General features: G+C 38.5%; 53 protein-coding genes, 2 pseudogenes and 2 riboswitches (1 of these 57 running past the window's edge). Of the genes and pseudogenes, 47 read left to right on the plus strand and 8 right to left on the minus strand.

Annotated elements, in window-relative coordinates; translation table 11 throughout:
* Positions 1 to 119 precede the first annotated feature (119 nt).
* Entirely contained in the window at positions 120 to 341 is a 222-nt protein-coding gene (locus MLOOGBEN_RS17405) for a DUF2087 domain-containing protein (protein WP_179159548.1), read from the plus strand.
* A 22-nt stretch (positions 342 to 363) separates the two neighbouring features.
* Positions 364 to 720 (plus strand): GIY-YIG nuclease family protein, encoded by a 357-nt coding sequence (locus tag MLOOGBEN_RS17410; RefSeq protein ID WP_179159549.1) that lies wholly within the window; start codon positions 364 to 366, stop codon positions 718 to 720.
* 449 nt (positions 721 to 1,169) lie between these two features.
* Here MLOOGBEN_RS17410 and MLOOGBEN_RS17415 read toward each other — a convergent pair whose 3' ends face one another.
* Positions 1,170 to 2,600, minus strand: a complete 1,431-nt coding sequence (locus MLOOGBEN_RS17415; protein ID WP_179159550.1) for an IS4 family transposase — start codon at positions 2,598 to 2,600, stop codon at positions 1,170 to 1,172.
* Between the two features lie 292 nt (positions 2,601 to 2,892).
* A complete protein-coding gene (locus MLOOGBEN_RS29305; protein ID WP_256989143.1) occupies positions 2,893 to 3,630 on the minus strand; it encodes a collagen-like protein in 738 nt (245 codons plus the stop codon).
* 216 nt (positions 3,631 to 3,846) lie between these two features.
* On the opposite strand from MLOOGBEN_RS29305, the gene MLOOGBEN_RS17425 reads away from it, so the two are divergent.
* From MLOOGBEN_RS17425 to MLOOGBEN_RS17455, 7 genes are all read left to right on the plus strand, one after another.
* The gene (locus tag MLOOGBEN_RS17425; RefSeq protein ID WP_179159551.1) at positions 3,847 to 5,400 is read left to right on the plus strand and encodes a glycosyltransferase; all 1,554 of its coding nucleotides are present in this window, start codon (positions 3,847 to 3,849) and stop codon (positions 5,398 to 5,400) included.
* 571 nt (positions 5,401 to 5,971) lie between these two features.
* On the plus strand, positions 5,972 to 7,303 hold the full coding sequence (locus MLOOGBEN_RS17430) for a CoA-disulfide reductase (RefSeq protein WP_179159552.1): 1,332 nt from the start codon (positions 5,972 to 5,974) through the stop codon (positions 7,301 to 7,303).
* 298 nt (positions 7,304 to 7,601) lie between these two features.
* Positions 7,602 to 8,615 carry a DUF3231 family protein gene (locus tag MLOOGBEN_RS17435; RefSeq protein WP_179159553.1) on the plus strand — a complete coding sequence of 338 codons (1,014 nt, stop codon included), beginning with the start codon at positions 7,602 to 7,604 and terminating at the stop codon, positions 8,613 to 8,615.
* Positions 8,616 to 8,864: 249 nt separating this feature from the next.
* On the plus strand, positions 8,865 to 9,341 hold the full coding sequence (locus MLOOGBEN_RS17440; protein WP_179159554.1) for a hypothetical protein: 477 nt from the start codon (positions 8,865 to 8,867) through the stop codon (positions 9,339 to 9,341).
* A gap of 214 nt (positions 9,342 to 9,555) precedes the next feature.
* Positions 9,556 to 10,032: a hypothetical protein gene (locus tag MLOOGBEN_RS17445; protein WP_179159555.1), complete on the plus strand. Its 477-nt coding sequence runs from the start codon at positions 9,556 to 9,558 to the stop codon at positions 10,030 to 10,032.
* A 307-nt stretch (positions 10,033 to 10,339) separates the two neighbouring features.
* Positions 10,340 to 10,501: a hypothetical protein gene (locus MLOOGBEN_RS17450; protein ID WP_179159556.1), complete on the plus strand. Its 162-nt coding sequence runs from the start codon at positions 10,340 to 10,342 to the stop codon at positions 10,499 to 10,501.
* Between the two features lie 189 nt (positions 10,502 to 10,690).
* Positions 10,691 to 11,050 (plus strand): transposase, encoded by a 360-nt coding sequence (locus MLOOGBEN_RS17455; protein WP_179159557.1) that lies wholly within the window; start codon positions 10,691 to 10,693, stop codon positions 11,048 to 11,050.
* 415 nt (positions 11,051 to 11,465) lie between these two features.
* Here MLOOGBEN_RS17455 and MLOOGBEN_RS29315 read toward each other — a convergent pair whose 3' ends face one another.
* A complete protein-coding gene (locus MLOOGBEN_RS29315) occupies positions 11,466 to 11,594 on the minus strand; it encodes a hypothetical protein (protein ID WP_256989172.1) in 129 nt (42 codons plus the stop codon).
* Here MLOOGBEN_RS29315 and MLOOGBEN_RS17460 point away from each other — a divergent pair.
* Positions 11,539 to 11,730 (plus strand): annotated as a pseudogene (locus tag MLOOGBEN_RS17460) (chromosome condensation regulator); the annotation flags it as partial. The gene MLOOGBEN_RS29315 and the pseudogene MLOOGBEN_RS17460 overlap by 56 nt on opposite strands.
* A gap of 295 nt (positions 11,731 to 12,025) precedes the next feature.
* Here the strand turns inward: MLOOGBEN_RS17460 and MLOOGBEN_RS17465 are convergent.
* Together MLOOGBEN_RS17465 and MLOOGBEN_RS17470 are read right to left on the minus strand one after the other, a co-directional pair.
* Positions 12,026 to 13,228, minus strand: a complete 1,203-nt coding sequence (locus tag MLOOGBEN_RS17465; RefSeq protein WP_179159559.1) for an MFS transporter — start codon at positions 13,226 to 13,228, stop codon at positions 12,026 to 12,028.
* Positions 13,229 to 13,252: 24 nt separating this feature from the next.
* A complete protein-coding gene (locus tag MLOOGBEN_RS17470; RefSeq protein ID WP_179159560.1) occupies positions 13,253 to 14,023 on the minus strand; it encodes an MBL fold metallo-hydrolase in 771 nt (256 codons plus the stop codon).
* Between the two features lie 129 nt (positions 14,024 to 14,152).
* Between MLOOGBEN_RS17470 and MLOOGBEN_RS17475 the strand changes: the two genes are divergently transcribed.
* The 23 genes from MLOOGBEN_RS17475 to MLOOGBEN_RS17585 all read left to right on the plus strand — a co-directional run bounded on the left by MLOOGBEN_RS17475 (position 14,153) and on the right by MLOOGBEN_RS17585 (position 38,675).
* Positions 14,153 to 14,569 (plus strand): Lrp/AsnC family transcriptional regulator, encoded by a 417-nt coding sequence (locus MLOOGBEN_RS17475; protein ID WP_179159561.1) that lies wholly within the window; start codon positions 14,153 to 14,155, stop codon positions 14,567 to 14,569.
* 186 nt (positions 14,570 to 14,755) lie between these two features.
* Positions 14,756 to 15,331 (plus strand): nucleotide exchange factor GrpE, encoded by a 576-nt coding sequence (locus tag MLOOGBEN_RS17480; RefSeq protein ID WP_179159562.1) that lies wholly within the window; start codon positions 14,756 to 14,758, stop codon positions 15,329 to 15,331.
* Positions 15,332 to 15,843: 512 nt separating this feature from the next.
* Complete coding sequence (locus tag MLOOGBEN_RS17485) at positions 15,844 to 16,284, plus strand: hypothetical protein (protein ID WP_179159563.1); 441 nt, start codon at positions 15,844 to 15,846, stop codon at positions 16,282 to 16,284.
* A 50-nt stretch (positions 16,285 to 16,334) separates the two neighbouring features.
* A complete protein-coding gene (locus tag MLOOGBEN_RS17490) occupies positions 16,335 to 16,787 on the plus strand; it encodes a hypothetical protein (RefSeq protein WP_179159564.1) in 453 nt (150 codons plus the stop codon).
* Positions 16,788 to 17,372: 585 nt separating this feature from the next.
* A complete protein-coding gene (locus tag MLOOGBEN_RS17495) occupies positions 17,373 to 18,692 on the plus strand; it encodes a DUF2399 domain-containing protein (RefSeq protein WP_179159565.1) in 1,320 nt (439 codons plus the stop codon).
* A complete protein-coding gene (locus tag MLOOGBEN_RS17500; RefSeq protein WP_179159745.1) occupies positions 18,677 to 20,092 on the plus strand; it encodes a hypothetical protein in 1,416 nt (471 codons plus the stop codon). Before MLOOGBEN_RS17495 ends, MLOOGBEN_RS17500 begins: the two co-directional genes overlap by 16 nt.
* A 1-nt stretch (position 20,093) precedes the next feature.
* Positions 20,094 to 20,759 (plus strand): hypothetical protein, encoded by a 666-nt coding sequence (locus tag MLOOGBEN_RS17505; RefSeq protein WP_179159744.1) that lies wholly within the window; start codon positions 20,094 to 20,096, stop codon positions 20,757 to 20,759.
* The gene (locus MLOOGBEN_RS17510; protein WP_179159566.1) at positions 20,756 to 23,962 is read left to right on the plus strand and encodes a coiled-coil domain-containing protein; all 3,207 of its coding nucleotides are present in this window, start codon (positions 20,756 to 20,758) and stop codon (positions 23,960 to 23,962) included. Before MLOOGBEN_RS17505 ends, MLOOGBEN_RS17510 begins: the two co-directional genes overlap by 4 nt.
* A gap of 179 nt (positions 23,963 to 24,141) precedes the next feature.
* Positions 24,142 to 24,252, plus strand: a riboswitch (TPP riboswitch).
* A gap of 112 nt (positions 24,253 to 24,364) precedes the next feature.
* Positions 24,365 to 25,174: a hydroxyethylthiazole kinase gene (gene thiM / locus MLOOGBEN_RS17515; RefSeq protein WP_179159567.1), complete on the plus strand. Its 810-nt coding sequence runs from the start codon at positions 24,365 to 24,367 to the stop codon at positions 25,172 to 25,174.
* Positions 25,175 to 25,192: 18 nt separating this feature from the next.
* Positions 25,193 to 25,999, plus strand: a complete 807-nt coding sequence (thiD, locus tag MLOOGBEN_RS17520) for a bifunctional hydroxymethylpyrimidine kinase/phosphomethylpyrimidine kinase (RefSeq protein ID WP_179159568.1) — start codon at positions 25,193 to 25,195, stop codon at positions 25,997 to 25,999.
* A gap of 10 nt (positions 26,000 to 26,009) precedes the next feature.
* On the plus strand, positions 26,010 to 26,669 hold the full coding sequence (thiE, locus tag MLOOGBEN_RS17525) for a thiamine phosphate synthase (protein WP_179159569.1): 660 nt from the start codon (positions 26,010 to 26,012) through the stop codon (positions 26,667 to 26,669).
* A gap of 24 nt (positions 26,670 to 26,693) precedes the next feature.
* A riboswitch (TPP riboswitch) is annotated at positions 26,694 to 26,798 on the plus strand.
* 81 nt (positions 26,799 to 26,879) lie between these two features.
* Entirely contained in the window at positions 26,880 to 27,389 is a 510-nt protein-coding gene (gene thiW, locus MLOOGBEN_RS17530) for an energy coupling factor transporter S component ThiW (protein ID WP_179159570.1), read from the plus strand.
* A 23-nt stretch (positions 27,390 to 27,412) separates the two neighbouring features.
* On the plus strand, positions 27,413 to 28,495 hold the full coding sequence (locus tag MLOOGBEN_RS17535; protein ID WP_179159571.1) for a LuxE/PaaK family acyltransferase: 1,083 nt from the start codon (positions 27,413 to 27,415) through the stop codon (positions 28,493 to 28,495).
* A complete protein-coding gene (locus MLOOGBEN_RS17540; RefSeq protein WP_179159572.1) occupies positions 28,495 to 29,943 on the plus strand; it encodes an acyl-CoA reductase in 1,449 nt (482 codons plus the stop codon). Before MLOOGBEN_RS17535 ends, MLOOGBEN_RS17540 begins: the two co-directional genes overlap by 1 nt.
* Before the next feature lie 11 nt (positions 29,944 to 29,954).
* Positions 29,955 to 30,695, plus strand: coding sequence for an ABC transporter ATP-binding protein (locus MLOOGBEN_RS17545; RefSeq protein WP_179159573.1), 741 nt, complete (start codon positions 29,955 to 29,957; stop codon positions 30,693 to 30,695).
* A complete protein-coding gene (locus MLOOGBEN_RS17550) occupies positions 30,695 to 31,441 on the plus strand; it encodes an ABC transporter permease (protein WP_179159574.1) in 747 nt (248 codons plus the stop codon). The genes MLOOGBEN_RS17545 and MLOOGBEN_RS17550 overlap by 1 nt, the downstream gene beginning before the upstream one ends.
* 16 nt (positions 31,442 to 31,457) lie before the next feature.
* Positions 31,458 to 32,474 carry an ABC transporter substrate-binding protein gene (locus MLOOGBEN_RS17555; protein WP_218781231.1) on the plus strand — a complete coding sequence of 339 codons (1,017 nt, stop codon included), beginning with the start codon at positions 31,458 to 31,460 and terminating at the stop codon, positions 32,472 to 32,474.
* 14 nt (positions 32,475 to 32,488) lie between these two features.
* Positions 32,489 to 33,259, plus strand: a complete 771-nt coding sequence (locus MLOOGBEN_RS17560; protein ID WP_179159575.1) for a 3-oxoacyl-ACP reductase — start codon at positions 32,489 to 32,491, stop codon at positions 33,257 to 33,259.
* A 328-nt stretch (positions 33,260 to 33,587) separates the two neighbouring features.
* Positions 33,588 to 34,265, plus strand: coding sequence for a FadR/GntR family transcriptional regulator (locus MLOOGBEN_RS17565; RefSeq protein ID WP_179159576.1), 678 nt, complete (start codon positions 33,588 to 33,590; stop codon positions 34,263 to 34,265).
* Between the two features lie 16 nt (positions 34,266 to 34,281).
* A complete protein-coding gene (locus tag MLOOGBEN_RS17570; protein ID WP_179159577.1) occupies positions 34,282 to 35,451 on the plus strand; it encodes a trans-sulfuration enzyme family protein in 1,170 nt (389 codons plus the stop codon).
* 66 nt (positions 35,452 to 35,517) lie between these two features.
* Positions 35,518 to 36,843 (plus strand): ABC transporter substrate-binding protein, encoded by a 1,326-nt coding sequence (locus MLOOGBEN_RS17575; protein ID WP_179159578.1) that lies wholly within the window; start codon positions 35,518 to 35,520, stop codon positions 36,841 to 36,843.
* Between the two features lie 66 nt (positions 36,844 to 36,909).
* Complete coding sequence (locus tag MLOOGBEN_RS17580) at positions 36,910 to 37,842, plus strand: carbohydrate ABC transporter permease (protein WP_256989145.1); 933 nt, start codon at positions 36,910 to 36,912, stop codon at positions 37,840 to 37,842.
* Entirely contained in the window at positions 37,842 to 38,675 is an 834-nt protein-coding gene (locus MLOOGBEN_RS17585) for a carbohydrate ABC transporter permease (protein ID WP_218781232.1), read from the plus strand. The genes MLOOGBEN_RS17580 and MLOOGBEN_RS17585 overlap by 1 nt, the downstream gene beginning before the upstream one ends.
* 522 nt (positions 38,676 to 39,197) lie before the next feature.
* On the opposite strand, the gene MLOOGBEN_RS17590 is transcribed toward MLOOGBEN_RS17585, so the two are convergent.
* Complete coding sequence (locus tag MLOOGBEN_RS17590) at positions 39,198 to 40,454, minus strand: YeeE/YedE family protein (protein WP_179159749.1); 1,257 nt, start codon at positions 40,452 to 40,454, stop codon at positions 39,198 to 39,200.
* 379 nt (positions 40,455 to 40,833) lie between these two features.
* Between MLOOGBEN_RS17590 and MLOOGBEN_RS17595 the strand changes: the two are divergent.
* From MLOOGBEN_RS17595 to MLOOGBEN_RS17610, 5 genes and pseudogenes are all read left to right on the plus strand, one after another.
* A pseudogene (locus MLOOGBEN_RS17595) lies at positions 40,834 to 41,510 on the plus strand (IS607 family transposase).
* The gene (locus tag MLOOGBEN_RS17600; RefSeq protein ID WP_179159579.1) at positions 41,455 to 43,002 is read left to right on the plus strand and encodes a transposase; all 1,548 of its coding nucleotides are present in this window, start codon (positions 41,455 to 41,457) and stop codon (positions 43,000 to 43,002) included. Before MLOOGBEN_RS17595 ends, MLOOGBEN_RS17600 begins: the two are co-directional and overlap by 56 nt.
* A gap of 238 nt (positions 43,003 to 43,240) precedes the next feature.
* Positions 43,241 to 44,083 (plus strand): Na+/H+ antiporter NhaC family protein, encoded by an 843-nt coding sequence (locus tag MLOOGBEN_RS28945; RefSeq protein ID WP_218781234.1) that lies wholly within the window; start codon positions 43,241 to 43,243, stop codon positions 44,081 to 44,083.
* The gene (locus MLOOGBEN_RS28950) at positions 44,071 to 44,562 is read left to right on the plus strand and encodes a Na+/H+ antiporter NhaC family protein (RefSeq protein ID WP_218781235.1); all 492 of its coding nucleotides are present in this window, start codon (positions 44,071 to 44,073) and stop codon (positions 44,560 to 44,562) included. Before MLOOGBEN_RS28945 ends, MLOOGBEN_RS28950 begins: the two co-directional genes overlap by 13 nt.
* A 268-nt stretch (positions 44,563 to 44,830) precedes the next feature.
* Positions 44,831 to 46,045 (plus strand): metallophosphoesterase family protein, encoded by a 1,215-nt coding sequence (locus MLOOGBEN_RS17610; protein WP_179159580.1) that lies wholly within the window; start codon positions 44,831 to 44,833, stop codon positions 46,043 to 46,045.
* Between the two features lie 413 nt (positions 46,046 to 46,458).
* Here MLOOGBEN_RS17610 and MLOOGBEN_RS17615 read toward each other — a convergent pair whose 3' ends face one another.
* Positions 46,459 to 47,208 carry a response regulator transcription factor gene (locus MLOOGBEN_RS17615; RefSeq protein ID WP_179159581.1) on the minus strand — a complete coding sequence of 250 codons (750 nt, stop codon included), beginning with the start codon at positions 47,206 to 47,208 and terminating at the stop codon, positions 46,459 to 46,461.
* Positions 47,183 to 48,955 carry a sensor histidine kinase gene (locus tag MLOOGBEN_RS17620; protein ID WP_179159582.1) on the minus strand — a complete coding sequence of 591 codons (1,773 nt, stop codon included), beginning with the start codon at positions 48,953 to 48,955 and terminating at the stop codon, positions 47,183 to 47,185. Before MLOOGBEN_RS17620 ends, MLOOGBEN_RS17615 begins: the two co-directional genes overlap by 26 nt.
* Before the next feature lie 225 nt (positions 48,956 to 49,180).
* On the opposite strand from MLOOGBEN_RS17620, the gene MLOOGBEN_RS17625 reads away from it, so the two are divergent.
* The 9 genes from MLOOGBEN_RS17625 to MLOOGBEN_RS17665 all read left to right on the plus strand — a co-directional run.
* Positions 49,181 to 50,530, plus strand: a complete 1,350-nt coding sequence (locus MLOOGBEN_RS17625) for an ABC transporter substrate-binding protein (RefSeq protein ID WP_179159583.1) — start codon at positions 49,181 to 49,183, stop codon at positions 50,528 to 50,530.
* Positions 50,531 to 50,590: 60 nt separating this feature from the next.
* Positions 50,591 to 51,529 carry a carbohydrate ABC transporter permease gene (locus tag MLOOGBEN_RS17630; protein ID WP_179159584.1) on the plus strand — a complete coding sequence of 313 codons (939 nt, stop codon included), beginning with the start codon at positions 50,591 to 50,593 and terminating at the stop codon, positions 51,527 to 51,529.
* Between the two features lie 124 nt (positions 51,530 to 51,653).
* Positions 51,654 to 52,367, plus strand: a complete 714-nt coding sequence (locus MLOOGBEN_RS17635; RefSeq protein ID WP_218781236.1) for a carbohydrate ABC transporter permease — start codon at positions 51,654 to 51,656, stop codon at positions 52,365 to 52,367.
* A 47-nt stretch (positions 52,368 to 52,414) separates the two neighbouring features.
* Positions 52,415 to 52,771, plus strand: a complete 357-nt coding sequence (locus MLOOGBEN_RS17640; protein WP_179159586.1) for a cupin domain-containing protein — start codon at positions 52,415 to 52,417, stop codon at positions 52,769 to 52,771.
* 39 nt (positions 52,772 to 52,810) lie between these two features.
* Entirely contained in the window at positions 52,811 to 53,896 is a 1,086-nt protein-coding gene (locus MLOOGBEN_RS17645; protein WP_179159587.1) for a Gfo/Idh/MocA family protein, read from the plus strand.
* A 15-nt stretch (positions 53,897 to 53,911) separates the two neighbouring features.
* Positions 53,912 to 54,826, plus strand: coding sequence for a sugar phosphate isomerase/epimerase family protein (locus tag MLOOGBEN_RS17650; protein WP_179159588.1), 915 nt, complete (start codon positions 53,912 to 53,914; stop codon positions 54,824 to 54,826).
* The gene (locus MLOOGBEN_RS17655) at positions 54,819 to 56,054 is read left to right on the plus strand and encodes a Tm-1-like ATP-binding domain-containing protein (protein WP_179159589.1); all 1,236 of its coding nucleotides are present in this window, start codon (positions 54,819 to 54,821) and stop codon (positions 56,052 to 56,054) included. Before MLOOGBEN_RS17650 ends, MLOOGBEN_RS17655 begins: the two co-directional genes overlap by 8 nt.
* Positions 56,047 to 56,892: a phosphoenolpyruvate hydrolase family protein gene (locus MLOOGBEN_RS17660; protein ID WP_179159590.1), complete on the plus strand. Its 846-nt coding sequence runs from the start codon at positions 56,047 to 56,049 to the stop codon at positions 56,890 to 56,892. Before MLOOGBEN_RS17655 ends, MLOOGBEN_RS17660 begins: the two co-directional genes overlap by 8 nt.
* A gap of 143 nt (positions 56,893 to 57,035) precedes the next feature.
* Positions 57,036 to 57,671 carry the 5' portion of a DMT family transporter gene (locus MLOOGBEN_RS17665; protein WP_179159591.1) on the plus strand. Its footprint extends 288 nt past the window's final position, so only the first 636 of its 924 coding nucleotides appear in the window; it begins with the start codon at positions 57,036 to 57,038; its stop codon lies beyond the right edge, outside the window.

Genomic DNA, 57,671 nt, shown 5'->3' on the forward strand with positions numbered 1-57,671 from the left:
ACTTTGTCGAAAAATATTTTTTTGATGCACTATCAATGGCTCAAACCGTTGGTACATCAACATTTATAGAGGGAGGAAAAATAGGTAGACGTCATGTAAATCAAAAAAATTGAGATTTTGTGCTTAGTACCACCTGGCATATATCGAGATTTGTAGAAAAACTTATTTTCCTAAGAGAAATTTCTAACCATTTAAAAATGGATTACCATTATGATGAACGGGAATTAAACCAAATTCTAAAAGGCTTTTATGAGGATTATGCTTTAATTAGAAGATATTTAGTCGAATACGGTTTCCTAGACCGTAAATCAGATGGAACTAGTTATTGGTTACAAAAGTAAATAAAAATGAGTAGGTGAAAAAATGGACCGCAGAAAAGAGTTGAAACAACAATTTAAGGAAACATCCGTTGAAGCGGGAATCTATCAGATAAAGAATACGATTAACAATAAAATATTGGTTGGAAGTACAAAAAACTTTAAAACTCTAAATGGCATAAAATTTATGCTTGAAACAAATGGGTACACCACCAATAAAGAGCTGCAAAAAGAATGGAGCCAGTACGGAAGAGATGCTTTCAAGATTGACATCCTAGAAAAATTAAAAAAGGATGATGGGCCCTATTTTAACGAAAAAGAAGCATTGTTGGCACTTGAAGAAAAATGGTTAGAAAAGTTACAACCATATGGAGAACGTGGTTATCACCAAAAAAAGTCTTAATTTGTGCAGCCCTTATATCTTATCAATATCTTTTTCATACTGTTTAATATATTATCCTTATTACGCTAACGGGTAGCTTGAGGTGATATACAAGTAGGGGGTGAACAGTTTAGTTGACGGAATCGAGTCCCAAGGGTACGACGTTTACCCCGACTATCGTAATAATAAAACCATAAACAAAAGGTCAACCAGAAAATCTGGCTAACCTTATATTAGGACTGGTGATTTAGTTTAATAAAGAAAATACTAAAAGTCGGTTCCTTTACAGGAATTCTACTTTTATATATTGAATTTACTAAGCGTTGTAAATCCGCATTTCCTGACGCTACCCCATGCCCATCAAGCTAAAAACCTAAATTACTAGATACGAAATGATCTTGGTTTCAAGACTAGCGAGTGATGGAAAAATAGGCATGCCAAAGAAGTCTATTAAAACGCGATTTTTTTTGCTAGGCAGCTTGTCTATGCTTCACCGTCGTTTCATACACAACCCCTAGAATATCAAAGACAGTCATCTTCTTATACCGATGACATTTACGACCGTTCTTTTTGAGTAGCTGATAAAGGCGATGCAGAATTTTCAAAAGGTCTTCTGTGCCAACTGCTATCGCTTGAAACAGTAACGGAAAGTAATCTTTAATCATATAAATCGCTTTGTATTCACTCAACTCCTGCTTTTTCTTTTCAAGCAGAAGCTGTCGCATTTGAAACATTGTAGAAGAACAGAGGAGAATGCTAATAAGTTGTCCATATAAATGGCACTCTAGGCGTTCTCTTTTACTATTTTTACATTCATCAATTTCAAAGAATGACTTCCATGTTTTAAACAAAATCTCAATCTGCCAACGAAGTGAATACAATGAATGCACGTAGTTTGTTGGTATTTCTTCTAGCGACGTATTCGTGATATATACATTCATGCCCATTAAACGTTTACTTTTATCTTTCATGACAATGCCCTTCTTCTTTTCACGTATCGCTTGGTTTTTCAGGCGAGTTTGCGTTTGATCATCAGTTAAACGATGGATAATGACACGTGCTGGAAGCTTCTGATTTTGGCCAATGTATGCTTCGGGGATTTCCATCGTTTCACCAGGGGTTAGACCAGACATCATTTGTGTCATATCAAGCTGGATGTATTCTGTTTGCCTTTTTAACGTACCATTTTTGAAGTATTCTGGCTCAGGGTTCTTGATATAAATGCGTGTATTTAGCTTCAACCGCGAGATATAGTAAGCCTCTTTATCATGAATGGCCTGTAAGTCTCCTAAATCGAAGTAACCAAGATCACGCAAACATAAATCGTCCGCCTCTACGGTTTCAAGGCAGATTGTACCGTATGTTTTATCATTGTTCTTTCCTGGTCCTAGCTGCACGTTTAAAAATTGGCCACTCAGTAAATCGTATTCCAATTGGATTTTCACGCCTGCCGTATTACTACTCCCACCAGAGCCTTGATAATCAGTGGCGAAGGAATCAGGCAGCTGAAACACAGTCGCATCTAAGATCCGAATACGTTCGAAAGAAGAAATCATGTGTGAAGATAGCGATTGTGTCGCACAGAGTTTTTGTGTTAGGAGTGAAGTAAAGACTTCTCGGAGGAATGCGACAGCTGCTGAATTAAAGCGTTGATTGAGTCCCTCTTGGCTCATTAGTACCCCTGTCGAAGCCTCTAACCGACTACATAGTTGCGTAAGCGATGTAGAAGCGACTTCTTGGCTGAGCCAAACGCAAAGGGCGATGAGTTCATTTGCTTGATACTTACTAGATCGCTGCACAAAACCAACTTGTTTGGCGGTTTCTTGTAAGACTATTGGAGATAGAAAGCGTTGTAATTCTTGTGCGAAAAGTGTCAGTTCACTGGAGTTGATAGGATTCATAAAAAACACCATCCTTTCTCGTAAACTTCTTACGATAAGCATAGCGTTTTTTCATTTTTGGGGCATTGTTTTAACTTAGCTTGATGAGCATGTATCGGGACCCCTTAAACAACTTATTGTAATCTTGACATTTCCTTATTGCGGGTGGTGACAGCTTCGCTGGTACTACCCCTTGTACTATTGACCACCTTTTGTGTGCAGTGTAGTCCAAATACAAGCTGTAGGCTGTAGGGGTAGGTGGATTTCGAGCTACCTAACCCTACAGCCTACAGCTTGGTTTTATTTTCCCCGTCTATTGGAGTCGCGTGATAACAAGGTGTGCTGAAACAGGCCTTGTTCCTCCAGCGAGAGGAGTAATGGTTAGTGCCGTGGAATTGCCAGCAGGATTTCGTACAGTGAGAATTGAATTGATGACTGATGTTTGCACAAGAGCCATTCCTACTATCTGAGAAGTACCGGTTGCTCGCCCGACCACCGTATAGGCTAGGTCAGCGCCATTGAGAGTTAAAATCAGTTGGCCCGGTTCGTCCACACTCACCTGAAACAAGACCTGATAAGTGCCAATTTCAGACAAGGTAAATGAATCGGCAGTAGCCCGGACAATATCCGTCCCGCTAGTAGGTCCATCTTGCGGAAAATCCACGTCTGTACCAGGAGCAACTGTTACTGCATTATCAGGAGGCATCAACGCAAAAAAATCTGCAAAGGCTAATACTGTTCCTGCTGGTCCAGCAGGCCCCTGTGGTCCAGCAGCTCCCTGTGGTCCAGCAGCTCCCTGTGGTCCCTGTGGTCCTCCAGCAGGCCCCTGTGGCCCGATAGCTCCCTGTGGCCCGATAGCTCCCTGTGGTCCGATAGCTCCCTGTGGTCCCTGCGGCCCTCCAGCAGGTCCCTGTGGCCCGGTGGCTCCAGCAGGTCCCTGTGGTCCGATAGCTCCCCGTGGTCCAGGAGGACAAACGCATCTTTGCTTTGGCGGTTTTGGAATCGGGTAAAGTGGACAGCATCCTTTAAAACTGTTTCCATTAAACGACATATTTATCATCTCCTTATCACTACCACTAAAATATGTCAGCAATAACATATTTGTTTGGGCTAAAAACAATAGTAGTAAGCGATTTGTACGGGTGTGAATAGATGGCAGTGACATTTTCCACTTTTTTAAAAATATATATTTTACAGGAAAGAAAACTCTCATAAGAACAGCAACAACTTATATTTTTTTATGATATCAAGGAAAGGGGCAAAAAACTTGCAATCAAATAATACTCCTTTATTGACAACACATTTATTTGTTTCATCGGGGATTTCAACGGTAAAATTGAGTGAACTGAAGACAAGACTGGCGGAAAGCCTCATAGCAGTGTATGTGTACGGGCCTGATGATCAATTATTGGAAATTAATCCAAAAAAACCTCGAATTTATGTTTCCTTGGGAGCAGAATGGAAGGAGTTTAGAGCACTTAATGCGCTGCCTATTCACGAAAGAAGTCGTTGGCTGCATTTCACTTCTCCAGATGACCTTGAGCCTTTTAATTTATTTTACTGCTGGCTCAAACATACTGATCCTCTTTCGGAGAACAGGATTATTCCCACTGTGCGTTTTACTTCGGATACTCCTTTAGTATCCGTTTTTACAGCCAGCTATAAATCCAAAGAAAAAATTCAGCGTCCTTATCACTCTCTATTGATTCAGACTTACCAAAATTGGGAGTGGGTGATTGTTGATGACTCTGGTGATGATGATGAGACATACAGCCAATTCTTGCTTCCATTAGATGATCCCCGTGTGCGAAGATATCGGCAAGATGCGCGAAATGGCCATATAGGGGCAATCAAAAGGTATGCAGCAGGCCTATGTACAGGGGAAATTTTTATAGAAGTAGATCATGATGATGAGCTAACTCCTGACTGTCTGGAGAAGATTGTCCACGCATTTCAACAACATCCAGAATGTGGTTTTGTTTATGGGGATTGTACAGAGGTATACGAAGGAAGCAAAAATGCTCATTGGTATGGCTGGGATTGCGGTTATGGATATAGTATCCATTACCGAGTCTGGCTGCATGAAATGGATCGATGGCAAAATGTGCAAAAACAAACAACCATCAATGGGAATACAATCCGTCACTTGGTCGGTTTACCGAATCATCCTCGTGCATGGACGAGGGATTGCTACCATTTAATCGGTGGCCATCGCGAAGAGCTGTTGGTAGCGGACGATTATGACATGTTAGTCCGGACATTTCTTTGTACCAAGTTTGTAGCTGTTCCAGATTTACTTTATATCCAATATAGAAATGAGAATGGAGATAATTCCACATTCCTCAGGAATAAGCAGATCCAGATTCTCGTAAGGGAGATAATGAGTTATTATCATACGAGAATCTATGAGAGAGTAAAAGAACTGGGATTACCTGGGGTGCTGCCATATAGTCGAATATGGGAGACTTCTATAGATCACCCTGCACGGAACTCTGCACATATCATCAATGAGGACCTTACCAGAGTCTCGGTATTGTTTCCTATTCCTTACTCCTGTCCTGAATTAGAGGAGCATACCCAATTATTTATAACTCTCCAAAAGGGTATTGAAACTAATTTTCAGGAAATCGAGGTAGTGATTGTGGGTCGAATTCCTGAAGAAATTGAGACCTTTGCGGCAAAGGCACCTACAGGATCAATCCGCTGGTGGCCAATGGAGCTCAATGATTCATTAGAAATCTGTATCCAATATGCTAAGTATTGTGCATCCTGTGCTGAGAAAGTGGTTGTGATGCCACCAACCTTGCACGAGAATAATTGACACCCTAAAAGGTTTTGGCATAATCCCAAATTATCTCCAACAGTTCTGTTGAGATTACCACTTAACTTTTTTAAAAGTAATAGTGTCAAGATTAAGCACCAAACCTTTCGTAATGTAGCTCTGATATGGTTTGGTTTTTCCAGTAAACAGTCTAACCAAATTAACCTAGGTTGTTACCAGTAAGGAGCTATTTGAGGCTGGTGCAAGTATATAAGAGATACAGGAACGTCTAGGACACTCTGTTATCCAAATGACAATGAACATCTATACCCACGTAAAAGATACCGTTAAAGAGCAAACAGCTACTAAAATTCAAAAATACATTAAACTATGATATGTGATCAAATGGGGTCAAAAGTGAGAATAAATGTAATTCTTCAGAAAGCGAGAGATCCATGAAAAAACGTCATCCTTTTCAAGTATTTACTGAAAGAATAACGTTTTTTTCATTTTGGGGGAAATTTGCTTCTTTAGCTTGATGGGCATGTGACGCTACCCCTATATGGGGATAAATCTTTCTTCATGTTTAAAAATCAGTAATAAATGGAAAATAAAGAAAGGAGGGATGAGTATGAAAGTACTTATTATTGGTGGAGATGCAGCAGGGATGAGTGCTGCAATGCAAATTGTACGAAACAGTACTGGACATGAAATCATTGTTTTAGAAAAGGGTGGAGTGTATTCGTACGGACAATGTGGCCTACCTTATGTGATTAGTGGGAAGATTGAGTCAACAGATAAGTTAATAGCACGTACACCGTCTACTTTTAACGAGAAATATGGCATTGATGCACGAGTATATCATGAAGTCCAAAAGGTTGACACGGAAAATAAAATGGTAAGTGGAATAAACCATAGTAATGGTGAAACGTTTAGCTTTCCGTATGACCGCCTTCTTATTGCAACCGGCGTAGGCCCGGTCATTCCAAAGTGGGACGGTGTTAAACTTCCAGGTGTCTTCACATTAAAGGCAATTCCTGATGCAAAGACAATCATGGATTATCTTGAGAAAGATATAAAAAATGTGACAGTTATTGGTGGCGGATACATTGGACTCGAAATGGCTGAAAGTTTTGCGGAGCTCGGCAAGAAGGTAACGATCATTGAAAGAAATGAGCAATTAGCAAAAATATTTGATAAAGAAATGGCAGAACTTATCCATGAAGAAGCATTGAAGCAAAACATTGTGTTAAAAATGGGTGAATCTGTTGAAGCATTCGGTGGTAGTGAGCATGTTGAATATGTGAAAACCGATAAAGGGAAGTATGAAACAGATTTAGTATTAGTCGCTATAGGTGTGAAGCCCAATATTTTATTTTTAGAAGGGACTGGAATCAAAACAAGTGTTAATGGTTCTATCCAAGTAAATGCGTATATGCAAACAAGTATTAAAGATATCTATGCTGCAGGAGATTGTGCAACACAATATCATCGAGTAAAAGAAATGGATGATCATATCCCATTGGGAACACATGCCAATAAGCAAGGTCAAATCGCCGGATTAAACATCGTTAATATACATAAAACATTTAAAGGTGTTGTAGGCACTTCAATCATAAAATTTTTCGATTTAACTTTAGGGAGAACAGGAATAACAGAAACAGAGGCAAAAATGCTGAATATCCCATGTGGTTCTGTAACAATTAAATCAACAGATATCGCTGGATATTATCCTAATAATAAAAAAATGAAATTAAAACTTGTCTATCATAAAGAAACATATAAAGTTCTTGGTGGGCAAATTATTGGGGAAAATGGGATCGACAAACGAATCGATGTTCTAGCAACTGCAATATTCCATTCGATGACAACCGATGAGCTGCTTGATTTAGATCTTGCGTACGCACCTCCATATAATGGTGTATGGGATCCTATTCAGCAAGCAGCTAGAAGAGTAAAGTAGCTTTAATACTAACTATTACCTATATAAGGTACTATCGGGGTGCTTTTCCTTAATAACAATCTTCAGCAATCAGGCGCATTTCCTAATAAGGAATGTGTCTCTTTTTTTTTTCAGATTTAAAGGATATTAAGTAGACCAGGAAGAATACCACTAGAATTATGTGAAATATTACACTTAAATTAACGGAGCAGGTTAACTCAAGAAGAAAAATAGGAATATTTGAATTTATAAATATTGAATGATTCTTTCATTTAATGTTCAACCTAAATTGAGGAAATTTATTTGGGAGGAATTTAAAATGCCTGAAAAACCTGCAATTACATCATCCGAGCTAGGCACATTATGGCTTACATATCTAGAGAAAACAATGATTTTACGGATGTTAGAATATTTTATAGAGAAAGCCGATGATAAAAAAGCCCAGGATATAATGACTAATCTTTATGAAGAAATTGACCTTTATGTCGGTAAAATAACAGAAACACTTCAAAATGATGGTGCTGTAATACCAGTAGGATTTACTTCACAGGATGTTAATAAAGAGGTGCCAAAATTATATGATAACGGCTTCGACATAATGTTCGTTCGCTTACTAAAAGAAATTAGTATGGGATTGCATTCATTAAATATTACAATGGCATATCGGGAAGATATTGTGATGATTTTTAAAGAACTTACTGCCATTACTCAAAAGTATTACAATCTTAGCACCCAATATTTGCTTGAAAAAGGGATGATTGCTCGACCTCCTTATGTTTCAATGCCTAAATCTGTTGAATTTGTTAAGGATACAAACTATTTGGGAGGGCTCTCTATTAATCCATTTAGTGAAAAACGGACATTAAATACGGTAGAAGTTGCTCATATCCATCATTCAATTGAATCAAACATTATAGGAATGCAGATGATTATCGGTTTTGCTCAGTGTGCAAATAGTGGAGAAGTAAAAAACTTTTTTAACGAAGGAGCAGAACTTGCTAAAAATATTATTAATGAATTAAGCGAAACCTTACTGGAAAGTGGTATACAAACACCTGAACCATCAGGTGGTAATGTAACCCGTTCTACTGTGGCTCCATTTTCTGATAAAATGATGATGTATTGCACCAGTCTTTTTTGTAGTTTTGCTATGGGTGGTAGCTCACTAGGAACTGCTTTTAGTTTACGAAATGATTTACCAGCAAAAATGAGTACCTTTATGAAAGATACATTTGAATATGCCCATAAAGGTGCAAAAATAATGATTAAAAATGGTTGGATGGAAGAACCGCCACAGATGGAAGAAAGAGGGCAAATCATTAAAAAGTCATAAGACACTTGTAATGGAAATTTTAGTATAGTAGCGATGGGATTCTTCAAGATGAAGGTCGCTTTTTTTATTGGTAAAACAAGATTGTGAATTATTGTACCTAAACTATGGAGTGCATTCTTTAAAGAACGAAGGTGTCATTTCGACAACTTCTTGTTGTTCCTAACGGTCAGGTTTGTGGAATAAAAGTATTCTTAAGCAATTGGATTAATTGTTAAAAAAATACATATCATAAACGTTGGAGGCGGTGTAATGAAAAACTCAAAATCATTTTATATAGCTTTGCTAATTCTACCCTGGCTAACAGTACCATTATTAGGTAGAAATTCATTTAAAAAATATCTTCCAGCAGCAATATTTATGAGTACATTTACAAAAGCAATAGATTTATTCGGTGAAAAGAAAAAATGGTGGAGATTTTATAAAGGAATACCACCTTTAGATAGTATGAACTTTTTTAATTTTGGTCCTTACTTTGTTTCAAGTCTTTGGATATTAAAATTGACTTATGGGAAATTTCCAATATATTTAATTTCTAATACGATACTTCACATTTGTTTTATCTATTTAGGGGGTGTAAAACTTGTAAACCGTTATAAAATATTTACTTTGAAGAAATTAACCAAATTCCAATACTTAACAATTGACTTTTTAAGGGCATTATTACTTTATAGTTTTCAATACATCATTGATTTTAGTCATAGTAAAAAAAGGCATTCTAACAAATAATCAATTTGTATAACGAATTTGTAAAAAAATTATAAAGCAAAATATTATTCCTATTCTTTTTATATTGTAAATTGTGAAGAAATTCACTTAAAGTAACGGGTGCGATGCTTCATTAACGAAGGATTGCTTTTCCTTATGGAAGAAACGGGCAGGTTAGTGCAAGAAGGATTATTTATCTGGTTCAAGGAAAATAATCCTTAATAGGGGTGATAAAGTGGAAACAAATGTTTTATTTTATAAAATTCATAAGGGAACGGTTTCAACTGAGGATTATGTAAATTGGTCTCACAGTCTTTTAGAAAAAAATGTATCATCACCATCCTTAAATATTCTTTCTTCATTTTCATTTGATGATAATCTATTTGAAGTCGAAGTGTATTCTAAAAGAGCATTAGTAGAGTTGGCAATTAAAGAAACAACCTTTAAGATATGTGCAAGAGCCTACATAGGTCTTTTAGCAAATAGAATCATAAAAGCTAATGACTATACAAAGATATTTGACTTGGCACATATGATTTTTCAAATTGTTGCTACGGAGTTAGATAGTTCAGATGACCTGTCTGTTTGGTTTGAAATTAGTGAAATGATTGATAGGCTTGATATTGATGATAAATCTTTTGTGTTGAATGAAGACGATGTAATATCAAGGATAAAGAATGAGGCTCAAATCCTACAGAGATTAAATCTTTGATATTCCTTATTGTGCTCTAACGGTCAGTTTAGTTGAAGAAGGGGTCCCATATAAAACCATTGATATTCATATGATTTTATCTATACAATGGAGCAAAACTATACATTGAGAGAGTGACAACCTTGAAAGATAACCGACTTTTATTCTTGTCGTTAGCAAGTAGCATATTAGTTATTTTAATTGCGTTTTTTCAATGGAATTTGATTGATATAATAACTGAATTTTTAATGTTACCTATTTGGTTAGTGGTATTTGGATTTTTTATTTTCATTACAGTTCTCAAGTTATGTTAGATGTAGATTTCAAAATGAATAAATTAGAAAGAGAAGAAGTGGTGGAAATGGTAGAAAGTGGTACATTAAAACCGAACGTTCCAAATAGCCCTTCTACTATCCATTTGCCTGAAAAATATGAACAATTATCTAAGGGCGGTGGTTCCTCATTTTGTTGTTACTGGACTGGGAATTGAAAAGGTTTGAACTTCAACATTGTGAAGAACTGTAATTAAAGGAACGGGGGCAAGAGTTTAAGATCGGGCTGTCAAAACGAAGCCTTTTCTTATTGAACTATAGAGGAAGTTTAATGAGGAAGAATAACCTTAAATGAGCTATAATTTTTATAAATAAAGGAATTCTATATTCAGAAATGAGGAGTTTCAATGAATGAAGATTTTGTTAAATCTCTTTACAAGTCAATAGTTCAAGAAAATCTTAAGCTTTATAAAAGCTTATACGAAACAACGAATGTCAGTAATAACACTGATGATACTGATGATTACTGGAGAAAAGCTCTTGGTTTATACAATAGTTTAGAAGAAGAAAATAAAGGCGTTCTATTCAAAATTATCGAACAAACAATGATAGATACCATTTCAAATATGCTTGGGATAATTGACGGGAGTTCAACCCTAATAGACTGTTCAATTGAACCAAAGTTACTTCTTGATTCTATTGATACTAAAGGTGAACTTCAGGATTACTTTCTAGAGTACATTGAAGAGAAGATTTTAAAAAGGTAATCTAACAGTATATAACTTTATTTTTTGTTGCACAGTACAAATATACTATTCAATAGAAATTGATCTTCCACAATCGGCGTGATTGCGGAAGATCAAAAGGCTAAATCCTTGGTAAAAATAAGGAGGATTTAGGCTTTTTTACTTCTAAATCGTTGACGTTGTTCTATTGGTTAATTGTTTGACAGCAAGTGGTAAATTTCTTGGCAACTGCTGGTAATAAACATGGCAGAGATGGTACATTCTTGTGGCTGTAATCACCAAGAGAGAAAACAAATAAAACCGGAAATTGAGAGAGTCAATCATATTAAATAGACAAGCCTATTAAAGTTTCTAGGTTTGTCTATTTTTGGCTAATTTAAAGTTTGAAATTCCCAAAATGGACAAAGTGTTTTTCTCCTATGTATCTATCAAATACTTAAATCCCCTCATCTTTTACGTCTACAAGTATCTCTTGAAAGGCATCTGAATAGGCTTCAAAGAAGTAGTAGGTGATTGCTGTGGGGAATAATCGGTATCGCCAATGCAATGTAAGCGGCTGGTCCACTATTGTGGCGATTACGGCGGGTTATCTTCATACCCTCGGTCTTAAATCGGACAGAACGGTGTGTGCTGTGGGTTTGAATAAACATGGCCAATGTGATGTAAGCAGATGGAGTGGCATCCAACTCCCCGGAAATTAAATCCCTGAAATTTCATACATTTTTAAATAAACCAAAGGAAAAGATACATTTTGATGAATTTAATGTTCTCCAAGGTTAAACACTATCCACTGGCAAACCTTATAATATTAAATGCAAAAAAGTCCATCAGAACCGTCCCCCTGGTCACTGGAAATTTGACCATTTCTGCGTAATAAAAATTTTTAAAAATGACTTTGTGAAAGAATTTTCTTAAGGCAACCTGCTTATTTGAACAATGATGAAAGTAACCAAAAAAGGACACCTGTGTTGTAGGGTATCCTTAATCAAACATTTATCAACTAGATTCAGCCGCACGCATCCGATACGTGTGTTCTTTTTTGCCGTGCAAGTAGTAATAGAGGACAGATGTTGCAACGCCAATAATTCCTAAAATTGAATACAAGGCACTATAACCAGTTGCTGGAATGACAAGCCCAAGTAAATATGGCCCAAATCCAGCTCCAGCCTCAAAAAATATTAAGAATGTGGCAGTTGCGATTCCTACTCGGTTAGAAGCGACTGAATTAACTGCTATTACCTGTGAGGCTGACTGAATATTACCGAATCCCAAACCAATTAAAGCAGCTGCTAAAAGAAAGGTTCCACTGTTATTCGCAGAACTAAGTAGAAACATTCCAACTCCGAAGATGATAAAGGCTGGGTACATAATTACGTTTGCCCCTTTTTTATCCATTAATCGGCCGGTGAACAGACGTGATATAAAGACAGCTGCTCCATATGCAACAAAGAAAAAGCTAGCAGTCTCTCCTAAATCGATTTCGATTGCATATATACTTATATACGTAAGAATGCTTGAGAAACAGAATGCAAGCAACAGGATAATGACAGAAATAGGAAGTGCCCGTGGCTCAATGAAGCTAGATAGCTTAAATTCGAATTTCACACGTTTCGTTTCTATCTTTTTTAGTATAGGGGCATTATAGAAGAAGGCGGTTGCTAAACTAACAATCCCTAATAGAAGACAAAAGCTAAAAATCATATCAAAACCGGTATGCTGAGTCATATAGAGGCCAATGAACGGCCCGATTCCCGTAGCGAGTGTTGCAGCCATACTAAAGTAGCCGATTCCTTCTCCTTTCCTTGAGGCTGGAAGGGAGAAGACAACAACTGTACCAATAACTGTACTTGCTATACCAAGCGTAAAACCGTGGATAAATCTGGTCAGTATAAGAAAAGTAATCCCATAATCTATGAAGTATAACAATGTAGTTAATGTGAAAAAGATCAACCCGATCGTTAAAATTCTTTTTGGTCCGGTTGACTGCATAATCAAACCAGTTATCAAGCGACCCAATAACGTACCGATGATGAAAATACCAGCTACAAGCCCTCCCATGCTTGCTGTGGCATCAAATTCATCTATAGCATATAAGACGATAGTCGCATTTAATAGGAAGAACATTAATGTTAAGAAAAAATTGATTGAGGAAAGAATAATAAAATTCTTCGTCCAAAGTACAGGTCTTGTTTGTTCCATTATTCTCTTTTCCTTCCTATCATATTAAAATGAGTATGATTCTCCGTCATCTGGAACGAATACATTGGAAGAGATTCCTTCTTTATGAATAAAACTTTTTAATTCATTTCTTGATAATGTCCAATGGTTAACAGCTTCCATGTGAACAGTAATAATTTTTGCGACAGGAGCGGCTTTATACACTTTATAGATATCATCTTTCCCCATTACTAGAGAACCACCTTGAATGAATTGATTATCTCCAGCATTGACGACAATGACATCTGGTTTATGTGTGTCGATTTCTTCTTTTACGCCTTCATACCACACAGTATCACCAGCAATATATAATGTTTTCTCGGTTGGGTGTTTAAATACAACGCCACACACTAGACCAGCAAGCTTTAAGATTTCGCCTCTTCCGTGCTCGCCTTTTGTTTTAACTAATTGGATACCCTCAAAGACTGTTTCATCTTGTAAAGCCTCTACATTTTGAAAACCAGCGTTTCGAATTTCAATTGCATCAAATTCATTTTGGGCATATATTTTAATTTCTTTTGGCAATAATTCTTTAGCTGCATTATCCCAATGATCATCATGCAGGTGAGTCACGATGACTGCATCTACGTCAATAATATTTTCAATAGATATTGGTAAGCTAACTAAAGGGATACTTTTGTCGCCATCTGGTGCATTTGAAGCTGGATTTGGCATTGGAGGGTAAGCTCCTTTTTCAGCTAACATCGGATCGATTAAAAACCTTTTCCCCGCATATTCAACAATGATCGTTGCATTTCGAACTTGTTTTATATTCATCTATATTTACTCCTTTTGTTTAAAGTTTTCATTGAACAATGTATAGTTTAAAACATGTCCTATTGACGGATACATAGATTAAATAAGGTCTTTTGGCTATTTTACTTTATTATTAAAGGAGTTAAACAAATGTTAGATAACACGGATAAGCAGATCCTAGATGAACTATCCAAGAACAGTAGGATTACTATGAAAGAATTGAGCGAGAAAATCCATTTATCAGGACCGGCTACTTCAGCAAGAGTTGCAAAATTAGAAGATAATGGAGTGATTGAAGGTTATACGGTTAAAGTTAACCAAGGTAAATTAGGGTGTTATATATATGCTTTTATTACGATCATTACTCAAAGCACTAATCATCAACCTTATCTTTCATTTATAAAAACACAAGATAGATACATAATAAATAATTACAAAATAAGCGGGGACGGTTGTTATATACTTGAATCTAGATTTCCATCCAACGAACAATTAGATCAATTTTTGCTAGACTTAAATAAATATGCAAACTATAAATTGTCCATTGTTATAAATAAAATGGGATAGTTGAAGTTACTATATGGTTGGTTCTTTCCTTCAAAAAAGGTCAATTTATAAAGTGAGTCACTGGCAAACCTTATAATATTAAATGCAAAAAAGACCATCAAAACCGTCCCCTGGTCACTTGGATGTTATAATTAGTACATCTGAAAGTATAGGCATAACTATATGATGATTTAGGAGAGAAAAATATTGTCAAAAGAATTGTTAAACAAGCATACTGCAGGGGTTTTGGGTGCTGTGATTAAGCAGCCACATTGGCAAAAGGATGAGCTTACTAGCAGACTTAAACAAGTATTAGACGAAATGAGACATAACGCAGGATCACAGGATGCATACCTAGAGTCGCTATTAAAAAACGTAACCTTCCTATTCGAAAACACCAATCGTGCACTTTCTTTATTAAAGGTCTGTGTGGAAGAAGAAAAGTTTATGACCCAGGAAAACTTTCAACAAGCCATGTTAGAGGTTCCTAAACTAGTAAATGAGACTAATTTCTTTGTTGAAAATATGCCTCGTTTTAAGGACCTTGTGTACAAGGGTTCAACGCTTGAAGAGCAAGAAGCTCATGGTGAATTGGTTTACTGTGATATCAGGCTCGTTAACGATATGGTCATTGATTTTATTGGAACCTTCCTGCATCCGAATAACAAGGACTTTATGATCAACTTAATGGAGTATGCTTCAGATGTGGTCGTGGAAACCGTTATGCAATATTGTAAAACTTATTCCGGTCTTATGCTAAAAGAAATAAACACAATGAAATGAAGCAAAAAATGAGTAACTAAAATGAAAATTATGTTATTTTCTCACGGAAGGGATTTTAGTTTGTTTAGAAAGCTATGTTTCTGGAGTTAACAAAAAATCACGGGTAAAGAGCTCATTCTTGTGAGCTCTTTCTGGTATTGACAAAAATTCAGTATTTTGTCATTTTTCTTCTACCTTTGTTGATTGAATTAATGATAGATTTATAATGGCTGGAAAATATATCTAAGTACTATTAGAAATAATAAAAGAGGTGGTTCATAGATCAAGCTAGGCTACACGTATTTGTTTTACAAATATGGATTTTGTGCAGGTATATAATTGGTTATTGAACGTTTGTTTTTTTATGGTTACCCACGAACATTCCCTTATATTCTCCTATTTTTACCATACTATTATTCTCAAAAAAATCATACTTCCCCTCTACTTTTTTATATCATTTCTTTCTTTACTTTGAGTTTCCTCATTTTACATTCCAAGTTTGTGTTTTGAATTAAATAAATGGAGGTTTTGTCATGGAGGAAACACTAAATAGTATTCTTTTAGAACTAAAACAGTTAAATAAGGACCAGCAAGAATTAATGATAGGACAGAAGGAACTAATAGGTCGTATAGAAGATTTAGAAAAAGGTCATAAAAAGTTAATGACATCCAGTACAAAAAATACGAATAAAGTTTATGAAGAGTTAATCACAGGGCAGCGGCAATTAAAGGTTCGGATAGAAAATTTAGAAAACATTAAAGATTTTTTCTCCTTGGGGAAAAATGAATTAAAAGAATTAATGATAAGGACGACAGCATATATGTCTGGAAAACTTTCTGTTTCCGAAAGAATGAAGCTGGAAATCGAATGGTTAAATACAAGTGAGCGGCAAGAGCTTCTGAATAATATCAATGAAAAAAATATAGTAAGAAGCGGCAATACCTGGTCGGAGGATTGGGATAATGATTACTAGAGTAGAATCAAATTATAATTAATTGATTTTAAAAAAAATGGAGGTTCGGTATGGAAGAAAAATTAAATACCATTATTTCTGAAATAGGGAAATTAAATAACGGCCAAAAAGAAATACTATCTCGGGCAGACAAAATGGAACATGGACAGCAGGAATTAATAGGCCGAACGGAAAATCTAGAAAAGGGTGTTATTGAATTAATTGGGCGGACGGAAAATTTGGAACAAGGTCAAGTAGAATTAATCGGCAGAACGGATAATTTAGAAAAGGGTGTGACCGAATTAATAGGCCGCACCGAAAATTTAGAAAAGGGTCAAAAGGAAATAATAGGGCGGACGGGAAATTTGGAAAAAGGACAAATGGAACTAATTACTGGTCAGAAACAACTATCATCTCGGTTAGAGAATGTAGAAAAAGGTCAGGACAAATTGTCATCTGGACAAAACGAAATAAAAGAATTAATTAAACATACAGCCACACTAGAGGTATTAAAAGAAAATTAATCATCAAGTAAAAAATGCTGCAGTCACCTTTGGCTGCAGCATTTTATTTAGGTTTTGAGTATTAAAGTATTGGCTCTGTTATTATTCATTGTTGATTTTCGTGTAGGGTTGAGAATTCATAGGCGGAGAATTTCCGGCTATTGTATATAGAGCAAGCGTAAGAAGGTGATATTAGCGGAGATATTCCGGTTAACTGCTTTAAAAATGACAAAATCCATGAATTTGAATACAATTAGCGGAAAAACTCCGCTTATTTTTAATGTAAAATGAGTATTTCCCAATTTAAACGGAAATTCTCCGCTTATTTTCTTAACACAGTGAAATCAACATTCAGTTTTTAAAAGAGCCCAAGTATTTAAAAACCTATTATAATAGGATTCATTCTTGAATTCGATCGGCCCCACGTCCATTTGGAAAGTTCAATCTCTATATAGCAATGGGGAAGCCTCAGAATGATTTCTAGAATACCTTTCTGTATGGGAGAATTTCAATAAAACAGCCCTAAACAAACTACATAATTTTACATTCTACAATCACCACAATACTTTGCTAAAATAGTGTTAAACAAGGAAATGGAGAATTATTATGTTAAGCCAAGATGAAATAAATTATATAAATAAGTTTCTGTTAAAAAGCGGTGAGGAATTAGATCTCCCGAAAAACCTAAATAATGATCCTTTTGTTGAATTAAAAATGATTAAAAAAACTGAGAGAACTTTTCGTGTGGTTGGGGTAATTGCACTTGCTGCTAATGTCCAAACAGAACAACCTTTCATTCTGGATGATGAATTACTAGAGATAGGATTTACAACAAAGAAAAAAATTCAATTAAATGAGCATAATCCAAATACAGTAAAATGGTTAAATCATGGGTTTATTATCAAGGAAATCCGCCTAAAAAGAGATGGGAAAACAGTAGATACACAACATTTTAGAATGGGATATCGTTTGTATGATTATCAACAAAGCCTATTACGTGCTCAGGAGGAAAAACTAGAACAGGAGTTTACCAGTTGGAAAACAAAAATGAAATCCTTCTTTTTGTCTCCCGTTCATGAGACAACAAACCCACGGGATAAGGGATATGCAGCTTGTTTAATGATTACAAATGAAATCTGCGGTATTGAAGTCGATCAACTAAAAGAGTGGCAATCTTTTCCGTCCGGATGGTCACTGTCAAAGCGACTTAAATTCCTTCATTTTATCACTGCCTTTTTACAGCTGGGCTATCAAAAAATCTACTTTGACTGGAAGGAAATTGGAGCAAGTTATTATCAAGAAATTGGCGGTTCAAAGGAATTTGATCGCAATAAGGATGATTTTATCACTCAACTAGAGGACTGGGCACAATGTCCAATTACTTTACTAGGTATGACCAGTCTTGGAAAAATTACACCTCTTTATTTTTCCGGTCAAATTACTGGACGTTATTCAGATTACCGGAATGGACCTGTTCATTCACTCACTGATTTATCAATATCCGAAGAGGATTATACCACCAATTCCACTACTCTCTGGCTGGTTGAAAATCGAGCAATCTTAACAAGAATCGCAGCAGAGAAGAATTTCCTTAAAGATACAAACACTCTTATGTTGTGCCTAGATGGCCATCTTAGGTCCTCTCATAAGAACTGTATTAAACAGCTTTTAACAAACGGGAAGATTACGCAGGTTTTATTATGGAGTGATTACGATCCGGATGGTTTCCAAATAGCAAAAGAAATGTATCTTACTGTTAAAGAAAAGCATAATGGTGCAATCAGATGGATAACACATACCAAACAGGTCTTTAATCATTGGCCGGAATATGAAGTCTATATGCTAGACTTACTGAAAGACCATAGAATCGAACAAGAACAGGTTTTGGGAGGTGCGGCGGATTGGAAAAAATGGATCAGCCCTTAATTTCGATTTTTCAGGCGAATGATTCGAATCCTGAAGTTCTACAATCGTTAAGAGATATTGCTTCTTTATCAGGTGTCTTAAGTGATCTGGGATCACAAAATGCATTTCAAACCCCTTCAGAAATTTTGCGGTTTCTTAAAATCATTCAATTGATTAATGAGGAAGCCCTAGGTTTGGATGATCCAATAGAAAACGCCGAAACGGTTTATTATCGATATCGTAACCGATATAAGGATCCTGAGCCGCCAACAAAGAAAAAGATAGAGCAAATTGTCAATGTTCTCGTTAAATACAATTGGATTTCCAAACAATCGAGACAGTTGAAAATGCGAGATACAGGGAAGCGAATGATGGATGCGCTGATCCGATTAGCCAATGATTCGTTGGCCTACTATATGCAGGATGATATTGGCCGTTCTCTTTTTCAAGCGAGACGGGATGCTGAATTGAGTGAAGCCTATGATGACCATGGGATTTCCGGCGGCAATAAGATTGCTAGTATGATTCGCAATGTTGAAAATGCGATTCAAATCCTGAAAGAACGAGAGCTTGAAATGCTGGCAGATCGAAATGCCCTTCCACAGCTGGAGGTCATTCACCAGTTAATGCAGGAGTTGGAAATTAAATTGCAGGAACGTTTCAGATTGTTTCAAACCTTCGAGGAAAGCTTGGTCCTATCCCATTTCATGCATAAGGGTACGGCCGTACTTGCCGAAGGGACGAACTTGAGTTTGGGCATGATTAATAAGTATTTAAAGTTTACTCATATGCAAAAAACACCTTTATCCTCCACTATTCAGCCGGAAAAGGTGCGATCCTTTATCACGCAAATGTATGATCCTCCTCTGGATTCGGATGTACCTAATGTTTATCAATTATTTAGCTTTATGGAACAAGGACAATACGAGGAGGAAGAAATCGACGGTTTGTGGATGCCCGTGAAATTTGCTGCACCCATCCCTCATACAGCCATAGATGAAGCCGTTCACTACCTGGAAACTTATGAGCCATTATCGGAGCCTATTGAGGAAACGGAAGAGGAGCTTGAGTATATCGAAGAAATAATTTCCGAAGAAGACATCGACGAATTAATGGGAGAAACGCATTGGATGCTGACAAAATCCATGATTGAAACGGAAGTCATTGAATCTTATTTACAGGAACATGATGAAACACCAATGGAACAGCTAGTCATAGAGGCTACTTCTTCCCAATGGAGTGATGCTGTCAATGCGATTACGGCTATTGCAGCCCTAGTAGGAAATAAAAAAATTACGATAACAAAGCCCACAGGAAAAGTACAAGTGCCAGAATATGAACGAAGATGGGAGTGGATGAATCGTGACGATGGATCCAACATTATTAAAAAACGAAACTCACGAGAAAAGCAATCAGAGTGAAATGATCGACCAGGATAACGTACATCCCCTTAATGTGATGCAATCATTAAAGGGATTTCTGACTGAAACCGAAGAACTAACCTTTATGAATCTTCTCTTTTCCTCTTCCGCCTCGATTCGGTCAGGAAATTTTGGGCTATCCAGGAAAGAGGTAGAAAAGTTACTGAAAATACAGGGTGATGATGAGAAATTTTTCTCGTTTCTAACCAGGGTTAACCAAGCCATTAACAGATATATGAAGGTGATTTATGATGAGCGGCGTGACTATTGTTTTGTCATGATGAGAGTCCCGGCCAGGGCTGCTCGTAATACATTAACCAAGGAAAGCTTGTCTATCCTCCTCTATATGTTTTATCAACAGGAGGTTCTGCAGCATGAATTTACATTATTTGATACTCTGCTCAATGCCTTTGGCCACCAAACCACAAAGGCAAATCAGCGTTTATTGATGAATATTGATCCACTGAAGAAAATCGGTGCCATTGAGGATTACGAAACAAACTCACAAGAAAAAGCCTATCAGCTCACTTCCATAGGTGTTCATATGTTTTCAGATTCCTTTCTAAGGAGGACGGCAGAATTTAGTCAATCGAATCAGCTGAATAAAGAAGAAGTATTGAAGTTTTTTAAACGTTACAATCTCTATCAAAAAGGTGATGAAGAATGATTCCATGGAGATTAACTTTTTCTGGTATTCGTGACTATCTGCCAACTCACTTGGATTTATCAGGGGAAAATTCCCATATTATGATTACTGGTCCAAACGGATCAGGAAAATCGACAATTACGTTTTGTATGGGTGCAGTCCTGTATTCTTCAAAGGTAGATGTGGAAGGATTAAAGTCTCGTAACCTGGCACCGGACAAAACGTGGAAAGCTAAAATTTCTTTGCTATTAAAAAATGAAGGCAAGATGAAAATTGATGCGCCTGCATTTGTTGAATTTACCTTAAAAATTATCCAGGATCCAGGACAGCCATTGAAAAAGGAATTTAGTATTTCTACTGGAGATGTGGTTGACCAATGGGAAGAAACGGTTAGGTATACTTCTGGAGATCGATTTTATAATTTCACCGCTTATAAAAGAGATCTTCAATATAAATACAAGGTAGATCCTGATCTCTTTTATTTAATATGGTACCAGCAGGAAGTAAACCAATTCGCTGTTATGAATCCTGAGGAACGCTTCCGTGTTTTTAGTGAAATGCATGGGATTGATCAGGTTCAGCGCGATTGGGAAGAAAGTATGGAGAAAGTAAAAGATACTCAGGAATCACTTCGGGTGGCTGAATCGAATGTAAAACTGATGAAATCAGAACTATCGATGAAGAAGGCAGCGCTAGACCGCTTCTTGGATAATCAGAAGCGGCTGATGGAAGGCGGCAGTCTTTATGCCGGTGCTCTTTTTCAATTGGAAGAACATTATAAAAAGGAAATAAAAAGATTAGAAGAGTTGGTTTTGAATTTAGAAGAGGACATCGCCGAAGCGAAGGATGATTTAACCGTAAAAAAAGGGTTAAAAGAACATATGGCGGAACAATTGGAATCTTTTAAATCGAAGCATCGTGAACTAGATTTAGAGATAACGGAAGAAGAACAAAAACGCGATGAAATGGATGAAAAAATTAAACAGTTACTATCGCGGGTTGGACAACTCGATCTCGAGTTAGAAGCAATTACAAAAAAGAAAAACCTAATCACGAGAACAGAGGACGAAGTCAAAGCAGCTTTATCTAAGCTTTCCGAAGAGCAAGATAAAACAAATAAAGAATTTCAAAGGAATTCTGAGCTCTTAAACGAGCAAAATGAGGCTTGGCAGAATAAGGTTGAACTGATTACCAGTCTCCAACAGGAAATCCAGAATGATGAAAAATGGGAACAGATTCATCTAGAGCGGTTGCATCAGCATAAAAGCAGTCATGCTGTACAGGAAGAGATTGATTTTCTTGAAGCAAAAGTCACTCGGAATAAAAATGTTCAATTCACTGATACACAAAAGCTAAACGAATTAAAAGAAGAGTTAAGGCTGCTAAAGGAAAACAGAGATTTATCAGTGCGGCAAATGGAGTCCATGAAATTTTTCAGTAGTTTGAAGATAAAAGCCTATCCGTTACGGGAACTACTTGAGTTGGATGAGAGCGCACAATTAAAGGATGAACCATTATACAACGCGATAAAATATACGATTTTTTTTAATGGCAAACAAATCATACCTCCGAACGATTTATACCATGTACCGCTAATGATGGTTATTCCCGACCGGGTAGTGACAAAATTGCCCTCACATCATTTACAAGTTAAGAATGGGCTAAATGAGGAAGAACTGACTCATGCCATGAAAGCACTATGGTGGGTAGAGCAATTTTTTAAGGAAGGTTCTTTTTCCATAAAAAATGGCACTTTGATCGACCCTATGGGAATTCGCGGTCCACAAGAAAAAGATCGATATATATTGAGTATGAAGGCATTAAAGCTTCGCAGGCAGGAAGTGGAGAAGCTTGTCAGCGACCTAACTCAAAAACTTTCTAATTTGGACAAGGAAATCACTGCCGATACAAAAACGATTCAGGAGCTTAATAGTATTATTCATCAGGTAAGAGAAGCGGAAGCCTTTATGACCAATGAACATCAAAGAGTCACCCAAAAAAGGAAACTTGATGAAGAAGGTCAACGAAGAGATTTATTGAAAGATAACATTAAAGAACTGGAACAAGAAAAGAATCGTCTAATGCGTTTGCAAATTCAACAGGAGAATTTTGAAAAAGTCTTAGATGAAGAAGCGGAAATATATGAAGAGCTTGGAAAAATGAAAGATAAATATGAAGAACGGAATCAACTAAAGGATCAATGTTTCCAGGAAAAAGAGCTTTATAGAATGCAGAAATCAAAGCTTGAAGGTCTCTATGATGATTTTGAACAAGTAGAAAGAACTATTTCGCGATCAGAACGGGATATTCGAAATTTAGATGATGTTCTTCAAGATATGGAACGAAAGATTTCAGCTATTGAAAAACAAAAGAAAAATGGTCATGATGACCAGGAAACCATTCAGGCTGAACTTGTAAATGTCATCCAAGAACTTGGAGACTTACAAAAATTAGTACCAGATATTTATTCTGAAACCATTAACAAGGATATAGGGGAAACTTTGATAACCGTTTCACAACTAAAGAAAAACCGTGAAAATGGAAAGGTTATGTTTGATAATGCTCGGACTGAGGCTGGCATTGACCCTGCTGCCCAGGAAAATTATGATACGATTAAACAAGAATTTGAACGTTTGGATAGTGAATATAAACGGACGAGCGTATTGCTTGAACAAGATATGGAAAGAACAGAAAATCTCAAGGATCAGCTGGAAACCACGATTAACATGCGTGTCCTTGAGCTACAACAGCGGTTCAAATATTATATGAGCCAGTTCCAGTTCGAAGGGGAAATCAGCTGGGATTCATTTGAGGATCGAAGACAACGAACTCATTTTCAGTTGTTTATTAAAGCTCGAAAAGAAGGGCATCGCGGTACACTGGAAGATGTAAGTATAAAAGCGAGGGGTGGCCGAGTGGGAAAAGGGGTTTCAGGGGGAGAAGAATCTCTAAGTTCACTGCTATTTGCCCTAGCGCTTCTACAAAATCTCCAAACCACACCTGGTTTTATAGTGCTTGATGAGTTCGATAGTGCACTTGATGAACAGCGGAAGGTAAAAGTGTTTGATTTATATGAGAGTGAACTGAAACGGAAGCTTATTATTCTTACTCCAAAGTCACATGAAAACACGTATTTGGATCGATTTACAAAAGCATTCGTCGTCCAACATGATCCAACTATTCCTCAAAGTAAAGTAGTGGGTATAGTCAAAACAATGGTATAGGAAATTGAATGAAAATTAATAATTAAATTAAAAAGGATGAAGTCTTTTACTATTACAGAAACAATTACGCAGAAATACAGAACAAATTCGTTTGTAGTCTCGCTTCTAAACCGTATTGATGAAAAATACTTTACATTCTGAAACCAGAAGACTATCATAGAAAATAATTGTATAAGATTTTTCATTACTAGGGGTGCCCTGTCGTACGGGCTGAGAGAAAAACGATAAGTTTTAGACCCTTTGGACCTGATCTGGATAATACCAGCGTGGGAAAGTAGCCAAGTGAAATTACCTTTTTCTCTAACTATTTAAGCCAGGTCCAATTATCATGGATCTGGCTTTTTTGTGTATAAAAGAATGATAGGAACATTTAACAAGGATTTATATGAAGGGGGTACTGCAATGAATAGCAGCGATTTACGTTTCATTTTACAAAGAGTCAGAGAGGAAAACCCGCTTGTACATAATATTACGAATGTTGTTGTGACAAACTTTACAGCAAATGGACTCCTTTCCCTTGGGGCATCTCCGGTTATGGCTTATGCTCCAGAAGAGGTAGAGGATATGGTATCTATCTCTCGTGCCCTTGTCCTGAACATCGGGACATTAAACAAGGAAGTGGTCGGCTCGATGATACTAGCTGGAAAAAAAGCAAATGTGCTAGGAATTCCCGTTATCTTTGACCCGGTTGGAGCAGGTGCTACTCGTTTCCGAACGGAAATGGCGCAAAGGATCCTCAACGAGGTGAACATCTCTGTATTGCGCGGAAATGCCGCAGAAATTGCCAATGTCCTAGGAGCAAAGACGGAAATCAAGGGTGTAGATGCGGGTGAACAACAACAAGGAAATAGTCTGGATTTAGCCTTATTGGCTGCAAAAAAGCTGAATACGATTGTCGTGATAACAGGGAAAGAGGATGTACTGACAGACGGCGAGACGACGTATCTCGTTTCCAATGGGCATCCGCTGTTAACAAAAGTGACCGGTACCGGCTGTTTGTTAACCTCTGTCATCGGAGCATTCGCAGCTGTGGAAAGGAATCTTTTACTCGCAGGTTTATCTGCGGTAACCTTCTATGGTATTGCTGCGGAAAAAGCAGTAGAAAAGGTGGGCGACTTGGGACCAGGCAGTTTCCAAATCGAATTCATAAATCAACTCGCCCATGTTTCCTCAGAAGATATCCATCAATTCGCTGCATTTAAAAAGTTATAAGGGATAGGAGTGAGCACAATGAAAAAGGTATTAACCATTGCGGGATCAGACAGTGGCGGCGGTGCAGGAATTCAGGCAGATTTAAAGACGTTTCAAGAGTTAGAGGTTTTCGGTATGTCTGCTCTGACAGCTGTAACGGCTCAAAATACGTTAGGGGTCCAAGCTGTCTTTCCCATGACACCTGAGGCAGTCATTCAACAAATACAATCGATTGGGGAAGATATTGGTACGGATGCTCTTAAAACAGGAATGCTGTTTAACGCTGAAATTATTAAAGCTGTTTCAGAAAAAATCAACTATTTTCATTGGAAAAATGTAGTGGTGGATCCTGTTATGATTGCGAAGGGCGGCGCGTCGTTGCTACAAATCGAGGCTATTTCTGCTTTGAAACAATATTTGTTACCACTTGCGATGGTGATTACACCGAATATTCCTGAGGCAGAAGTTCTTACCGATCTTTCCATTCGTACGGAGGAAGATAAGAGAGAAGCGGCCAAAAGACTTTATGATCTAGGGGTTAAGAATGTGGTTATCAAAGGCGGGCATGATGAAGACCAGAACGAATCGACTGATTTATTGTTTGATGGAAGGAATTTTACAACGTATACGAGTACAAGAGTACAAACAAAGAACACGCACGGTACAGGCTGCACTTTCTCAGCGGCTGTCACTGCCGAACTTGCCAAAGGTTTACCTGTTGGTGAAGCGGTTTCGAAGGCGAAGAATTTTATCCAGGCAGCGATTGAAGATCAACTCGAGATTGGTCAGGGTCACGGACCAACCAATCACTGGGCATATCGAAAAAGAAATGAAAGGAATAGGTAGGAGAAAAGCCATGATGATTAACAATAGCGAGTCCATCAGAGAAGCATTGAAGGTTTACTTTATTATGGGCAGTCCAAATTGCAAGGGCGAACCAGCCCAAGTTTTAAAAGAAGCGATTGAAGGGGGAATTACTCTTTTTCAATTCCGCGAGAAAGGGATGGGTGCGTTAACGGGTGTTTCAAAATATGAACTGGCCAAAGAACTGCAGCAAATCTGCAAAGAGCACCAAATTCCTTTCATTATTAATGATGATATCGAATTGGCCATTACGTTGAATGCGGACGGAGTGCATATTGGCCAAGAAGATGAAGATGTTGCGAATGTTAGAAAGAAAATTGGCGATAAAATCATTGGTGTTTCCGTCCATAGCTATGAAGAGGCGATGGCCGCATTAGGAGGGGGTGCCGATTATTTTGGAATCGGTCCTGTTTATCCGACGAAAACAAAGGAAGATGCCAAACCCTCAAACGGAACGAAGCTGATCCAAGAATTGCGAATGAAAGAAGTAACCATTCCGATAGTTGGAATTGGCGGAATAACGGCGGAAAATGCCGGAGCTGTTATCAAAGCAGGTGCCGATGGTGTATCGGTTATTACTGCGATCAGCCATGCGGATGATGTAACAGAAGCGGCTAAATCCTTAAGGAAAAATGTATTAGAAAGTTTATAGGTAAGTATTCTATTAAACATTACATACCTGCACTGGGGGAGCCGGAATTGGCTGAGATTAGACGTAGCGTCTTAAACCCCTGAACCTGATCTGGATTGCACTAGCGGAGGGAAGTGAAGGATACATGATTACCGCCATTTTGCCGGTAATGGTATATCTATGAACCAGACTTCCCCCCAGTGGTATTAAAAACTTGGAGGGATTTTTTTTATGAGAAAAACACATAAACTCACATTAACTGCGATGTTGATTGCGATTGGAACACTTTCTAGTAATGTACTGTTTATACCGATTGGCTTCACAAAAGTGTTTCCGATTCAGCATTTCTTGAATGTTTTGTCTGCCGTTCTTTTAGGGCCGATTTATGCAGTCGGACAGGCATTATGTGTCTCAATCTTACGAAATATTATGGGAACTGGATCAATCTTTGCTTTCCCAGGTAGTATGGTTGGTGCCTTATTGGCTGGACTCCTTTTTATGAAAACCAAAAAGATCTACATGGCATTTTTCGGTGAGGTCATCGGTACGGGCATCATTGGAGCAATGCTAGCCTACCCGATTGCCACTCTCCTACTGGGTCAAAATGCAACGGTCTTTGGATTTATTCCGTTATTCATTTTTAGCTCGATTGCGGGTGCACTCATTGGCTGGATGATTCTTTCCATCTTCTTAAAGAAGAAAGTTGCCATCTTTACACAAAAAGGAAATTCAGTGAAATAATCTACTTGAAAGGAATTACTTATATGGAACAGCAGCAAATCATCAACGATTTACTTTCGATTCTTCAATCAGACTCACTTGGAGATGAGGATTTTAATCAAATGGCTTTACAGAGCTTTGCCTACCAATATACCAATAACCTTCCATTTCGGAAATTCTGTCAGCAAAAAGGGAAAACCCTCCGCACCGTTAAATCATGGAGGGATATTCCAGCGGTGCCGATTAATGCTTTTAAAGAAGTTCCGCTTAGTTCCATTCCTCCTGAAGAGGCTGAACGCTTTTTCATGACGAGTGGCACGACAAAAGGCGTAAAAGGAAAGCATTATCATCCCACGCTCCAAGTATGGAACGCTTCAATGAGATTGAATTTTAAACAACGCTTTATGAACGGGATGGAAAAAATTCGCATGGGTATTCTGTTCCCAACCGAAGAAGAAATGCCAAACTCTTCATTAGCCCGGTACTTAACCCTTGCAAAACAGGAGTTTGGGACAGCAGAGAGTCAGTATCTGCTAACGGAAAATGGGATTAATCTTACTCTGCTCATACAAGAATTGGAGCAGGCTGAGCGGTCAGGTGAGCCGTATGCTTTATTAGGAGCGTCGTATAGTTTTGTTCATCTGCTTGAGGAACTAGAAAAACAGGGACGCCATTTTCAATTGCCGCCGGGAAGTAGGGTTTTAGATACAGGTGGATTTAAAAATCAATCAAAAGAATGGGCCTTAGATGACTTTTATCATCAGATTTCGAGTTTACTCGGAGTACCTAGGATCGATTGTATCAATATGTATGGCATGACCGAATTAAGTTCACAGCTGTATGATTCAGGAAATGAACACGTTCCTTCGATTAAATCAGGTCCTCATTGGCTGAAAACGAGAATTGTTCATCCGTTAACAGGGGAGGAAGTGAGAGAGGGGGAGCGTGGAGTGATCGTGCACTGTGATCTTGCTAACTTCAATTCTGTCACGACGATTTTGACTGAAGACGTAGGAATGAAAGTAAAGGATGGATTTCTTCTCTTAGGCAGAGCGCAGGGAACAGAAGCGAAGGGCTGTTCCCTTGCCGTTGAGGAATTTATCCGAGCAGCGAAGGGATCATTGTGATGAGAGAAAGAGTCGGATATCTTCCTGATATCGGGGAAGAAGTGGTTGAAACTAAAATTCTCACTTTTAAGGGAAAGAATGGGCAACTTGAAGTTGAGGCGCCCCTTCTGTCTCAATCTCAAATGCAAAAAGTTGCAGAAAAGGTTAAAAAGGCAAGTGAAGAAGTACTGAAATCGATGACAATCACTGAGATTATTTCGATCATTGACCAGGCTGTTGAAGTCATGCTCGACAGGAATTCACCTTTCAGAAAAAAAGCAGAACAGCTGTTACCGATTGTTACCGGTTACGATGAAGAAATGATCCGCCTTGGTCTCACTTCCTTTTTGAAGAAATTTCGAAAGCAGGAGCTGCAGCGCTTCGTTGTCGAGGACTTAGGTAATCCCTTGCTGCTGGATGATTTTCAGCCCCGGGTAAAAAGAGGATTTTCCAAAGCGGTTGGGCCTGATTTAATCCTCCATATTTGGGCTGGAAATGTACCGGCACTCCCGTTGTGGAGTCTGATTTCGGGTTTATTGGTGAAGTCAGGTAACATGGGCAAGGTATCAAGCTCTGAGCCGTTGTTTGCAGGTTGGTTTGCTCAGTTGCTGGTCGAAATTGCTCCTCCATTAGCGGATTGCTTCGCCGTTGTTTGGTGGAAGGGAGGAGACGAGGAAATAGAAAAGGAGATGTTCCCGTTTCCAGATGTGGTGGTCGGTTATGGCAGTAATGATTCATTGGAATCGATGAGTCGAAGAATTCCTGCCTCCACTCGCTTTCTTCCATTCGGTCATAAAGTGAGTTTTGGAGTCATCGGCAACACAGCCCTTGATTCACGAAAGGCTTTAACGACGGCTCATCATGCTGCATTCGACATCATTCAATTTGACCAACAGGGCTGTTATTCTCCCCATATTTTCTATGTGCAAAAAGGGGGTAATGTCTCACCTGCAGAGTTTGCCCAGTATATGGCTCATGAACTTGAAAGCTTTGAAAAGAGATACCCAAGGCGGGCTCTTTCCCTGGAAGACATGACAGCTGTATCGCATTGGCGTAATCAAGAAGAAATAACGGCCTTTACAAGTCCCAATAAAGTAGTCTTTGGGCAAATGGACCATCATTGGACTGTTGTTTATGAAGAGAATGCACCTTTCACTCCCACCTGCTTGAACCGTGCCGTGAAGGTCATTGCTTTTAATGAAATAGAAGAGATTATGACGAGCATCAAGCCCTATCGTCCGTTTCTTCAGACGGTGGGTGTGGCAGCTGCACCGAAAGAACTTTTTCGCTGGGCTCGAGAGTTAGGGAAGTCTGGAGTCACTAGGATCAGTGCATTGGGAAAGATGACTTCTCCTGAGCCAGGCTGGCATCACGACGGCCGTTTTAATTTACTTGATCTTGTTCAAATCGTTGATATTGAGCAGTCAGCAGAGGAGTACGCGGAAAATTTTGCTCCATATATCGATTAGGAGGGTGTTCCATGAGTTTCTTGCGTTTACAGGATGTTCACTACAGCTATGGAAACAAGCACTTGATTGTCGATGCTGTCAATTTAGAGCTAGAAAAAGGCAAGTTTCATAGTATACTGGGAAAAAGCGGCTGTGGTAAAACGACTTTATTAAAGCTGGCTGCTGGTTTATTGGTCCCTGATAAGGGGTCGATTCAGTTACAGGGTATGCCGATAAAGCCTTCAGAAAAAATAGGATTTGTCTTTCAATCCCCAACGCTATTGGAATGGAAAACAGTCATCGAAAATGTCCTTTTACCTGTCTCTCTTAAACGCAAAGTGACAAAAGAGGATGTTGAAGCAGCGGAAACACTTTTAGCGTTAATGGGTCTTTCTAATTATAAAAAGGAATTTCCAACTATGCTCTCTGGCGGGCAGCAGAGTCGTGTATCCATTGCAAGAGCGCTGATTCAAACCCCGTCCATGCTATATTTGGACGAGCCATTTTCAGCTCTTGATGCCATTACAAGAGAAGAGCTTCAAAATGATCTCCTTCGGCTTTGTGAGCTCCATCAAATGACTGTGTTATTTGTTACCCATGATATTTCAGAAGCGGTCTATTTGTCGGATCGGATTGCGGTGATGGATAAAGGAAGAATTATTTATGATTTGTCAGTCGATTTACAAGAACGTCAAGATGCTGAAATTAGATATTCTCAACCCTTTAATCAATTATGCTTGCAGATTCGCACGGCCATTAGCGGGGGAAAATGATGAAAAAAGTACCGATTTATTCCTGTTTATTATTCATCTTGATTCTATTCATTTGGGAAGGACTTGCTTCGCAAATGAACGAACTGATCCTTCCAGCCCCGTCTGTTGTTGTCACCAATCTTCTAGAAGGATTAAAAAGTGGTTATTATACCCCGCATCTGATTCGAACAAGTCTTGAGATTATCATAGGATTGTTTCTCGGGAGTTGTTTGGGCATGTTTGCTGGGATTTTGATGGGGGAGGTCGCGTTCCTCCGCAAGCTATTATTTCCCTATGTGATTGCTAGTCAAGCTGTTCCGAAGCTTGCCCTCGCACCACTATTTATTCTTTGGTTTGGTTTTGGGATGACGTCAAAGGTCGTCATCACTGCTTTAATATGTTTTTTTCCGTTAATGGAAAATACCGTCACAGCCCTTCAATACACCGATCGACAAAAATTTGAGCTGTTTCGGGTGCTTGGCGCAAACAGATGGCAAATCCTATTTAAACTAAAAATACCAGCTGGATTGCCGAGTATCATTGCTGGTTTTCGTGTTGCAGCTATTCTTGCTGTGGTTGGTGCTGTAGTTGGTGAATTTATCGGCGGCAGTGAGGGATTAGGTGCCTTAATTATCGCTTCGCAAGGGATGATGGATACACCCTTGATGTTTTCGGTATTGATATTGGTCACCATCCTTGGAACTCTTCTTTATCAAATCACTTATTTAATCGAAAAAAGATTATTGAAATATAAAAAACAGTCATAGGAGGGGAGTTTTTCAAATGAAATTAAAAGCAATGATTACTGTCGCAGCCATTATTCCACTATTGATGCTGGTTGGTTGTGCTTCAAAAAATACGGAAAAGCAAGCCGCTAATAAAACACCATTAGATAGCGTTACAGTGGCAAGCTGGAGCCAGCCGATTTCAGAACAAACGAATTTGCTTGTTAGTGAGGAGAAAGACTTCTTCAAGGATCAGGGTTTGAAGGTTGAATTCATCCCAGGTGCCGGAGGAGGAGACGCGATCAAAAATATTCTTTCAGGACAGGCCGATATTGCTTTCACAGATCCAGGGTCGCTCTATTTTGCCTTAAATCAAGGGGCAAAATTAAAGGTTATTTACAATATTTATCCGCAAAATGTATTTAATGTTGTTTCTTTAAAGGGAAGCAATATCCTGAAACCCGAGGATCTTAAGGGGAAAAAGATTGGCGTCTACAGCCTTTCAAGCGGGACAAGACAAAATCTGCTGGTGCTCTTAAACCAAGCAGGTCTTTCCGAAAAGGATGTCACGATTGTGGAGACGGGTCTATTGAATTTTGCTCCGCTGATCCAAGGTCAGGTTGATGCTACAGCGGCAACCGACACGGGCTTGGTGACCGCAAAGGAAAAGGGTCTTGTGGATGTAAATGTAATGGAAGTAAAGGATTATCTGAATGTCCCTAGTGATATCTTTGTAGTAACGGAACAAACGTACAACGAGAAAATGGAACTACTGAAAAAGTTTGTCGAAGGCTATCAAACGAGTGCAGAGTGGATGATAGACCAGCCAGAGGATGCAGCTGAGTTAGCCGTAAAATATGCCATTGATGGCAAGGATAAAAACCATAATTTAGAAATCATACAACTACGAAATCAAGCTAGTATATCAGAGGCAACCAGCGTAAGAGGTTTGGGCGCTTTAGAAGCAGAAGTGTTACAGCAGGGTGCTGATACATATAAAACGCTGGGACTAATACAAAAGGATTTAAAAATGGCCGATGTGATCGTTGAAGACTTCATCCCTAAACAGAAATAGGAGGCAGGCCGCATATGAGGAAATTTGAAAATAAAACCGTCTTGGTAACAGGTTCGAGCAGGGGGATCGGTGCTGCCATCGCCAAAGGTTTTGCCGCAGAGGGAGCAACCGTCATTGTGAATTACCTTCAAAATCAGGAAGCTGCAGAAAAAACCGTCGCCTCCTGCCTTGAGCTTGGCGGTGATGCTTGGGCGATTAAGGCAGATGTAACGTCTGAGTCTGCTGTCAAAGGGATGATGGAGGAAATTGAACTTGAAGTTGGCAAATTAGATGTAATCGTAAATAATGCCTTTAAACCCTATGTGTTTAATCCGAATAAGCGAAAAATGTTCTCACAACTAAAATGGGATGATTATCAAGAGCAAATCGATGGAGCACTAAAGGCAGCCTACTATGTATGCCAGGAAGGTATCCCTTTAATGAAAAAACAAACAAGAGGCAGTATTGTTAATATCGTGACCAACTTAGTGGAACGGCCAATCGTTCCTTATCATGACTATACCACGGCTAAATCAGCCTTAATTGGGTTTAGCCGAAATTTAGCAGTTGAATTAGGTGCCTTTGGAATTAGAGTTAATTGTATTGCACCTGGAATCGTGTATCCAACCGATGCAAGCCGTGAAACAAAGGAAGAAGTAAAGGAAATGATCATTGCGCAAACCCCGCTAAGAAGAATCGCTACTCCTAGCGATATCGTCGGTCCCGTCCTGTTCTTAGCCTCCGAATGGAGTTCATTTATGACGGGCCAGACACTGTTTGTCGATGGCGGGTTGGTCATGAGTTAGTGAGATTTTGTGCCTGTCACCATCTCAAGGGTGGTCAGCACACTCCCAAACAGAAAGAGGGTGATGCTGGATGACAGTTTTAACTAATAATAGACCTTCTGCTCTTCTATGTTGAACAGAGTGTCTCTGCCTTTTGTATATTACAATTAACCCTTGCCCCATACAGCAAGGGTTTTTACCTATAATTGCAGCTTTGGCACCAGCAAAGTCTGTCGGATTTTGACCAAAAGATAGAATTGACTTATTTAAATATTCAGAATAAACTTAACCTATCCGATAGGTTGACAGTCATAGAGCATGAAAAACTAATTCTTAGAAGGTGACAGTCATGAAGAGTATTAAAAAGGTGTCAATGCATGAGATGATCGCGGCTGAAATCAAAAGATATATTCGCGAGCATCAATTAAAGAGGGGAGATAAACTTCCTTCCGTAGCCGAATTAACATCTATCCTTGGTGTGAGCCGTTCGAGTATTCGCGAGGGCTTACGGTTCCTTGAAGGCTTTGACATCATTGAAGTTCAAAATGGAAAAGGAATTTTTGTTAAAGATGGTGATGCCTTAAAGATTGAGGCGAAAATCGACGTGGAGCAGGAAAAAAACTCTCTATTACATATAAGTGAGCTGCGAAGAGCACTAGAGGGGAAGGCGGTGGAGTTAGCAGCCATCAGGGCCTCTGAAGCGGAAATTGAAGAAATGGATCGGATACTAACAGAAGTCATTGCCCTAAAGGATGCAGGACTAGACTCATCCGAAGTGGATTGGGAATTTCATAAAGCCATTTATCGGGCGTCACATAACCCGCTATTAGAGAGTGTCGCTGAATCAGTCTCTGACACGTTTAACCGGCTTTGGAGCAAACCTTTTGGTATTGTTCATATTTTTACAGATACGATCCCTTTTCACCGGACCATGCTGGATGGGATTAAGGACAGGGACCCTGCTTATGCGTTACAAGAGTTTAATAAATTTATAGACATAGTGGAAGATACTCTACGAAAAATATAAGAAAGAAGGAATAGGCATGACGACACAGTCCTCAAATGAACATATTGTCACTCATATCGGTGATGAATATGAGCGGTTTCATGGAGCAGTGGTTCCACCCATCTATCAGAATTCGCTGTTTGTATTTGAAAACTTCGAGCAGCTGACAGAAGCGATGAAAGATGAGCAAAGCAGTTACCTGTATTGGCGCGGCACCAATCCAACGGTTGAAATTGTGGAGAAGAAAATGGCTGCACTGGAAAAAGGGGAGAGGTGTAAGTTGTTTTCTTCAGGGATGGCCGCCATCTCATCAGCGATCTTAACCTTTATGCAAGCAGGCGACCATGTTTTGAGTATCAGCAATATATACGGTCCTACAACGAAGTTCTTTACCTATCTTGAAAAGTTTGGCATCTCTCACACGAATACCCTCAACACAGACCTCGAGGCAATACAGTCATTGATTCGCCCCAACACCAAAGTAATCTACCTAGAAAGTCCGACGACCATGTCCTTTAAGCTTGTTGATTTGAAGTCAATTGCATCTCTTGCTAAACAGCGTGGGATTAAAACCATTATTGATAATACCTGGGCTACACCTATTTTTCAAAATCCTATTACCTATGGAATTGATATCGTTGTCCATTCTGTTTCGAAGTATTTAGGCGGGCATAGTGACCTTGTTGGCGGCGCCTTAATTACGAGCAAGGAGATCATGGATCATCTTTTTTATCATGAATATCAGCTGTTTGGTGGTGTCATGCCGCCTTATGAAGCATGGCTTTTAATGCGCGGGCTCCGGACGCTGCCAATTCGGATGAAGGCACATCAGGAAAGCGGGTTGAAAATCGCTTCGTTTTTAGAAGAATCTCCTGCTGTCAAAGTGGTCAATTACCCTGGGTTAGAAAGCTCGCCAGACTATAAGCTTGGAAAAGAGCAGTTAAAAGGTTATACAGGTTTGATGAGCTTTGAGATCAAGAATAACACGTACGAATCGGTCCGAATGGTGATTAATAGCCTAAAATATTTTCAAATCGGTGTTTCCTGGGGTGGATTTGAAAGTCTCGTGATTTCACCGAACTATGGCTATAACGTCGAGCAATTAGTGAAAGGCAGGTTGGATCCGGGGTTGATCCGAATTTCTGTCGGTTTAGAGAATGTCGATGAGTTAATCGAAGATTTAGAGGCAGCATTAAAACTAGTTTAACCATTGGTATAAAAGGGGACTGCCCTTTTGTATATAACCACAAACATTTCAAGGGGGAGTAATGGTATGCATCATCTCAAAAAGGGATTTTGGGTTCTTGTTTCATTCATGTTGTTTGTTGGCATCTTAGCAGGATGCACAAGTTCAGAGGTAGATAACACTAGCGAGAAAGACGATAAAGATGGAAAAGTCACATTAAGGATGATTGAAAGTATTACGAGTCCAGCCAGGACGACACTCTTAAAGGAAATGATCGCTAAATTTGAAGAGGAAAATCCGAACATTAAAGTTGAATTGATTTCTCCTCCTTTGCAAAGCGCTGATGAAAAAATCACACAAATGCTGATGGCAAAAGAGGATATTGATGTATTAGAAGTGCGTGAGCAGACGGTTAAGAACTGGGCAGCAAATCAATTTATTGAAGACCTATCCTCCTATACAAGCAAGTGGGAAGACTGGAATTCGTTAACGGAAACGATTAAGCATGGAGCAACAGCTGTTGACGATAAACCTTATTATATCCCTTATGGTGTATATGAAAAAACGTTATTCTATCGGAAGGATTGGTTTGAAGAAGCTGGAATTGAGGTTCCGGAAACGTGGGAAGAGTTAGTAGACGCAGCCATTAAATTAACCGACCCTTCAAAGAATCGCTATGGCTATAGCTTCCGAGGCGGTGCAGGCTCTTCGGATTATATTGAATTTATGACATGGTCATTCCTCGGGGAAAAGATTGCGAAAAAGGATGCGTATTTCACAACTGATGGTAAGGTCATGTTTGATACACCAGAAGCCATGCAGGTGCTCGATACCTTTGTTGAAGTATATAAGAAAGCGTCTCCTCCTGATTCGATCAGCTGGAGCTACCCGGAAATGGTTCAAGGCTTTACTTCCGGAATGACTGCAATGTTAATTCAGGATCCAGAGGTCATTGTAACCGCTGAGGAAAATATGAAAGAAGGAACATGGGATACAGCTCCACTGCCTAAAGGAACTCCATCAGGGGTGGCGCAGCAGTCGGCAGGAACAGCAGGCTGGGGAATTGGTGCTTTCTCCAAGCATAAGGAAGAGGCATGGAAGCTTGTATCTTTCTTATCAAGTCCTGAACAAAATTTATTTTTCGCCAAGGAAAACTCACTTATTCCGATTCATTTAAGTGCCGGTGACGACCCCTATTTCAAAGAGGGCTACTTTAGCTCTTACATTGAAATGAATACAAAGCCAGAAGAATTCTTAATCGCTGACCGTCCTGTCCACTATAAGGGATATGCTGAATACCGTGCCTTGGCTGAAAAGGACATACAAGCTCTGTTATTAGATAAGGTATCAAATGAAGATGTATTAGCTAAGTGGACTGATTTTTGGAAAAAGGAAAAAGAAAATCATAAATAAAGTAAATGGAGGGCAGTGGGAAGAACTGCTGCCCTTGTTTCTTTTTTGGAGAGGAGAATATGAAACTTGAAAATTCAAACTGAAACAGTTACAGAAAGAGGCCTGCCATTGTTTCGTATGTCAAAACATGGTCTTTTCATATTCCTTTGTTTACTCCCAGCCATCATACTTGTTTCTATCTTCACCTATTATCCCTTGTTAAAAGGGGTGATCATGGCATTTCAAAATTATTCTGCCTATGATTTAATGAACATTAAATTTATCGGTCTAGAAAACTTCAAAACAATCATGGCCGATATAGGATTTAAAGAGTCACTCGTTAATAGTTTCTATTGGGTCTTTTTCTCGTTAATTCCTCAATTCTTCATTGGATTTATCGTAGCATTGATGTTGAGAAGGAAGTTCAAGGGCAGAGGGGTTTACCAAGCATTTATCTTTTTTCCGTGGGCGATGTCGGGTTTTTTAATCGGGTTGATTTGGCGCTGGATGCTAAATGGACAAGGCGGGGTGATTAATGACCTGTTGATGAAGTTTGGAATCATTGATAGCGCTATCCCTTTCTTGGCCGACCCCACCTGGGCTATGGTTTCTGTCATTGTTGCAAATGTCTGGTACGGGATTACCTTCTTTGCGATTATGATTTTAGCTGCCTTACAATCGATCCCTGAAGAGTTGTTTGAAGCAGCAAAGATTGATGGTGCCGGCTATTTCCAACAGCTTTTTAACATTACCATCCCATATATTTTGCCAACACTGATTGTCACAACGTTGCTAAGAGTCATTTGGATCTTAAATTTTCCTGATTTAATCTACTCCCTTACAAATGGCGGACCTGCGGGTTCAACACATATTCTATCGACCTTTATGCTGGAGAAAATCATGTATGGACAAAACTACGGACAAGCTGCTGCTGTTGGGGTTATTATCGTTTTTATTTTAATTTTTTTTTCAATCTTTTATCTCCTAGCAACGAAATTCAATAAAGCGGGTGATTTTTAATGATGAGACAAATAACTTGGAAACTGTTGGTAAAAGTTGTTTTCTTATCCCTATTTCTTATCTTCACAGTGTTCCCGCTGTATTGGATTTTCGTTACTTCATTAAAACCGTCGAATGAAATGTTTACCTTCCCCATCCAATATTGGCCGGAAAACGTTACATTCGAAAACTATATAAATATCATTAAGATTTCAAACTTCGATGTTTATATTATGAATAGCTTGATTCTTTCCTTGGTTTCAGGAGTTATTTCCTTAATTATTGCTACACTTGGAGGTTATGTTCTAGCCCGGTTTGAGTTTAAAGGTAAAACGCAGGTCATCTTTGCTTTCTTCATTACCCAAATGATTCCCTTATTTATAGGGCTGGCACCATTATATTTGTTAATGTCCAAGCTGGATCTGATTAATCGACTGCCTTCGTTAATGCTCATGTATACGGTGATGATGGTGCCGTTTTGTACGGTAATGATGAAGGGCTTCTTTGAAAGGATTCCGTCAAGTTTGGAGGAGGCAGCCATGATTGATGGCTGTTCACGGATAACAGCGCTATATAAAGTGATCATTCCTGTCATGCTGCCGGGATTGGCTGCAACATTCATTTTCGCATTTGTACAGTGTTGGAACGAATTGTTCCTTGCGGTTATGTTCATCGATAAAGAAGAGGCCAAAACGATTCCTGTGGCCATGAACTCGTTTATTACAAAATTTGATATTGATTGGGGATCGATGTCAGCCGCAACCGTATTATCTGTTATACCGACACTGCTGTTGTTCGCTTTTGCTCAGAAGTATATTGTTGAAGGGATGACACAAGGTTCTATTAAGGGGTAGTGATCTGTACTATCCCTTGTTGTAGGTAGTTTCAGTGTCATGGGTAAGTAATACGTTAAGAACCTTAATAAGAACACCCGATTTACTACTGGAAAACAATTGGCGGGAATTCAGAATAATATGATCCATTAGAAAACAAAATAATGCCACTTGGTAGAGTGACTTTAAAATAGAAAGGATAGACAAGGACATAAAAGTGCCAGGAACAATAGGGAGGGTCCTGGCACTTTTATCTTTGGGCTGTGTTATGATTCATTGTTGATTTTCGTGCAGGGGTTTGATCATTCATAAGCGGAGAATTTCCGTCTATTGTAGATAAAGGAACCTTAAGAAGCCGATATAAGCGGAAATTTTCCGGTTAAGTGCTTTAAATAAGACAAAATCCAATGATTTGGATACAATAAGCGGAAAAACTCCGCTTATTATGAGGGAAATATGGGTATTTCACAATTTAAACGGAAATTCTCCGCTTATTTTCCAAACACAGTAAAATCAACATTCATCTTTCACACAGCCTATCTCTTAACAAAATGTATCTTTTGAGGATGGATTTTTCAATCCAAACATAGGTCGAATAAAGAGGGCTGCGAAAGTTCCGATCAACGCCATGATCATCCATACCCATCCATGTAGGCTGAAAGATGAGATCCCACCGAAGTAGGCTCCAATGTTACAACCGAATGCAAGACGAGAACCATATCCCATCAATAGTCCGCCAAGAATCGAAGCTCCGGCTACACCCGGCTTTATTTTCTTTGGTTTAAAAGTTCCTTGGAACGATGCTGAAATAAATGCACCTAAGATAATTCCAAAATTCATCACACTAGTAGAATCAGATAAAACGGAATTTTTCAATGCCTCGCTGTTTGCACCTGTAAAATAACCCCAGCTTGTTACATCGACCCCAAGAGCATTTAACGTTTTGCCGCCCCAAAGTGCGAAAGCAGAAGTGATTCCCCATGGTGTTCCTCTTACCGTTAAGGTTAACGCATTAAGGATGGCTAATACAATGGCAGCTGTTAATAATGGCCAAGAACCTCGAATGACCTTTTTCCACCCAGTTGTGGTCGGCAGCGGCTTCATCATTGGCGGATTTTTCTTTTTAGCAATCTGAATCGTGATCCAATAAATAACGGCAAACAGGATCAATTGAACCAGCCATGCCCCAAAGTATCCAAGCCCTGTTGATGTGGCTAAAGAAATCGGTGGAAGTGTTGGTGTTTCCTCCATCCAGAAGGAAAAATGATAGGCACCTAAGGTCGAGCCCGTAATAAAAGCAAAAAGGGTCAAGACCATAGAGGAGGTACCCCCGCCTAGATTATAGAGTAATCCCGAAGCACATCCATTTCCAAGCTGCATGCCTATTCCAAATAGAAAAGCACCGAATAAAACGGGTATGCCTACAGGTGAAACATAACCAACAGGATTAACACCGGTAAAGCTAAAACCAGTACTTAGAATAATCGCAAATAATGTAGTCGAGAGGGCAAACATTAGCATATGTGCTTGCAATCCCTGAACATTTCCAATAGAAACTAATCGGCGGAACGCTGACGTAAAACCAAAACGAGCGTAAAGTAGCGCTGCTCCAAGCATCAAACCAATGATGAAAAGAACTCCTTGTGTCCAATTTGCTGAATAAACAATCGCTGCTAATAGGAGAAGGGCTGCGATGATGCCTGACAAAACTAGCTTTAGCTGAACAGAGTTAAGGCTTGTAACAAAAGTTGTTGATTTTTGATTCCACGATGTATATTTTGTCTTTGTTGTTGCATCCAATGTTGTTTGCGACAAGTGATTCACCTCATAACCTATAAGTTTAGTGTGTTTTATGGATACCCTATTATATAAACAAATTTTTAAAAAGTAAATGGAAAAACTAAGGAACAAGTCAGGAACATGTCGTTAATATTGCTTATTAGATAGATACATATCAAACAAGGTGGTACCGCAGGTTAAAACACTTGTCCTTGAATTTTTATTTAAGGGCAGGTGTTTTTTTTTTGCTCTATTAAAACTGAATGTTGATTTCATTGTGTTTGAAAATAGACGGAAGATTTCCGATTAAATTGAAAAAAAGCCATATTTCCTTAAAAATAAGCGGAGTTTTTACGGTTATAAGTTTGAAACTGGAAATATATTACTTTATAATGAATTTATGGATAAACTATTAAATATGAAAGAAGCCAAACAGTTATTAGGTGTATCAACTCAAACTATTCAAAATTGGGACAGAGCCGGAAAAAAATTGCTATCGTGCGCACACTAGGAGGGCGCAGAAGAATTCCCTTAAGTGAAATTGAAAGATTACAAGGGAATGTGAAGAAAACTCAACGCAAAGTTGCTATTTATGCAAGAGTTTCTTCTAATGAACAAAAACAAAAAGGCGATTTAAAACGACAAATCTCTTTTTTATCGGAAAATTTACCATCTGATTTTTTAGTAGTCGAGACTTTGAGTGATGTGGGTTCAGGATTGAATGACCATCGGAAAGGTTTATTAAAATTAATGAACCTAGCTAAGGAACGAATCATCACAGATGTAGCGATTCGATATAAAGACCGTCTAACACGTTTTGGTTACGCATATTTGGAGGAGTATTTTAAAAGTCATGATGTAACTATTCATGTACTAGATTCCGAAGAAACTACTAAATCAGCACAGGAAGAACTGGCTGATGATTTAATTAGTATAATTACTAGTTTTTCTGGTAAATTGTATGGTCTACGCAGTAAAAAACATAAAGAACTACAAAAAACGGCGAAGGAGACGATTGTCGATGTTCAAAACCTATCAGACGAAAATCAAGAACAAAGCAATCGTTCTCAAAAATAAAGAATCAACTCCACTCTATCAATTTTTAGAAGAGACAGCACGTACCTTTGGTATGATAGAACGAAGACTGTTTGTCGATATGTATGTTAGAAAAATGCCAGAAAATGAGTTAAAAGTTTCTTATTGTGCAAAACACCAAATTACAGCTCGCCAATTCAATAGCATTAAGAAGCAATTAAAAGGGAGAATTTATTCCAAAAACGAATTGAAGAATTTATATATTGAAGAAACCAAAATCAAAATTCAGAATACTTCAGACATCATTAAAAAGAAAGTGGAACAAAAAGATAAAGCTCATATCTCTCTCCTTAAAATGATAGGAAATGAGAAAACGTTCCTCAAAAAAGTTAGAAGTTATCGAAAATTGCGAAAGACACTTCATCAAAAGAAACGGAAACTATATGCTCTTACTCATAAACTTGAAAAACTGGAAAGCGACTTAGAGCAACAGGTAGTACGTATTTGTTTTGGTTCGAAGGATTGGTTTCACAAACAATTTAACTTGAAAGAAAATAACCTTACTTTCCAAGAATGGAAAAAGGAATGGCAAGCACGACGTGCAGATCAATTTACCTTTGTCGGTTCCAAAGACGAAACATACGGCAATCAATCATGTACATACGATTTGAATAACGACTTGCGCATTCGAGTTTATACAAAGGACGAGCCTTTGTATGGAAATTACGTCGTTATTCCTAACGTGATGTTTCCGTACGGACAGGAACAAATTGATAAAGCTAAAATAGCGACTATAGGTTACACAAAAGGAGGGAATAAAGCAAAATACTACAAGGCAACCACGTGGAAGTTCATTCGCAAGTGTGATACTTGGTACGTAAACGCGTCAGTTGACGTAGAATCACCACAAAAGACAACACTTGATCATATTGGTTCGGTAGGAATCGACTTTAATGCTGGATTTTTATCTATTACAGATGTGGACCGTTTCGGTAACTATCTTCAATCTTTTAATGTTCCATACGCAAATCAACACACACCGAGTGAACAAATAGAACAAAGCCTTAGTGAAGCTTTAAAGGTAGCTGTAAATTACGCCAAAGAAAAGCAAAAACCAATTGGACATGAAAACCTCAATTTTAATAAGAAAAAACTAGCTTTAAAGCAACTCTCTCCAGAACAAGCTAAATTTCTAAGTGGTTTCGCTTATTCAACTTATCAATCTTTGTTAAAGGATAAATGTGAAGCGGAAGGTGTACGATTAATTGGCGTCAGTCCTGCATTTACTAGCCAGATTGGTCATCATAAATTTATGAAAAAATATGGTTTAAGCTCCCATGTAAGTGCCGCAATGGTGATAGCAAGACGAAGTCTTAAATTTAACAAGATTGAAAGTATGCCTGTTAAACACTTACTAACAGGCAATCCATGCAAAATTGTTCAAATAAGTAGGTGGAAGCAATGGAAAGAACTCACCAAACAATGGAAAAAATATACTTTTAAATCAAAGATTTACTTATTAAACCAACTATAATTTAGTTGCCTTTCGGCAGCAATGCCACAGTGAACCTGTAAGGAAGAAAGTGTGCTCGTGAAGTCGAAATCAATAGGCAACAAATAGAAATACAAGCAGGTATTGGATTACCCATCAAGGCAGTAGTATACTGGTCCTCAGACGTTTCGATGTCTGCGTGATGTAGCTTTACACCTTTGGTGTGAGAGTGAAATGCTCTCTTGCGAATCCGTAAAAGGTACACCGTCCTTGCTTTTACGTGAGTACATTTACTATGTATTTGTACTTAAATTCGAACGGTAACTACGATCGTTTCTGGGATTCAGTCTATGCAGGCGTAAAGGAAGCTGTACCGATTACCATTCTGCTATTTGTGATCGGGATGTTCTCGGCGCTGATCAAAGAGACGAATATTTTGGCAGGTTTCGTATGGCTCGCCGATTTGCTGGGCGTGGACGGAGGACTATTCACCGCGTTTACTTTCTTAGCTGTTTGTGTCATTGCTACTGCTACGGGATCATCGCTCGGAACCATGTTTACCTGCTTCCCTATTTTCTATCCAGCAGGAATATTGTTGGGCAGTGACCCTGCTATCCTAGCGGGCGCCATTGCCAGTGCTTCTATTTTTGGAGATAACCTGGCACCCATTTCAGATACCACGATCATCTCTGCAGGAACGCAAGAATTCACAAAAAAACAAGGCTTTGCTGACATCGGCGGCTGTGTTGCCACCCGGCTGAAGTATTCTCTGGTCGCAGGTGTTATCTCGTTTGTTCTGTTCTGGATCTTTGGGGGCGGCGGTACGGTAGGAGCGGGCGCAGCGGATATTCTTGGGAAGAACATGAATCCAACTACACTGATCATGCTGGTTCCAGTGGCCGTCATGTTAATGGTAGCAATTAAAACCCGCAATATCTATAAAGCTATTACCATAGGGATCGTTTTAGGAACCATCACAGCTCTAGCATTTAACCGTTTAACTTTTGAGCATGTTATTTCCGTTGCAGATGGTGCTCCAGCAGGATTCCTAACGGGCGGTATTAGCAGTATGATGGCAACGGTCAGCTGGTCATTTCCGTTTACGGTATCATGGGTGTACTAAACGGTGCGGGTGTGCTTGAAAAAGTCACAAATGGCATCCTTAACAGCAAAATGGGCAAAAGTGTACGTGGTGCTGAGTTTGCAATGATGTTAGGCATCTCGTTTACCACGTTGATTTTCGGCGGTGTGACCAGTGCATCGATGACCACCTTTGGAAAAGTACAGAATGAGATTGGCAAACGTGTTGGTCTCCATCCTTACCGCCGGGCCAATCTACTCGATGGTTTTGCGAATGCCATCGTGCTCGTTGTCCCGTTCTTAAGTGTTTTTGTATTCCTCGGTGCTTTATTGTCGGAAGGCTATGATTTTATTCCGCCGCTATCCCTGACACAAGTCAGCAGCGGTATGATTTATTGCATGGTACTGTTCCTAGTTCTATTGTTCTCAATCATAACGGGATGGGGCCGCCAATTTGAAGGCTCAGAAGGGAAAGCGGTTAGAAATCCGCAAGAACAACCCAACCAAAGTGCAGTTATGTAGAGGGAGATTTTATCAGCACTCAAAGTCATGTTTCTGGTGTTAATAAGAATTTACGGGTAAAGAGCTCATTCGTGTGAGCTCTTTTTGTTATGGACTTAAATATTCCACAATCTCAGGTCAGATTGTTCAAAATTAAAACATATGCAATCTTTACCAAATTTACATTAATAATTTACATAGTAGAAACACAGAATCAAAACTTCCTTGTTACTCTTTTTATAGATGTACTATCTATTATATTTTTAAAAAGGGATGTGGAGATTAAATTATGAGTAAATATGACTTGCAAATGGGATTGGACAGACGGCGCTTTATCAAAATCGGCGGGCTGAGTACATTGGCATTAACACTAGGATCAGCGGGCATTCCGGCTAATATGTTCACGGGTACCGTACACGCGGCAGCAAATGAGGATATCAAGCTTCAATTCAAACCGGACGGAAAATTTAAAATTGTGCAGTTTAACGATAGCCAAGATGATGAAAACATTGATCGTCGTACGATTGAGTTGATGGAAAAAGTCCTTGATACTGAAAAACCAGATTTTGTTGTCCTTAACGGTGACAACATTACAGGCGGATGTGATACACCTCTTGAGATGAAACAAGCGATAAATAATGTGGCACAACCTATGGAGAAGAGAGGGATAAAGTGGGCGATTACATATGGAAACCATGATGAGGACTCCACTCCAAAAAGTGGCCTTAATGAAGAGGACATGCTCGACATTTACATGTCTTATAAATACAATTTGAACAAGGCGAGTGTAAAAGATATTACTGGAACCGGAAATATGAATCTCCTTATCAAAAATTCCAAAGGTACGGATGCTGCTTTTAATCTTTGGTTGCTTGACAGTGGAAGATATGCTCCTAATACTATTGCTGGTCAAGATTTTGAGGGATATCCAACCTGGGACTGGCTGCGGTTTAACCAAGTAAGCTGGTATAGCGAAACCTCTAAAAACTTAGAGAAACAATGGGGTCACAAGGTTCCTTCGCTTGTATTTATTCATATTCCACTTTGGGAATATCGTTATATGTGGTTTGCGAGTGTAGATAGTAGAACGGACGAAAACCACGCTAATGCTGTGAACAAGCATAATATTGTCGGAGAAAGAAATGAAGAGGAATGCCCTGGCCCGATCAATAGCGGCATGTTCTCAGCTATGCTTGAGAGGGGAGATGTCAAAGGTGTTTTCTGTGGCCATGATCATGTAAACACCTACATGGGTAACTATTATGGCATCCTGCTTGGTTATGCCGGAAATGTCGGTTTTGGTACTTATGGTCTTCCGGGTGCAGATCGAAATAGATTACGCGGTGCAAGGGTTTTTAATTTGGATGAAAATACAGCAGATGTGCTGGTAGAAACACATATGGTGTTTGCAAAGGACTATGGTATCGATCTGACAGCCAATGACCAGAGCATTTCTCCAGGTCCAATCGATGAAAGCAAAAAGAAAGAAAAAGTAGTTAAATAGATTGACTTAAAACGACTGGTCACAGTTACTAACCGTTTTATTTTCGAGGTGACACAATACCGGCGAGGGAAGGGAAGCAGCCAAGACGTCCTAATTTTTTTCGTGGATGGTGTTTCAACAAGATAAACAGCACAAGTAAACCCCTTTGATTTTATCCATCAAAGGGGCTTTATATTGGTTTTTCGTAGAAATAATAAGTTAGATGTAAAGAGAAAAGTAAATAAACTTGAGCGGAAATACCTCTAGCTGGGCACCCAGTTAGATTATTCCACAAATAAGCTAGCGGACTCATGATGGAATAGAACAGATAAAAGCTTGGCAGCCGGCTTATTTAGGCGCAGATAGCTATCATATATAAACGAGATAAACCCCTATTAACTTTCGGGGTTTATCACTTTTCTACGTATTTATACCTATTCATTAGTAAAGTATTGTTTCCGAAATTCATTGGGTGTCATGTTGTATAATCTTTGGAATGTTTTTGCAAAGGATTTAGGATCCTTATATCCCACAAGAGTGCCAATTTCATATATTTTTAGATTAGGGTTTTTGGTTAATTCACATGCTTTCTCCATACGAATCCTTGTTAAATAATTTAAAAAAGTTTCACCCGTGACAGATTTAAATACTTGACCAAAATAGTGATCGGTAAGATGTAAACGGTTAGCAATTCCCTTTAATGTTAACGGTTTCATTAGATTAGACAATATGTAGGATTGCGCACCTAAAACCAGTCTTTCATGATAAGTGGTTGGGTCGTTATCAGATTCTGGCTCGACCTTTTTGGTAGGGTTCATGTCCGCCTTAATTCTATCAATTGCATCCATAAGTTCATCCGTATCGATTGGTTTTAGAATATATCCTTTAGCATTGTATCTCATCGCTTTTTGAGCGTAAGAAAACTCCTCGTATCCACTCATAATGATCACATGTATGTTCGGTTCCTTTTCATATATATGCTTGGTTAACTCAATACCATCCATTTCAGGCATACGGATATCCGTTAAAATAATGTCCAGTTTCTCTTTTTCCATCCAAAATATAGCCTCTTTCCCGTTCTCGGCCGTGCCAACCACATCGATATTTCGCTCATGCCATTCATCCAATGATTTCAAACTATCCGATATAAGCCAGTCATCATCTACTATTAACATTTTGAGCATCATATACCTCCATTGGGATTGAAATGGTAACGGTTGTACCCATATTTACCTCACTATCTATTGTAATACCAAAAGAACTGCCGTAATGGGAATGAATTCTTGTTTGTACATTGTAAAGCCCGATTTTATTCTTATATTTCGCGAGGTTTTCGGAGCTGAATTTAAGCTGGTGACGAATCTGTTGTAGCATGAAAGAATCCATTCCGACTCCATTATCTTTAATTGTAAATAAAATGGTTGAGCCTCTGTTTTCCCCGATAATCTCTATATTTCCGGATGATTTTAAGGGGTCAATCCCATGAATGATCGCATTTTCAACGATAGGCTGCAGAATCCATTTCACCGATAGATATTCATCTAATATTGGATCGATAGAGATACTGTAGTTTAATGGTTCTCTCATCCGTACCTTTTGAATCTCTAAATAACTGACGATATAATTGATTTCCTGTTTGATTGGGATTTTTTCTTCAAATGAACTTATACTAGATCTCAGTAGTCTTCCAAGTAGCACAATCAGACGGCTAATTTCAGGTTCTCTTTTTTTACGGGCCAAAGAATTAATCGTTTCTAAGGTGTTATAAATAAAATGTGGATTAATTTGTAATTGTAATGCGGTAATTTCTGCTTCTTTCTTTAATTTTTCTTCGTGTTTAACTGCTTGAATTAATTTTTTTATTTCCCCAATCATCGTATTAAAACCTTTTCCGAGGTCACCTATTTCATCCTTTGAATGGACAACAAACCTTTCATCAAGGTTTCCTGATTCCACTTTTTTCATCACTCTGCCAAGATTCTTAATAGGTGTTGAAATTCGATGGGATATAAATAAGGATGCAAGTAAACAAATGAATGCAGTTGTGATCGTAATAATCATTGCGATTTTTTTTATTTCATTGACTTTTCCATAAAATGCATTTTTCTCAAAATACTCTGATACGTACCATCCTGTTTGTGGGAAATACTTCGTGAAAACAATAAATTCTTTTCCAGAATGATTTTTAATGGTAGATCCAGATGTAGATGCTGCTACGTCCTTATATTCCAGATTAATCTCTGGTTCTAATACATAACCATGACTGTCATGAATAAAGGTACCCGAACTATTAAAAGAACTGCCTCCATCATTACGTAGAATGTCTTTTAACAGATCTTCTTTAAAATCGATGATAAGAAATCCGAATGACTTAATCTTTCGATCCCAAACTTTTTTAACATAAGAATAAACCTTTTGGTTCTTATCTAAATTTGAATAGGGTTGATCGTGCAGGTCTGTAATTTGTGGAGTGAGATTATTGTTTTTTTCTATTTCTTTGATCCATGGAAGATTCTTGAAGTCCTTATTTTTAAATTGTAAATCATGAGAATACCCATAATTGTAAATAAAGCCATTGTTGCTGACGATCATGATTCCTTCCGTTTCGGGTCTTATATTTTGAATACTTAAAAGTAATTCATCAAGCTCAATATAATATTTTGGGTGGTCTATTGGATTTGTGTTTGTGAGAAACTCAGAAAAAATTTTACTTTGAGTAATTCCTTGATCCATTCGTTCCAAGTCCTTCATGAATGCTGAAAGAAAACTCATCTTTTGCTCCAATATATCATCTGCATGATATCGTAAATTTTCATATAAATTATTGGAATATTTATCATAAGCAAACCAGCCAACAATGCTCATTGGAATAAATGAAAAAAGAACAAATGTCATAAATAGCTTTAAAAAGATAGAGTTAATGAATTTCATTATTTTCCCCCGAATGATAGACAGTATTGTCATCTATGAAATATTAACCACGATTCACCCCCCTTTTAACCACCTCACACACCATTGAAAGAAAGTTTAAATCATTTAGAATTATTAATATATTAACGTTACTTATATTCTATGGAAAGGAGCGTGAAATGTAAAATAATAATTTTACTATTCTGTTACAATGAAAACTAATATGAAAAAGGGATGGGGATGTTTATGAAGGGGAACAAACATAAGATTTCTTTTTTACTAGTGTTATTGATGATTCTTACAACAGCGTGTCAGTCTCCGACATCATCAAGTCAAGATCAAACAAAAACAGATTCAAAGGAAGTAAAAAACGAATCAGCAAGTGGGAATAATCATGTACTTGATCTATTAATACCTAACTACTATAACGATGTTGAAAAGCAGCAATGGGCTAGCGTTGTTGAAAAGTTTAAGGAAATTAATCCTGATATAGAGGTAAACATTACAAATGGGGATGTACAAGTAGAGTCTGGTAAGCTCCCTACTCTATTACAATCAGGGATTGAACCACCGGATGTTATCTTAATGAATGCGGGTCCAGGAAGGGTATCGATTCTATCAGATGTAAATCTAATCCAACCATTAAATAAACTTTACGAGAAGAATAAGTGGAAGGATGACCTTAGAACCTTTGCATATGACCTGATTTCTAAAGGGGAGAACATTTATGAGGTTCCACACATGATAGATGCAATTGGAATGTTTTACAACAAAGATATTTTTGAACAGCATGGTGTTGAAGTTCCAACTAATAAAGACGAATTTTTGAAAGCGCTTCAAATCCTAAAAGATGAGGGCGTTGCACCTATCACAGTTGGAGCAAGAAATGGGTATGCGATTGGCTGGATCTTTGGAGTCATGATGGAAAGTGTAATGGGAACAGAACAAGTAGTGGAATTATTCTATGGTGATGGAAAATGGAATGACCCTAAAGTCGTAGAGGTTGCTGAAATGATCTCTGATTGGGTTGATAAAGGCTATATAACGAAAGAATCTGTTACACAAACCCAAGCCGATTCAAAGTTTAGATTTTTATCGAAACAAGCTGCCATTGAAGCTGAAGGTACGTACCTCATTACGGATTTAGCGGATCAAAAACTTGATGAAAGTGTAAATATGTTTATGATGCCATCCTTTGTTGATGGAGATGTCGCGCAGCCGGTCGGTGGAATTGGATTAACATGGGTAGTTCCTACGAAGGCGATAGATGTAGAATATGCTGAAAAATGGATGGACTTCATTCTATCTGAAGACTATAGCAATATCGTATTAAATTTACCTGACTATAACTTTATCCCAGCTTCTAAGGCTTCAGAAAGCATTGAACCTGTTGGTGACGTATTAAAATCTGCAATGAAATCAATTGAAGAGGGTTCTGGGTATAATCCAAGTGTGTTTATGGGAGTAGAAGCGAAGGAAGCTTATTACCAAAACCTACAAGGGCTTGTTGGTGGATTAGTTACACCACAAGAGGCAATGGACAACATTGAGAAGGGTGCAGAAAAAGACCGCGCGAATGGATTTAGTTTAAAATAACGGTTTGAGAATGGGACTTGGTCGTGTGAACAGGTCCCTACGAAGAAGGGAGGTCATTACATGACTCAATCAACGCCATTAATAGAAATGGATAAAAAAAGTGTAGTTGCTGTCAATAGTAAAACAAAGCTGAAGATCAAGAAAGCCATAACAATCGCATCTTTTCTTCTGCCAGGATTGATATTATATGCCGTTTTTATGTTATATCCGATGATTGACGCTGTTCGATTTAGCTTCTTCGATTGGGATGGAGCATCACCAAGCATGAACTTTGTAGGAATCGAAAATTATGTCCAGCTGACAAAGGACGACGTTTTCTTAAAATCATTAGGTCATAACCTATTGTGGGTGGTACTAAGTCTTACTCTCATGGTGGTTCCTACCTTAGTGTTGGCGGTATTAATCAGCAGGGTGAAAAAGGGAAAAGTGTTCTTTAGGGCAGGATTTTACCTGCCAAGTGTTCTATCCTTAGCCGTTGTTGGAGTACTTTGGTCGAAAATCTATGATCCAATGATGGGACCCATTAATGTCTTTCTGAAATCAGTTGGGTTAGAGAGTTTGGCAAAAAACTGGCTAGGGGAACCGTTATTTGTAATTCCTGCTCTCGTCATTGCAAGTACATGGGCGTTCTATGGATTATATTTAATTCTCTTCCTTGCAGGTCTTCAAAGTATTGACTACAGCCTATATGAAGCAGCAGATATTGATGGTGCTGGCCCGATCAGTAAGTTTTGGAATATTACCATTCCAAGTTTGAGAAATACCTTAAATGTTGTCATCAGTATGGTGATCATACACGCCCTTAAAGGATTTGCATTAATTTGGATCATGACCCAGGGCGGACCATTCTATATGAGTGAACTTGTATCGACATATGTGTATAAAGCTGCATTCAGTATGAACAAAGTGAGCTATGCAACAGCTGGTAGTGTGGTGTTGGGGATTATTGTAATCGCATTCACAATTGGCTTTAACTATTATCGAGAAAGGACTGAATAGTATGGGTACGCGATTAAAACAGCTAAAAGGGTCCCAGGTAACTCTCTGGATTACATTGTCAGTTTTGTTGCTTTTCATCACATCTCCTATCTTTTACGCGGTATTAGCTAGTTTTAAATCGAATATGGAGATCTTTAGTTCTCCTTTCTCATTACCTAAATCATGGAATTTCGATAATTATATCGGTGCTTGGAATTTAGGAAACTTTAAAACTTACTTTTTAAATAGTGCATTTATCACAATTGGTGGCATGGTACTCGTTGCACTTGTAGCAGCACCAGCAGGTTATGCGTTTGCACAGCTTACTTTTAAAGGAAATAACCTACTCTTTTATTTAGTCTTATTGGGTATGGCACTGCCTGTTCAGGCCATTATCATTCCAATCTTCTTTCAACTTAAATCTATGGGAATGGTAGACACTTTAACTGGCGTAACCTTAGTGTCTGTCGGACTTGCACTTCCGTTTTCCATCTTCCTCATGAGGAATACATTTCGGGATGTTCCGAAGGAACTTCGGGAATCTGCTGCCATTGATGGTGCTGGTGAATGGAGAACGTACTGGTCAGTCATGTTACCTTTAGCAAAACCAGGACTTGTTGCGCTCCTTATCTTTACTTTTATGAACATTTGGAATGACTTCTTACTTCCACTTGTCCTATTAATATCACAAGAAAAATTTACGATTTCATTAGGTCTTTATTCTTTCCAAGGAGAACAATCTACTAACTTTGGATTAATCTTTGGAGGCACTGTTATTAGCATGATCCCAAGTATTATTGTGTATCTGATCTTCCAACGTTCCTTTGTTGAGGGAATGGCTAGTGGAGCAAATAAATAATACTTGTAGTTTCATATAAAAAACGAAAACAAAAGGAGAGATTTTTAATGGCTACGATTTCTGACTTAAATGAGGCAAAACACTTAATTCAAAACGACTGGGGTTCCATTCAATGGCTTTGCGGACAGGAAATCGATCCGGAAGCTGAAATGACTTTTGGAATGGTTTATATCAATGCTGGTGTTTCAAACCCACGACATATCCACCCGAATTGTGAAGAATTTATATTCGTCCTATCTGGAGAGTGCGATCATTCTTTAGGTGATGAAACGTATCATCTTAAACCTGGAATGATGCTGCGTATCCCAAGAAATGTCCCGCACAATGCTACGGTTACTAGCTGGGAACCATGTCGAATGATCATCGCGTATTCGGCACCTGATCGACAAACGATTGGTGAGTAAGATTGACGAAAAATTGAAATCAAAAAAGGAGACCAGACAATGGAACCAATTAAATTTAACTATGAGTATAGTAACAAACTTCGTATAGGCTTTATCGGCTGTGGTGCACATGCCTATCGTAACGTATATCCTACGTTTGATTATGCACCCATTGATCTTGTTGCTGTTTGTGATTTAAATCAAGAAAGAGCGGACCTTTACAAGACCCGTTTTGGAGCAAAAAGTGCTTATACCGATTATATGGAGATGATCAAAAAAGAAGACCTCGACGCCGTATTCATTGTTCTGAATTTTGATAAGAACGGTCATCCTATTTATCCAAAAATCGTTCCAAATATCCTTAAAGCGGGTCTGCCTGTATGGATGGAAAAACCACTTGCTTATACGGCAAAAGAAGGTGAAGAATTACTAGAGCTAGAGGCTAAGACTGGCCAAACCGTTCTGGTTTCGAATAAACGCTACTTCTATCCAACTTTCGTTAAAGCAAAACAAATCTTAGAATCAAGTACTTTTGGGGAAGCGGCTTCGGTTTCAGGAAGATATCCATTAACTTTATCTCCATTTGAAGAAAAACTTGGAGAAAGAACTGGACTTCATTGGTTCTTGGATATTTGTCACCCAATGTCAGGCATTCATTACTTAATGGGTGATGTGAAAGAAATGATGTTTATCGAACACCAGCCAAGTGGGAATGTTCAAACTCTATTAAAATTCAAGTCCGGCGCGATCGGTAATCTAGATCTGCCTTCTACACAAGCGGACACGAGTCCATTTGAACGATACGAAATTATTGGAAACAAAGAAAATGTCGTCATTGATAATGCAATCCGCCTTGCTTATTACAGGGGATCAAAGGGCAGCGGAGAATACGGAAAGGCTCCCCATTACATAGGGGATAATCCGTTAGAGGGTCCGGTTCATTGGGAGCCAGAATTTTCACTAGGGCAGCTTTATAACAAGAACCTATTCTTACAAGGAATGGTTCAAAGTGTAAATCATTTTGCTCATGCGGTATTGAATGATAGAAAAGTAGAACGTGCGACATTAAGCGACGCTGTTCATTTAACAAAGATTTTTGATGCATACAAGAATAATCGTTCTGGTAACTGGATCACAATTGAGTAGATGGGGGGATATATGATGAAATTTAGCATTTTTACAGATATGTTAGGAACTGAATCTTTTCAAGAGTCATTGGAGTATGCAAAGAGCTTAGGTTTTACGAATATTGACTTAAGAGGGAAATTAGATGGGTCTACCATTGACGATATCACTCCGGAAAAAGCGCGAGCAATAAGTGAACTCATTCAAGAGAAAGGGCTACAGGTTAGCAGCCTAAGCTCTTGGGCCGTTAACTCTTGTACGTTCTCTGGACCGCCTAAATATGATAATCATGATGAAAAGCACCATAAGCAAATGGGTGAGGTACTTAACCGTTTATTTGACTTATCTGATATTTTTTCTACTAATTTTATTCGTATTTATTCCCTTTACCGTCAAGAGGATTTCAATCTTCTTTCGGATGAAGAAAAGGATACGCAATATCGGCATAATGCTAAGGTGATGTTACGACATGCAGAACAAGCAAAATCTAGAAATAAAATTCTCTTAGTAGAAAATGAACCGCCAACATTAACGAACAGTTGCAAAGAACTCGGAATTCTAATGAACTATACGAATCATCCGAATTTAAAGGTTAACTGGGACGTATTGAATGGTTGGAGAGCAGGAGAGTATCCTAGTGTTGAGACTTATGAGCATATAAAAGGTCATGTTTATCAAACACACTTAAAAGGTGCATACCGATTATCAAATTCCATTACGGTAGAAAATCCTACTGGTACTTTCGGTAATTTTGCCATCGCAGGAAAAGATGATTATGACCATGGTCCAGTAATGAAGGCCATTTCCGAAAATGATCCTCAAGCCATCTTAACCATTGACACCCATTATCCGTCATTTTATGTACAAGATCGAATTGGTGAGGTAGAAGTTGTACGTCAAACAAAGGAATTCTTCGAAGGAATCGTAGCAAAGGAGGGTGCACATGAGTAAGAAAATTGTTTTAGTAGGTTCATTGGATACAAAGGAAAATGAGTTTCTATATGTCAAAGGAATTATTGAAGAAAATGGACTTGAAACAATTTTAGTGAATACGGCTGTGTATCCTTCCTTTACCGAAGGCGATGTTTCGAATGAGGAAGTCGCGAAAGCTGGCGGCTCCTCATTGGAGGAGTTAAGAGAGAAGAATGATCGTGGTACCGCTGTTACCGTTATGGCGAATGGTGCAAGAAATGTAGTAAATAGATTAGTAGAAGAAGGCAAGGTTGGTGCTGTGTTCGGAATGGGAGGAACAGCTGGAACTACGGTAGGCGCAACAGCCATGAAGGATATTCCAATCGGAATTCCAAAGCTATTAGTTTCAACCGTTGCTTCTGGAAACACCAGACCTTATGTGGGTGAGAAGGATATTATGATGCTGTATTCTATTGTGGATATTGCAGGCATTAATAGTCTTTCTTCACTCATCTTAAAGAATGCAGCCAATGCACTTAGTGGCATGGTTAAAGGAAATACAATTAGTATAGAAGTGGAAAAAAAGCCAATGATTGGTGCAACCATGTTCGGGGTTACGACACCATGTGTGAATCAAACAAGAGAAATCCTAGAGCGAAGTGGATATGATGTTCTCGTATTCCATGCCACTGGAGCTGGTGGGGACTCCATGGAAGCATTAATAAAGGAAGGTTTCATTAAAGGAGTTGTAGATATTACAACAACTGAATTAGCTGACGGACTTGTTGGTGGAATCTTTCAATCTAGTGAATCCCGCCTTGAAGCTGCCGGTCAAGTTGGAATTCCACAGGTAGTTTCAGTTGGAGCATTGGATATGGTAAACTTTGGTCCTCCAGAAACAGTTCCTGAGCAATTTAGGGATCGGAAATTCTATCAGCATAATTCAACCACTACGCTCATGAGAACAACGATAGAAGAAAATCGTAAACTGGGTGAAATCATCGCTCAAAAATTAAATAAAAGCACATCACCAGTTATCCTTGTTTTTCCAAAAGGCGGCGTTTCCCTATTAGATTGTGCGGGGCAGCCATTCGATGGTCCAGAAGAACGTGATGCGTTATACAACGCCATTAAGGAAAATTTACATGATCATATTACGTTTATTGAAGTAGAAGAGGATATCAATCATCCAAGTGTTTCTGAATTACTAGCAACAACATTATTAGAACAAATAGGTGCAAAGAAAGGAGATGCGACACATGTCTAAATCGAGAGTGGAAGTTATTCAAAAATTAAAGCAAAAAATACAAAACAACGAGGTTATTATTGGTGGAGGAGCAGGTACCGGCCTTTCAGCAAAAAGTGCAGAAGCAGGTGGCATTGATTTAATTATCATATATAACTCAGGTCGATATCGTATGGCTGGTCGTGGGTCGTTAGCTGGATTAATGCCATATGGCGATGCTAACCAAATTGTCGTGGAAATGGGCAATGAAGTATTAACAATTGTTGAAGATACTCTCGTATTTGCTGGTGTTTGTGGTACAGACCCATTCCGAAATATGGATGTATTCCTAAAGCAACTGAAGGAACAAGGGTTTACTGGGGTACAAAACTTCCCTACAGTTGGACTTATTGATGGCCAATTCCGTCAGAATCTAGAAGAAACAGGAATGGGGTATGACTTAGAGGTTGATATGATTCGCAAAGCTCACAATATAGGACTCGTCACTTCTCCTTATGTTTTTAATGAAGAAGATGCGATTAAAATGGCAAAAGCAGGAGCAGACATTTTAGTGGCTCATGTCGGTCTTACGACCAAAGGTGCCATTGGTGCACATACAGCCATGGATATTGATGATGCTGTTGAATTAGTTCAAAAGATTCACGATGCTGGGAAATCAGTGAATCCAGATATTATTGTATTGTGTCACGGCGGGCCAATCTCTGAGCCTGAAGATGCAGCATATGTATTAAGGCGAACAAACGGAGTTTCTGGATTCTTCGGAGCTTCTAGTATTGAAAGATTACCAACGGAACAAGCCATTTCTGGTCAGGTAAAACAATTCAAAAATATTAATCTAAGTTCAAAGGTTCAAGCGTAAGTGAATAACTAAAGTACGATTTAACTCGTCACTATTATTCTAATCAATGACCATTGTAATCTCGTATTTTTGTGCGTAATTGCAGTGGTCTTTTTATGGGAAATTGGTAAATGAGGAAGATTTTTTAGAATGGGGATTAATGAATGAGGCAGACCTATCTATACTTATTATTAATAGCCATGATGGCCATTTGGGGGTTTAACGTAATTGCTGTAAAAATCGTCGTCTCTGAGTTTCCACCTGTAACAATCACAGCATTTCGTGTTTTTATTGCGTTTCTTGCACTAGTACCATTCATCTTTTATAAAAAATTGTATCGTAAATTAACAAGGAAAGAATGGTATTACGTAATTGGTATTTCTACTTTTGGTATATTTGGTTTTCAATATTTTATGTCTGTTGGATTGAATAATACAACTGCAACAAATGCTGGAATTATTCTAGGAGCATCACCTATTGCAACCGCAATTGCAGCAGCGATTTTTCTCAAAGATAAATTAACCAACCAAAGGGGATTGGGCTTTATATTAGGTTTTATCGGGGTTACCGTTATTATTATGACAGGAAGCAATGAAGGCTTTGCAATTTCAATGGGTGATTTGTATTTGTGTGTCGCAGTAATTGTGCAGACGATTAGCTTTGTATTGATCAAGAAGGCATCAGAAACTCTTAATACTACTTATATGACTGGAATGACCCTCTTAATAGGTTCATTTATTATATTGATTATTGGATTTATCACTGAACCCAACGGAATCTCTCAAATTCCAGGGGGAAGC

The sequence above is a fragment of the Bacillus sp. EB106-08-02-XG196 genome, from assembly GCF_013396335.1.
Classification (GTDB): Bacteria; Bacillota; Bacilli; order Bacillales; family Cytobacillaceae; genus Neobacillus.

Bases quoted from the DNA above. Each gene is read 5' to 3' on its own strand.
- MLOOGBEN_RS17450 (WP_179159556.1), top strand. From the start codon at position 10,340: ATGAATAAATTAGAAAGAGAAGAAGTGGTGGAAATGGTAGAAAGTGGT.
- MLOOGBEN_RS17510 (WP_179159566.1), top strand. From the start codon at position 20,756: ATGATTCCATGGAGATTAACTTTTTCTGGTATTCGTGACTATCTGCCA.
- MLOOGBEN_RS17615 (WP_179159581.1), bottom strand. From the start codon at position 47,208: ATGCTCAAAATGTTAATAGTAGATGATGACTGGCTTATATCGGATAGT.
- MLOOGBEN_RS28950 (WP_218781235.1), top strand. From the start codon at position 44,071: ATGGGTGTACTAAACGGTGCGGGTGTGCTTGAAAAAGTCACAAATGGC.
- MLOOGBEN_RS17545 (WP_179159573.1), top strand. From the start codon at position 29,955: ATGAGTTTCTTGCGTTTACAGGATGTTCACTACAGCTATGGAAACAAG.
- MLOOGBEN_RS17495 (WP_179159565.1), top strand. From the start codon at position 17,373: ATGTTAAGCCAAGATGAAATAAATTATATAAATAAGTTTCTGTTAAAA.
- MLOOGBEN_RS17470 (WP_179159560.1), bottom strand. From the start codon at position 14,023: ATGAATATAAAACAAGTTCGAAATGCAACGATCATTGTTGAATATGCG.
- MLOOGBEN_RS17555 (WP_218781231.1), top strand. From the start codon at position 31,458: ATGAAATTAAAAGCAATGATTACTGTCGCAGCCATTATTCCACTATTG.
- thiM (WP_179159567.1), top strand. From the start codon at position 24,365: ATGAATAGCAGCGATTTACGTTTCATTTTACAAAGAGTCAGAGAGGAA.
- thiD (WP_179159568.1), top strand. From the start codon at position 25,193: ATGAAAAAGGTATTAACCATTGCGGGATCAGACAGTGGCGGCGGTGCA.
- MLOOGBEN_RS17540 (WP_179159572.1), top strand. From the start codon at position 28,495: ATGAGAGAAAGAGTCGGATATCTTCCTGATATCGGGGAAGAAGTGGTT.
- MLOOGBEN_RS17435 (WP_179159553.1), top strand. From the start codon at position 7,602: ATGCCTGAAAAACCTGCAATTACATCATCCGAGCTAGGCACATTATGG.
- MLOOGBEN_RS17440 (WP_179159554.1), top strand. From the start codon at position 8,865: ATGAAAAACTCAAAATCATTTTATATAGCTTTGCTAATTCTACCCTGG.
- thiW (WP_179159570.1), top strand. From the start codon at position 26,880: ATGAGAAAAACACATAAACTCACATTAACTGCGATGTTGATTGCGATT.
- MLOOGBEN_RS17645 (WP_179159587.1), top strand. From the start codon at position 52,811: ATGGAACCAATTAAATTTAACTATGAGTATAGTAACAAACTTCGTATA.
- MLOOGBEN_RS17565 (WP_179159576.1), top strand. From the start codon at position 33,588: ATGAAGAGTATTAAAAAGGTGTCAATGCATGAGATGATCGCGGCTGAA.
- MLOOGBEN_RS17415 (WP_179159550.1), bottom strand. From the start codon at position 2,600: ATGAATCCTATCAACTCCAGTGAACTGACACTTTTCGCACAAGAATTA.
- MLOOGBEN_RS17410 (WP_179159549.1), top strand. From the start codon at position 364: ATGGACCGCAGAAAAGAGTTGAAACAACAATTTAAGGAAACATCCGTT.
- MLOOGBEN_RS17625 (WP_179159583.1), top strand. From the start codon at position 49,181: ATGAAGGGGAACAAACATAAGATTTCTTTTTTACTAGTGTTATTGATG.
- MLOOGBEN_RS17550 (WP_179159574.1), top strand. From the start codon at position 30,695: ATGAAAAAAGTACCGATTTATTCCTGTTTATTATTCATCTTGATTCTA.
- MLOOGBEN_RS17660 (WP_179159590.1), top strand. From the start codon at position 56,047: ATGTCTAAATCGAGAGTGGAAGTTATTCAAAAATTAAAGCAAAAAATA.
- MLOOGBEN_RS17430 (WP_179159552.1), top strand. From the start codon at position 5,972: ATGAAAGTACTTATTATTGGTGGAGATGCAGCAGGGATGAGTGCTGCA.
- MLOOGBEN_RS17500 (WP_179159745.1), top strand. From the start codon at position 18,677: ATGGATCAGCCCTTAATTTCGATTTTTCAGGCGAATGATTCGAATCCT.
- MLOOGBEN_RS17465 (WP_179159559.1), bottom strand. From the start codon at position 13,228: ATGGAACAAACAAGACCTGTACTTTGGACGAAGAATTTTATTATTCTT.
- MLOOGBEN_RS17575 (WP_179159578.1), top strand. From the start codon at position 35,518: ATGCATCATCTCAAAAAGGGATTTTGGGTTCTTGTTTCATTCATGTTG.
- MLOOGBEN_RS17640 (WP_179159586.1), top strand. From the start codon at position 52,415: ATGGCTACGATTTCTGACTTAAATGAGGCAAAACACTTAATTCAAAAC.
- MLOOGBEN_RS17630 (WP_179159584.1), top strand. From the start codon at position 50,591: ATGACTCAATCAACGCCATTAATAGAAATGGATAAAAAAAGTGTAGTT.
- MLOOGBEN_RS17570 (WP_179159577.1), top strand. From the start codon at position 34,282: ATGACGACACAGTCCTCAAATGAACATATTGTCACTCATATCGGTGAT.
- thiE (WP_179159569.1), top strand. From the start codon at position 26,010: ATGATGATTAACAATAGCGAGTCCATCAGAGAAGCATTGAAGGTTTAC.
- MLOOGBEN_RS17650 (WP_179159588.1), top strand. From the start codon at position 53,912: ATGAAATTTAGCATTTTTACAGATATGTTAGGAACTGAATCTTTTCAA.
- MLOOGBEN_RS17455 (WP_179159557.1), top strand. From the start codon at position 10,691: ATGAATGAAGATTTTGTTAAATCTCTTTACAAGTCAATAGTTCAAGAA.
- MLOOGBEN_RS17560 (WP_179159575.1), top strand. From the start codon at position 32,489: ATGAGGAAATTTGAAAATAAAACCGTCTTGGTAACAGGTTCGAGCAGG.
- MLOOGBEN_RS17535 (WP_179159571.1), top strand. From the start codon at position 27,413: ATGGAACAGCAGCAAATCATCAACGATTTACTTTCGATTCTTCAATCA.
- MLOOGBEN_RS17600 (WP_179159579.1), top strand. From the start codon at position 41,455: ATGTTCAAAACCTATCAGACGAAAATCAAGAACAAAGCAATCGTTCTC.
- MLOOGBEN_RS17475 (WP_179159561.1), top strand. From the start codon at position 14,153: ATGTTAGATAACACGGATAAGCAGATCCTAGATGAACTATCCAAGAAC.
- MLOOGBEN_RS29305 (WP_256989143.1), bottom strand. From the start codon at position 3,630: ATGTCGTTTAATGGAAACAGTTTTAAAGGATGCTGTCCACTTTACCCG.
- MLOOGBEN_RS17585 (WP_218781232.1), top strand. From the start codon at position 37,842: ATGATGAGACAAATAACTTGGAAACTGTTGGTAAAAGTTGTTTTCTTA.
- MLOOGBEN_RS17610 (WP_179159580.1), top strand. From the start codon at position 44,831: ATGAGTAAATATGACTTGCAAATGGGATTGGACAGACGGCGCTTTATC.
- MLOOGBEN_RS17505 (WP_179159744.1), top strand. From the start codon at position 20,094: ATGATCGACCAGGATAACGTACATCCCCTTAATGTGATGCAATCATTA.
- MLOOGBEN_RS17620 (WP_179159582.1), bottom strand. From the start codon at position 48,955: ATGAAATTCATTAACTCTATCTTTTTAAAGCTATTTATGACATTTGTT.
- MLOOGBEN_RS17655 (WP_179159589.1), top strand. From the start codon at position 54,819: ATGAGTAAGAAAATTGTTTTAGTAGGTTCATTGGATACAAAGGAAAAT.
- MLOOGBEN_RS17490 (WP_179159564.1), top strand. From the start codon at position 16,335: ATGGAAGAAAAATTAAATACCATTATTTCTGAAATAGGGAAATTAAAT.
- MLOOGBEN_RS17635 (WP_218781236.1), top strand. From the start codon at position 51,654: ATGGAGATCTTTAGTTCTCCTTTCTCATTACCTAAATCATGGAATTTC.
- MLOOGBEN_RS17485 (WP_179159563.1), top strand. From the start codon at position 15,844: ATGGAGGAAACACTAAATAGTATTCTTTTAGAACTAAAACAGTTAAAT.